Source organism: Paenibacillus piscarius, assembly GCF_022234545.1.
GTDB classification, from domain to species: Bacteria; Bacillota; Bacilli; order Paenibacillales; family Paenibacillaceae; genus Paenibacillus_AQ; species Paenibacillus_AQ piscarius.
Genome location: NZ_JAIEUI010000008.1, coordinates 115344 through 172161, shown reverse-complemented (window position 1 = coordinate 172161; position 56818 = coordinate 115344). Strand labels below are relative to the sequence as shown.

General features: G+C 53.3%; 63 protein-coding genes and 2 CRISPR repeat arrays (2 of these 65 only partly in view). Of the genes, 13 read left to right on the top strand and 50 right to left on the bottom strand.

Translation table 11 applies throughout. The annotated features are described in order from the left end of the window. Positions 1 to 633, top strand: partial view of a pentapeptide repeat-containing protein gene (locus tag K1558_RS15350; RefSeq protein WP_238652479.1) — the 3' portion only. 6 nt of this gene lie to the left of the window's left edge; 633 of the gene's 639 nt are visible here — the last part of the coding sequence; the start codon falls outside the window, past its left edge; it ends in the stop codon at positions 631 to 633. Here the strand turns inward: K1558_RS15350 and K1558_RS15345 are convergent. Next, on the bottom strand, positions 626 to 1111 hold the full coding sequence (locus tag K1558_RS15345; protein WP_238652569.1) for a SprT family protein: 486 nt from the start codon (positions 1109 to 1111) through the stop codon (positions 626 to 628). The two genes, K1558_RS15350 and K1558_RS15345, sit on opposite strands and share 8 nt — an antisense overlap. A 119-nt stretch (positions 1112 to 1230) precedes the next feature. Here K1558_RS15345 and K1558_RS15340 point away from each other — a divergent pair, with 119 nt between their 5' ends. Continuing rightward, a complete protein-coding gene (locus K1558_RS15340) occupies positions 1231 to 1590 on the top strand; it encodes a hydrolase/acyltransferase (RefSeq protein WP_238652568.1) in 360 nt (119 codons plus the stop codon). 121 nt (positions 1591 to 1711) lie between these two features. Next, positions 1712 to 1849: a cortex morphogenetic protein CmpA gene (gene cmpA, locus K1558_RS15335; protein ID WP_238652478.1), complete on the top strand. Its 138-nt coding sequence runs from the start codon at positions 1712 to 1714 to the stop codon at positions 1847 to 1849. 190 nt (positions 1850 to 2039) lie between these two features. On the opposite strand, the gene K1558_RS15330 is transcribed toward cmpA, so the two are convergent. Together K1558_RS15330 and K1558_RS15325 are read right to left on the bottom strand one after the other, a co-directional pair. Beyond that, the gene (locus K1558_RS15330; protein ID WP_200869223.1) at positions 2040 to 2210 is read right to left on the bottom strand and encodes a hypothetical protein; all 171 of its coding nucleotides are present in this window, start codon (positions 2208 to 2210) and stop codon (positions 2040 to 2042) included. Between the two features lie 110 nt (positions 2211 to 2320). After that, positions 2321 to 2815 (bottom strand): DinB family protein, encoded by a 495-nt coding sequence (locus K1558_RS15325; protein WP_238652477.1) that lies wholly within the window; start codon positions 2813 to 2815, stop codon positions 2321 to 2323. A 168-nt stretch (positions 2816 to 2983) separates the two neighbouring features. Between K1558_RS15325 and K1558_RS15320 the strand changes: the two genes are divergently transcribed. Continuing rightward, complete coding sequence (locus K1558_RS15320; RefSeq protein ID WP_238652476.1) at positions 2984 to 3556, top strand: CGNR zinc finger domain-containing protein; 573 nt, start codon at positions 2984 to 2986, stop codon at positions 3554 to 3556. Between the two features lie 93 nt (positions 3557 to 3649). Here the strand turns inward: K1558_RS15320 and K1558_RS15315 are convergent, their stop codons facing one another. Continuing rightward, a complete protein-coding gene (locus tag K1558_RS15315; protein WP_238652475.1) occupies positions 3650 to 4774 on the bottom strand; it encodes a GGDEF domain-containing protein in 1125 nt (374 codons plus the stop codon). Positions 4775 to 5076: 302 nt separating this feature from the next. Between K1558_RS15315 and K1558_RS15310 the strand changes: the two genes are divergently transcribed. Both K1558_RS15310 and K1558_RS15305 read left to right on the top strand, forming a co-directional pair. Further along, positions 5077 to 5406 carry a hypothetical protein gene (locus tag K1558_RS15310; protein ID WP_238652474.1) on the top strand — a complete coding sequence of 110 codons (330 nt, stop codon included), beginning with the start codon at positions 5077 to 5079 and terminating at the stop codon, positions 5404 to 5406. 41 nt (positions 5407 to 5447) lie between these two features. Beyond that, the gene (locus tag K1558_RS15305; protein ID WP_238652473.1) at positions 5448 to 5681 is read left to right on the top strand and encodes a helix-turn-helix domain-containing protein; all 234 of its coding nucleotides are present in this window, start codon (positions 5448 to 5450) and stop codon (positions 5679 to 5681) included. A 67-nt stretch (positions 5682 to 5748) separates the two neighbouring features. Here K1558_RS15305 and K1558_RS15300 read toward each other — a convergent pair whose 3' ends face one another. Next, complete coding sequence (locus tag K1558_RS15300) at positions 5749 to 6108, bottom strand: SH3 domain-containing protein (protein ID WP_238652472.1); 360 nt, start codon at positions 6106 to 6108, stop codon at positions 5749 to 5751. A 514-nt stretch (positions 6109 to 6622) separates the two neighbouring features. Here K1558_RS15300 and K1558_RS15295 point away from each other — a divergent pair. Further along, positions 6623 to 7156 (top strand): hypothetical protein, encoded by a 534-nt coding sequence (locus K1558_RS15295; protein ID WP_238652471.1) that lies wholly within the window; start codon positions 6623 to 6625, stop codon positions 7154 to 7156. A 70-nt stretch (positions 7157 to 7226) separates the two neighbouring features. Here K1558_RS15295 and K1558_RS15290 read toward each other — a convergent pair whose 3' ends face one another. From K1558_RS15290 to K1558_RS15260, 7 genes are all read right to left on the bottom strand, one after another. Then, complete coding sequence (locus tag K1558_RS15290) at positions 7227 to 7775, bottom strand: HAD-IIIA family hydrolase (RefSeq protein ID WP_238652470.1); 549 nt, start codon at positions 7773 to 7775, stop codon at positions 7227 to 7229. A gap of 503 nt (positions 7776 to 8278) precedes the next feature. Continuing rightward, positions 8279 to 8575, bottom strand: coding sequence for a hypothetical protein (locus K1558_RS15285; RefSeq protein WP_420800437.1), 297 nt, complete (start codon positions 8573 to 8575; stop codon positions 8279 to 8281). Between the two features lie 233 nt (positions 8576 to 8808). Beyond that, positions 8809 to 9648: a CRISPR direct-repeat array (repeat unit 32 nt; unit sequence ATTTCAATCCACGCACTCACACGGAGTGCGAC). Positions 9649 to 9894: 246 nt separating this feature from the next. After that, positions 9895 to 10353 carry a RidA family protein gene (locus K1558_RS15280; RefSeq protein WP_238652468.1) on the bottom strand — a complete coding sequence of 153 codons (459 nt, stop codon included), beginning with the start codon at positions 10351 to 10353 and terminating at the stop codon, positions 9895 to 9897. A gap of 47 nt (positions 10354 to 10400) precedes the next feature. Beyond that, positions 10401 to 10610 (bottom strand): hypothetical protein, encoded by a 210-nt coding sequence (locus K1558_RS15275; protein WP_238652467.1) that lies wholly within the window; start codon positions 10608 to 10610, stop codon positions 10401 to 10403. Between the two features lie 95 nt (positions 10611 to 10705). Then, positions 10706 to 11686, bottom strand: coding sequence for a phosphotransferase (locus tag K1558_RS15270; protein WP_238652466.1), 981 nt, complete (start codon positions 11684 to 11686; stop codon positions 10706 to 10708). Further along, positions 11664 to 12425 (bottom strand): hypothetical protein, encoded by a 762-nt coding sequence (locus K1558_RS15265; protein ID WP_238652465.1) that lies wholly within the window; start codon positions 12423 to 12425, stop codon positions 11664 to 11666. The genes K1558_RS15270 and K1558_RS15265 overlap by 23 nt, the downstream gene beginning before the upstream one ends. A gap of 418 nt (positions 12426 to 12843) precedes the next feature. Next, positions 12844 to 13395, bottom strand: a complete 552-nt coding sequence (locus tag K1558_RS15260) for a TetR/AcrR family transcriptional regulator (protein ID WP_238652464.1) — start codon at positions 13393 to 13395, stop codon at positions 12844 to 12846. A gap of 148 nt (positions 13396 to 13543) precedes the next feature. Between K1558_RS15260 and K1558_RS15255 the strand changes: the two genes are divergently transcribed. Beyond that, positions 13544 to 14482 carry a ketopantoate reductase family protein gene (locus tag K1558_RS15255; protein ID WP_238652463.1) on the top strand — a complete coding sequence of 313 codons (939 nt, stop codon included), beginning with the start codon at positions 13544 to 13546 and terminating at the stop codon, positions 14480 to 14482. Between the two features lie 249 nt (positions 14483 to 14731). After that, positions 14732 to 15640: direct repeats of the CRISPR family, unit length 32 nt; unit sequence ATTTCAATCCACGCACTCACATAGAGTGCGAC. A 682-nt stretch (positions 15641 to 16322) separates the two neighbouring features. Here the strand turns inward: K1558_RS15255 and K1558_RS15250 are convergent. The 23 genes from K1558_RS15250 to K1558_RS15140 all read right to left on the bottom strand — a co-directional run bounded on the left by K1558_RS15250 (position 16323) and on the right by K1558_RS15140 (position 37243). Then, positions 16323 to 17129, bottom strand: a complete 807-nt coding sequence (locus tag K1558_RS15250; RefSeq protein ID WP_238652462.1) for a hypothetical protein — start codon at positions 17127 to 17129, stop codon at positions 16323 to 16325. Positions 17130 to 17144: 15 nt separating this feature from the next. Beyond that, complete coding sequence (gene hemW, locus K1558_RS15245; RefSeq protein WP_238652461.1) at positions 17145 to 18443, bottom strand: radical SAM family heme chaperone HemW; 1299 nt, start codon at positions 18441 to 18443, stop codon at positions 17145 to 17147. Between the two features lie 4 nt (positions 18444 to 18447). Further along, positions 18448 to 19734: a B12-binding domain-containing radical SAM protein gene (locus K1558_RS15240; RefSeq protein ID WP_238652460.1), complete on the bottom strand. Its 1287-nt coding sequence runs from the start codon at positions 19732 to 19734 to the stop codon at positions 18448 to 18450. A 123-nt stretch (positions 19735 to 19857) separates the two neighbouring features. Then, the gene (locus K1558_RS15235) at positions 19858 to 21141 is read right to left on the bottom strand and encodes a B12-binding domain-containing radical SAM protein (protein ID WP_238652459.1); all 1284 of its coding nucleotides are present in this window, start codon (positions 21139 to 21141) and stop codon (positions 19858 to 19860) included. A 2-nt stretch (positions 21142 to 21143) separates the two neighbouring features. After that, positions 21144 to 21902, bottom strand: coding sequence for an alpha/beta fold hydrolase (locus K1558_RS15230; RefSeq protein WP_238652458.1), 759 nt, complete (start codon positions 21900 to 21902; stop codon positions 21144 to 21146). A 39-nt stretch (positions 21903 to 21941) separates the two neighbouring features. Next, positions 21942 to 23084: a flavodoxin family protein gene (locus K1558_RS15225; RefSeq protein ID WP_238652457.1), complete on the bottom strand. Its 1143-nt coding sequence runs from the start codon at positions 23082 to 23084 to the stop codon at positions 21942 to 21944. After that, positions 23081 to 24520: a U32 family peptidase gene (locus tag K1558_RS15220; RefSeq protein ID WP_238652456.1), complete on the bottom strand. Its 1440-nt coding sequence runs from the start codon at positions 24518 to 24520 to the stop codon at positions 23081 to 23083. Before K1558_RS15220 ends, K1558_RS15225 begins: the two co-directional genes overlap by 4 nt. After that, positions 24517 to 25896, bottom strand: coding sequence for a radical SAM family heme chaperone HemW (hemW, locus tag K1558_RS15215; RefSeq protein ID WP_238652455.1), 1380 nt, complete (start codon positions 25894 to 25896; stop codon positions 24517 to 24519). Before hemW (K1558_RS15215) ends, K1558_RS15220 begins: the two co-directional genes overlap by 4 nt. Then, positions 25886 to 26203: a carboxymuconolactone decarboxylase family protein gene (locus K1558_RS15210; RefSeq protein ID WP_238652454.1), complete on the bottom strand. Its 318-nt coding sequence runs from the start codon at positions 26201 to 26203 to the stop codon at positions 25886 to 25888. Before K1558_RS15210 ends, hemW (K1558_RS15215) begins: the two co-directional genes overlap by 11 nt. A 13-nt stretch (positions 26204 to 26216) precedes the next feature. Further along, positions 26217 to 27575 (bottom strand): radical SAM family heme chaperone HemW, encoded by a 1359-nt coding sequence (gene hemW / locus K1558_RS15205; protein WP_238652453.1) that lies wholly within the window; start codon positions 27573 to 27575, stop codon positions 26217 to 26219. A gap of 14 nt (positions 27576 to 27589) precedes the next feature. Beyond that, positions 27590 to 27898, bottom strand: a complete 309-nt coding sequence (locus tag K1558_RS15200) for a TIGR04076 family protein (RefSeq protein ID WP_036697299.1) — start codon at positions 27896 to 27898, stop codon at positions 27590 to 27592. 52 nt (positions 27899 to 27950) lie between these two features. Beyond that, positions 27951 to 28715, bottom strand: a complete 765-nt coding sequence (locus tag K1558_RS15195; RefSeq protein WP_238652452.1) for a cyclase family protein — start codon at positions 28713 to 28715, stop codon at positions 27951 to 27953. Positions 28716 to 28723: 8 nt separating this feature from the next. After that, on the bottom strand, positions 28724 to 29689 hold the full coding sequence (locus K1558_RS15190) for an amidohydrolase family protein (RefSeq protein ID WP_238652451.1): 966 nt from the start codon (positions 29687 to 29689) through the stop codon (positions 28724 to 28726). A gap of 57 nt (positions 29690 to 29746) precedes the next feature. After that, the gene (locus K1558_RS15185; RefSeq protein WP_238652450.1) at positions 29747 to 30127 is read right to left on the bottom strand and encodes a cupin domain-containing protein; all 381 of its coding nucleotides are present in this window, start codon (positions 30125 to 30127) and stop codon (positions 29747 to 29749) included. 11 nt (positions 30128 to 30138) lie between these two features. Continuing rightward, a complete protein-coding gene (locus K1558_RS15180) occupies positions 30139 to 31338 on the bottom strand; it encodes an MFS transporter (RefSeq protein ID WP_238652449.1) in 1200 nt (399 codons plus the stop codon). 20 nt (positions 31339 to 31358) lie between these two features. After that, a complete protein-coding gene (gene acpS / locus K1558_RS15175; RefSeq protein ID WP_238652448.1) occupies positions 31359 to 31721 on the bottom strand; it encodes a holo-ACP synthase in 363 nt (120 codons plus the stop codon). 14 nt (positions 31722 to 31735) lie between these two features. Then, positions 31736 to 31954, bottom strand: coding sequence for a phosphopantetheine-binding protein (locus K1558_RS15170; protein WP_238652447.1), 219 nt, complete (start codon positions 31952 to 31954; stop codon positions 31736 to 31738). 47 nt (positions 31955 to 32001) lie between these two features. After that, positions 32002 to 33249, bottom strand: a complete 1248-nt coding sequence (locus K1558_RS15165) for a beta-ketoacyl-[acyl-carrier-protein] synthase family protein (protein WP_238652446.1) — start codon at positions 33247 to 33249, stop codon at positions 32002 to 32004. After that, a complete protein-coding gene (locus K1558_RS15160) occupies positions 33246 to 34568 on the bottom strand; it encodes a beta-ketoacyl-[acyl-carrier-protein] synthase family protein (protein ID WP_238652445.1) in 1323 nt (440 codons plus the stop codon). The genes K1558_RS15165 and K1558_RS15160 overlap by 4 nt, the downstream gene beginning before the upstream one ends. A gap of 7 nt (positions 34569 to 34575) precedes the next feature. Further along, positions 34576 to 35031 carry an SRPBCC family protein gene (locus tag K1558_RS15155; RefSeq protein ID WP_238652444.1) on the bottom strand — a complete coding sequence of 152 codons (456 nt, stop codon included), beginning with the start codon at positions 35029 to 35031 and terminating at the stop codon, positions 34576 to 34578. A 212-nt stretch (positions 35032 to 35243) separates the two neighbouring features. Continuing rightward, positions 35244 to 35840, bottom strand: coding sequence for a winged helix-turn-helix domain-containing protein (locus K1558_RS15150; RefSeq protein ID WP_238652443.1), 597 nt, complete (start codon positions 35838 to 35840; stop codon positions 35244 to 35246). A gap of 321 nt (positions 35841 to 36161) precedes the next feature. Further along, on the bottom strand, positions 36162 to 36641 hold the full coding sequence (locus tag K1558_RS15145) for a YbaK/EbsC family protein (protein WP_238652442.1): 480 nt from the start codon (positions 36639 to 36641) through the stop codon (positions 36162 to 36164). A 44-nt stretch (positions 36642 to 36685) separates the two neighbouring features. Continuing rightward, entirely contained in the window at positions 36686 to 37243 is a 558-nt protein-coding gene (locus tag K1558_RS15140; protein WP_238652441.1) for a helix-turn-helix domain-containing protein, read from the bottom strand. A gap of 174 nt (positions 37244 to 37417) precedes the next feature. Between K1558_RS15140 and K1558_RS15135 the strand changes: the two genes are divergently transcribed. Next, positions 37418 to 37954, top strand: coding sequence for a GNAT family N-acetyltransferase (locus K1558_RS15135; RefSeq protein WP_238652440.1), 537 nt, complete (start codon positions 37418 to 37420; stop codon positions 37952 to 37954). 204 nt (positions 37955 to 38158) lie between these two features. Here the strand turns inward: K1558_RS15135 and K1558_RS15130 are convergent, their stop codons facing one another. Further along, on the bottom strand, positions 38159 to 38725 hold the full coding sequence (locus K1558_RS15130; protein WP_238652439.1) for a lysozyme inhibitor LprI family protein: 567 nt from the start codon (positions 38723 to 38725) through the stop codon (positions 38159 to 38161). 185 nt (positions 38726 to 38910) lie between these two features. Here K1558_RS15130 and K1558_RS15125 point away from each other — a divergent pair, with 185 nt between their 5' ends. The 3 genes from K1558_RS15125 (at position 38911) to K1558_RS15115 (ending at position 41212) form a co-directional block, all read left to right on the top strand. Then, positions 38911 to 39300, top strand: a complete 390-nt coding sequence (locus tag K1558_RS15125) for an ArsR/SmtB family transcription factor (RefSeq protein ID WP_238652438.1) — start codon at positions 38911 to 38913, stop codon at positions 39298 to 39300. A gap of 6 nt (positions 39301 to 39306) precedes the next feature. Next, positions 39307 to 40146: an aldo/keto reductase gene (locus K1558_RS15120; RefSeq protein WP_238652437.1), complete on the top strand. Its 840-nt coding sequence runs from the start codon at positions 39307 to 39309 to the stop codon at positions 40144 to 40146. Between the two features lie 76 nt (positions 40147 to 40222). After that, positions 40223 to 41212: an S-layer homology domain-containing protein gene (locus tag K1558_RS15115; RefSeq protein ID WP_238652436.1), complete on the top strand. Its 990-nt coding sequence runs from the start codon at positions 40223 to 40225 to the stop codon at positions 41210 to 41212. 87 nt (positions 41213 to 41299) lie between these two features. On the opposite strand, the gene K1558_RS15110 is transcribed toward K1558_RS15115, so the two are convergent. The 4 genes from K1558_RS15110 to K1558_RS15095 form a co-directional block, all read right to left on the bottom strand. Next, complete coding sequence (locus K1558_RS15110; RefSeq protein WP_238652435.1) at positions 41300 to 42235, bottom strand: helix-turn-helix domain-containing protein; 936 nt, start codon at positions 42233 to 42235, stop codon at positions 41300 to 41302. A gap of 48 nt (positions 42236 to 42283) precedes the next feature. Then, positions 42284 to 43138, bottom strand: a complete 855-nt coding sequence (locus K1558_RS15105; RefSeq protein ID WP_238652567.1) for a carbohydrate ABC transporter permease — start codon at positions 43136 to 43138, stop codon at positions 42284 to 42286. 87 nt (positions 43139 to 43225) lie between these two features. Further along, positions 43226 to 44164, bottom strand: a complete 939-nt coding sequence (locus K1558_RS15100; protein WP_238652434.1) for an ABC transporter permease — start codon at positions 44162 to 44164, stop codon at positions 43226 to 43228. A gap of 27 nt (positions 44165 to 44191) precedes the next feature. Next, a complete protein-coding gene (locus K1558_RS15095; RefSeq protein ID WP_238652433.1) occupies positions 44192 to 45820 on the bottom strand; it encodes a type 2 periplasmic-binding domain-containing protein in 1629 nt (542 codons plus the stop codon). 400 nt (positions 45821 to 46220) lie between these two features. Here K1558_RS15095 and K1558_RS15090 point away from each other — a divergent pair, with 400 nt between their 5' ends. After that, a complete protein-coding gene (locus K1558_RS15090; RefSeq protein ID WP_238652432.1) occupies positions 46221 to 47192 on the top strand; it encodes an S-layer homology domain-containing protein in 972 nt (323 codons plus the stop codon). Between the two features lie 82 nt (positions 47193 to 47274). On the opposite strand, the gene K1558_RS15085 is transcribed toward K1558_RS15090, so the two are convergent. The 10 genes from K1558_RS15085 to alr all read right to left on the bottom strand — a co-directional run. Further along, positions 47275 to 48189 carry a GNAT family N-acetyltransferase gene (locus K1558_RS15085; RefSeq protein ID WP_238652431.1) on the bottom strand — a complete coding sequence of 305 codons (915 nt, stop codon included), beginning with the start codon at positions 48187 to 48189 and terminating at the stop codon, positions 47275 to 47277. A 98-nt stretch (positions 48190 to 48287) separates the two neighbouring features. Then, complete coding sequence (locus tag K1558_RS15080; protein WP_238652430.1) at positions 48288 to 48929, bottom strand: LysE family translocator; 642 nt, start codon at positions 48927 to 48929, stop codon at positions 48288 to 48290. A gap of 19 nt (positions 48930 to 48948) precedes the next feature. Next, entirely contained in the window at positions 48949 to 49380 is a 432-nt protein-coding gene (locus K1558_RS15075; protein WP_238652429.1) for an Lrp/AsnC family transcriptional regulator, read from the bottom strand. Positions 49381 to 49607: 227 nt separating this feature from the next. Continuing rightward, on the bottom strand, positions 49608 to 50396 hold the full coding sequence (locus tag K1558_RS15070; RefSeq protein ID WP_238652428.1) for an SDR family oxidoreductase: 789 nt from the start codon (positions 50394 to 50396) through the stop codon (positions 49608 to 49610). Between the two features lie 393 nt (positions 50397 to 50789). Beyond that, a complete protein-coding gene (locus K1558_RS15065; protein ID WP_238652566.1) occupies positions 50790 to 52949 on the bottom strand; it encodes a Tex family protein in 2160 nt (719 codons plus the stop codon). Between the two features lie 221 nt (positions 52950 to 53170). Further along, a complete protein-coding gene (locus K1558_RS15060) occupies positions 53171 to 54376 on the bottom strand; it encodes an MFS transporter (protein ID WP_238652426.1) in 1206 nt (401 codons plus the stop codon). A 75-nt stretch (positions 54377 to 54451) separates the two neighbouring features. Continuing rightward, positions 54452 to 55015, bottom strand: a complete 564-nt coding sequence (locus tag K1558_RS15055; protein WP_274528596.1) for a TetR/AcrR family transcriptional regulator — start codon at positions 55013 to 55015, stop codon at positions 54452 to 54454. Between the two features lie 319 nt (positions 55016 to 55334). Then, a complete protein-coding gene (locus tag K1558_RS15050) occupies positions 55335 to 55685 on the bottom strand; it encodes a type II toxin-antitoxin system PemK/MazF family toxin (RefSeq protein WP_036697332.1) in 351 nt (116 codons plus the stop codon). A gap of 3 nt (positions 55686 to 55688) precedes the next feature. Further along, positions 55689 to 55970: a CopG family ribbon-helix-helix protein gene (locus K1558_RS15045; RefSeq protein WP_338019703.1), complete on the bottom strand. Its 282-nt coding sequence runs from the start codon at positions 55968 to 55970 to the stop codon at positions 55689 to 55691. A gap of 210 nt (positions 55971 to 56180) precedes the next feature. Beyond that, a protein-coding gene (gene alr / locus K1558_RS15040) for an alanine racemase (RefSeq protein ID WP_238652424.1) crosses the window boundary here: on the bottom strand, positions 56181 to 56818 show its 3' portion. It continues 544 nt past the right edge of the window; only the last 638 of its 1182 coding nucleotides appear in the window; the start codon falls outside the window, past its right edge — the gene reads right to left on this strand; it ends in the stop codon at positions 56181 to 56183.

Here is a 56818-nt window from a genome sequence, read left to right as displayed (position 1 = left end):
CATACCATTGAACCACCCAGACTCTCCGAGCCGGAGCTGCTGCCGCCGCTGTCTATTCACGCTCTCGCTTCCAAAGATGAATTCTCCCGCTACGTGATCGAAGGGGCGCTGATTGAATATCAGGAGGCGGAGCGGGTAGCTTTTGACCAAGTGGTATTCAAAAATGTGACCATCACCGAATCCGCCCTGCGCCGCATCGAGCTTACGGATGTAATCTTCGATCATTGCGACCTGTCGAACGTGGATTTCAGCGAAGCCTTCATGCACCGGACGGTGTTCAGGGATTGCCGGCTGACCGGTACGGACTTCACCGGGGCACGGTTCCAGAATGTATCGGTTACGGATTGTATCGGGGAGTATGCCGTATTCCGCTTCGCCCAGTTCAAAGGCGCTTCCTTCGATCGCTGCTCACTGGTGAGTGCGGATTATTATCAGGCCGGCATCAAGGGCCTCTATTTCTCCGAGTGCAATCTGGAGCAGGCCACGCTGGCGGGCTGTAAGCTGCAAGGCGTGGACCTGAGCGACTGCGAATTCACCGGCCTGCTGGTGGATCTTCAGGATCTGGACGGCTGCATCATCTCTGCGGAGCAGGCGGCTTCTTTTGCCGGATTGCTTGGACTTGTTATTAAGTAGCGGGCCCCTTGCTAACCTCCAGCGTAACCAGCTTCAGCATTCCGGAGCAACGGCCGCAGCGGTAACGTCCCGGATCGGCTCTGCGCTTGCGCAGGTATTCGGTGGCACAGGCGATGCATACCAGCTTATAGCGGTACGGCTGCGGCTTGCGGGCCTGGGCACCCGGCAGGGTCTGGCAGTAACGGCTGCCGCCCACGCGGGCGAGCAGTGCCTTGAAATCGGCATCCCGGTGCATATACCCCCGCTTCGCCAGATGCAGGTGGTAGTGGCAGAGCTCATGCTTGATAATTTTCTCCGTCTCCTCCCGCCCGTAGGTGGCAAGCTGCCGGGGATTAATCTCTATATTATGGCTTTTGGTGAAATACCGTCCGCCCGTGGTCGTCAGTCTGCTGTTGAAGCTGGCCGTATGCCGGAAAGGCACGCCGAAGCTGTTCAGCGACACCTGCTCAATCCATTGCTGCAGCTCTTCGTTGCTCATACTGGTCATAGCGTTCCTTCACGGTCCTCTCTGCCTGAATTTAGATCTCTACTTGAATTGTAACTTGCCCATACGCTACACTGTCAAGAAGGAAGACAAGTCCGGAGGGAGAATGAGTGATGCCAAGAATGCGGTACGTCATTATGCAGCAGGAGCAGGAGCTTCAATTCGTGGAGATGCCGGAGGAGTATGCTTACCAGTTAAGCGCCCTCAATCTCCGCCTGAACAAAGAAATCGACAAGCTGACAGCCGAGAATGTACCCGGACTGCCGCGGGCGGTGGCCGAATGCGAGTCACTGGAGCTATTGCGTGAAGAGCATCACCTGGAGTCGGGGCTGGCGTATATTAACCGGCTGGAGCAGGCTTTTGCCTCCATTAAGGAGGAGCATTACCCCCTGATCTCACTATTGACTGAAATCCGGGCGCTCCAGGCCCAGCTTGAACAATGGTACGAAGAAGAGGAAGAACGGGTGCAATAGCCCCCGGTTGGGACAGCCATCATCAATTAGAGCTTGCACAACTATTGCCGAAGACGCACCTTTGGGCGGATTTCCCCATATGCTATCTATACACAGGATGCATGTTAGAGGAGGGATTGCCTTGCCACAGTGGCTCCGTCAACAGCTCATGAAGGCCTATCTCAAGAAAGACCGCCGTCAGATCAAGCTGCTCAACGAATGCTGGTTCTTTTACCGGAATACCTCAGATTCCCCTGAGATGATCCGGAAGAACGTATAACCCGGGTGGTGTCAAGTGGAAACGGCTATGCCGTCCTTTTTAAGGGCGGTATCGTTTCAGCGAGAAATATAGGGATAAATTATCGTGTGGAACATATACATTCTTATATTTCAAAAAAAGCCGCGATTCCCTTGAGGGATCGTGGCTTTTTGGTATGGCTTCCGTCTCAGGTCCGTGCTTGACTGCGGCGTTACTTAAACATCGGGAAGACGTATTTCACCAGGAAGAACAGCACCCCGAACGTGATAATAATGTAAGCTGCATATTTGATGAAAGTGGAGGCGACCAGACTGGAATCCGACTTCCGGTGCACCTCTGTCCGTTCAACCTCTACGCTTCTGTCCTTGTAATTCGGCTCCATCTTCACTCTCTCCTCTCGGGTTGTAGTTGCATGTCATCCATTAACCCGGGGATTTGGAGGTGAAACAGTGCGGGAGAAGCACAGATTACTTGTAAAATATGGCTGTCCCTTTAATCAAAACGGCGTGTCCCCGGCCAGGAGCCCTGCAGCTTGCGGACCAGCACAATCTGTCCGGTATGGTACGCGTCATGCAGAATCAGGCTCATTACCTCTTCGCCTGGAGCATGCCCAGAGCCGCCCCAGTCGTAGGCACCCTCTTCCAGGGCCACAATCACCTCACGCAGTCCGGCATGAACCGACTTCAGCTTGGCCACCGCCTGCTTCCAGGCCTCTTCCCCGCTCTCCGTTACAGTGAACGTAGCGTCATTGCTCTCCAGATCCGGCAATTTCTCCATTCCCTTAAGCTTGCGCAGCAGGCGCTCCTTATAATACGTCAGATGATTCACATTCTCCCAGATCGAATTGCCCGCAGCCCCCTCCGGCTTCCAGAGCGCCTGCTCACTGGTCACACCCTCCAGCGCAGCACTTAGCGGCGGTGCCCAATCCTCGATATCCATCACATAATCCCAATTTTCTACCAGCACATCGCTAATTTTGTTCTTCATCTGTATCCCTCCTGCAATTTGGTGGAGCAACAATGTAACGATTAAACACGCCAAACAACAGTTACATTGGAACTGTAACATATTTGCCGGAGCGGATCAAGTAACTAGCAAAGCTTATATTTAACTGTTACAATCAAAGGAAGGAAGAAACGAAAGGACCGATGTTACGTGCTGTGGGTAGATTTCATGAACAGCTATTGGCGGGATTGGCGGACGGGCGACCGGAGCAAGGACCGGGACCGGCTGGACGAGCCGGAGTGGGTAGAGAACTGGCTGACAGGGCAGAAGCTGCCGGCTGCGGGCCCTCTTTTGCTGGAGGAATTGGAGCGGCTGAAGGAGCTGCGCGGGCGGTTATGGGACGAGTTACAGCGGCTGGTTGCAGGTGAAGAGCCGGAAATGGCGCTGCTGGAGCAGTTGAATGCATATATGGATAACGGGCCTGTAGTACGGCAAGTGACCGGGATAGCTGAAGGCGAACCGAGAATCTCACTGTTGCCGCAGCGTGCGGACTGGGGACAGATTATGGCGGAGATTGCGGCGTCTTTTGTGGAGGCGTTATTAGAGAAGGAGCCCTCGCGCTTCCGCATCTGCGGGAATCCCGACTGCCTCTGGGTCTATTATGACGACACCCGCAACCGCTCGAAGCGGTATTGCGACGACAAGCTATGCGGGAATCTGATGAAGGTAAGGCGGTTCCGGGCACGGCAAAAGGCGGCAGCGGATGAAGGTACGGCGGAGTGAGCGGATTGCCGGGGGCGGCTAACCCGTTATAGGCAGAGGTGCAGTTGCGGCAAATCGGACCGAGCAGTTAGGAGCCGGCAGCGTGAGCCATACCTACACAGCGTTCCTCTGCGTCGGCGGGGTCAGTGTCTTGTTTTTGCCGGAATGCTTGGCGGTATAGAGCAGATGGTCCACTTCCTCGAACAGCTTCTCTTTGGAGTTACCTTCGGCATAACTCTGGAGCCCGATGCTCACGGTAACCGCCCGCTGGTCCATCTCCTCATGGGGCGTCTGCGCCAGCTCCTGGCGGACCTGCTCGATGAGGCTGTAAGCTTCCTCGAAGCTTTTCTCGAAGAGCAGAATCGCGAACTCCTCCCCGCCATAACGGGCGGCAATATCGGCGGGCGAGATATGGTCCTTGATGATCTGGGCCACCCGTGCCAGCACCACATCTCCCGTGCGGTGTCCATATTTATCGTTGATCAGCTTGAAGTTATCAATATCAATCAGGGCCAGATGGAACGGGGCGCCGCGGCTGCCGAACTCCAATGCTTTTTCATAGAATTCGTGAAAAGAAATATGGTTATACAGCCCCGTCAGCGCATCGGTGGTAGACAGCTTGCGGATCACCGCGTTCTCGATCATCAGGTCCTGCTTCGCCGTCAGGGTAGCCTCCAGATCGCTCGCCAGCTCACGCCCGTTAATGATGACAATGCCCGCCACCAGCGTGCCGACCAGCAGAAAGAGCGGAATCGCAATCAGATCGAAGTCCGTAAGGTAATACTTGAACCAGTAATCCCAGCGGTAGAGAATGAAGAAGGCCGCCGCCTGCAGAGCAGACGTGAACAAGGTCAGATCCAGCCGGAAAAAGATCGCGGACGCAATAATCGGCAGCAGCATCAGCGCCCCGATAATCCGGATATCCATATTCAGATGGATGATCATCATCGCAATAATGGTTCCCGCCACAAACAGCAGCACGAACGAATACTTCGGCGCCGCATAATCCACCAGCTGCGTGATCCCCACCACCGCACTCATCAGCACGGTCGGATAGAGCAGTACATCATAGTAGAACTCATGCGCTCCCATCGGATACGGCAAGCTGATGTAAGCCCCCAGCTGGGCCAGAAAATGCAGAGCAATCACCAGCCAATACGTATACAGAAACCGCTTGACCCACTTCGCCTGCCGGTGCGCCGAAGTCTCCGAAGGGCCCATGTAATCTCTCAATCTCAACGCTCTCACCCGCTGCCCCCAGATTCTATCTCCAACTTCGTTGTACACATTGCTCCTATTTTATCACGTCTGCTCTGGCAAGAATACTCACTTGTGGGATATGTACGGGGGTGGGGGAGCGGGATGGTTATCGGGGGCGAAAGGACAGGATGGGGTTGTGGGATTGAATCTCGCGATTGTATAAGTAGTTAGCTGGTTTGTGATCCTGCTAAAACATATAATATAAATGAAGTGCTATCGCTCCGTGAGAATGCGTGGACTGAAACTTGTGGTTAAACATTCCTTAAAAAGAGGTGTGAAAAATGAACATCAATTACTTCGAGCACCAGGAGATGATTGCTGCGAACTTGGTGAACTTTTTGCGGCTTAGAGGTATGTCTAAATTATCTTTAGCGAAACAAACAGGGATACCCCGACTATCCATCGATCAGATCCTGAGCGGCGAAAGTACCTGCCCTAAGCAATACAACTCACAAATCACAAAGATAAACTATACCTTCGGGTTATTGGATCATTACTTTATTACAACCCTCGCTTCTGCTAACCCCGCTTTCGATCAAGGTTATTCAGGCAAAGATCCACTGGCTAGGGAGTTGTTGGATGGCTTAGAGATAGGTATCAACAATAAATAACATGCCTTCAAATTTAAATATTTTAATTTAAGAGGAGACATATGGATTTTGATAAATACACATTGCACTGTAAACTCGACCAAATTTTAAAGGCACACAATATCTCAGTACTTAAACTTTCCAATGAAATCGGACACCGAAGAACAACCATTATGGAATTAGTACACAACACCAACATGGATAAAAAGAAAATATCCGCAGAACTAATTATGAAGCTATGTCTCTATTTCGAGGTCAGCCCTAACGATTTATTTGAGGTACGCCGGAAGGAATAGGATAGGATAAAAAGCACTGAGTCCTGCGGCTTCGCAGATTATTCAGTACTTTTACTTAGGAAAAGGATCAAACCAGATTCTTGTATTCGGATAAACAAAAAGTTGGGACCCATCCGTATTCGTTATTCTCTGTTTTACAGTAAGTCCAATCGTTCAAGTGCTTTAATCCCCACAGCAATTCCCGTTGAGCAACTGTTAGTTCATGCGCGGAATAATCTTCAGTAACGATTGCGATGCCTTGGCGATCTGGAGACGTTAAAATCTGCTTCGGCACCCATCCCTCTTTATTAGTAGACACTGATTTACAAAAAATCCAGTTAGGGAATTCAGTATCTTCCCTGCCATACCACACTTCTTGTCCCTTTTGCAGGATGATTGGATCAGGATAACTAGACATATGAGTTTTAATTACGGTGTATCGTTGCAAGGTAGGATGTCTCCTCTCGTATTAAAGTGCGACGATCCGCGAACAATACATATTTTCCATAGACCAAATTTCAATCCACGCACTCACATAGAGTGCGACAGCCCTCTCCTCCTATTTTAATCCATCTCAAGTCACTCTGCATAACGATAAATCTCTCAATATTGTAGTTTTTTTGTTGTGTGTGCAGCGTATCTTATGCATCAGGCCATTAGATATACTGGTAGTGGTGGTAAAGCTCGCCATTAAACTATATACCTGAAGAGGAAAGGAATCGAGCTCAATGAAAAAATATATATTAACGTCTATCGGCGCTATTGCACTTTTAAGTTACCTAATGGGGTCTAATGATACTTATGCACTCCAAGCCCAGTCAAAAGCAACTCCATCTCACACCCTAGTCCCATCCAGTAAACCGACTCCTTCCCACACCCCATCACCAAAATTAGCCCCCTCCCCTACGCCAGTACCTAAAGCACAGAGCATAGATGCCTTAATTCCAGCCGGGTGGCATATTTTGGAGCCATACCTGGGGGAGAAGGCCCTCGCCAAAGGCGACTTAAATAAAGATGGTATCCCCGATCTTGCAATGGTCATCGAGAAGGATGCGGTCAAGGGAGAGGCGTCTCCGCGATCCCTTTTAATCGCTTTTGGCGGCAAAAATAACACATACACCCTCTCGATCATCGCCAAAAATGTCATTTTACAGGCAGATGAGGGCGGCATCTGGGGCGATCCTTTTGATAGCCTGACGATTGACCGGGGTTCTGTGCTGGTTAGCGATTACGGGGGGAGCAACTGGAGATGGTACAACAAGTACCGGTTCCGGTATCAGGATCAGGATTGGTTTCTGATTGGTTCCACCCAGGGAAGCTACTTTACAGGAGCCACCACCATGGATCAGGCGGACGAGGATGACATTAACTATCTGACCGGACAATTTATAGAGCGGCGAACGGACGAACAAGGACATACCACAACGAAAAAAGGAACTCAGAGGAAAAAGCCTTTGATCCGCCTAAAGGAGTTCAACCCGGAAAACGTACAATAATCCATCGCAGCTATACATTCAAAATCGTTCCAACATACATCTGTAAAAAAGCAAAGCGGACAACACTGCCCTACTCAGCCGTTGTCCGCTTTATTGTGCTAACCAGCCATTTTGCCGCATCCAGGAGGTCCTTCGCAATATAATCCGGTGCTGCCTGCTCATACCAGAGGTGACGGTATTTATCCAAAGACTGCATCCCCCAGCCTGTCTCGACCAGAATCCTGCTGGCCCCCACTGCTGCCGCTGCAAGCATATCCGTGGAACCCACATCGCCAATCACCGCACACCGGGTTAAATCTATTCCAAGATCGGCGGCCGCTTGCTGGAGCATTCCAGGTTGCGGTTTGTGGCATACACAGCCGTCTTCGGGCTCATGGGGACATATGTAGGCAGCGTCGAATCCGTAACTGTCAAATTCATTCCGGAAATCTATTTCTGTAGCCCGTCCCCTCGATATGTTGTGCTGATTCGTAAGGGCGATGATCGGGATTCCATGTTCTTTGAGCAGTTGCAACGCTTCTGTTGAGGATGGATATAATTCAAAATCCCGCGGATGAATGAAATGGCCGTTCCCGCCCAAGGTTCCATCGCGATCAATAAATACAGCCTGAAGGGTCAAGTGGGATCCTCCCTCACTGTAAAGTTGCTGCTGTAAGCTACCTACGTTGTGGTCAATACCTGGGCGATTACGCCAATTATGATGAATACTACTCCAGTAGTAAGACCCATTAAAGCGTTGTTTCTTAGTGCATGGACATTATTAGTGTCTTTAGACCCCCGGTTAGCTAAACGGATTATCTTGGACTCGGGTTTAAAATACTGGAGTACTGAAACAGCAAGTAATAGCAAGCCTAAGATCATCATTACCATTGTTTTCACCTCGTTTAAAATGATCAGGAAGATTAATTTCACTCCACAGTATAATTCTAACATTTTTAGTTAAGTGGAGCAAAGAAAGCGCAAATAGCCTCCATGTATACACGAAGGCATCCCGATAAATTTGTTTAAGGGCAAGGATATGGGGTTATTGCTTTTTCTTTCTGAACCATCCAAAAAACACAACAAAAATCAAAACAACAATCACAAAACCGCTCATGACTATCACCCCTTTTGAGGATTATATCATGAGTCGGTAAGCGCTTGAACCGCTAATTCCAGAGCTCTAAGCCTTCTTTCCAAAAGCGTTCTTTGCGGACTGCCTTCCTTAGACTTCGCATAGCTGGATTCGACGGATGGGGTCAACCCGATTATAACATTGCGTGCTTCTGCACAATCGTCCGGGGTGTAAGAATGGGGTTTTTGATTCCATAGCTGTTCTAGCACTGCTAAGCCAATGCTAAGCGCTTTAAGACGTTTTTGGACTAAGGTCGTATTCGTACCTTTTTGCGTCATCTGGGACAGGGCATTCTCCAGCTTCATGATCGTTGATTGTAATGATTTGATGGATTCCAACTTTTCTGCGTCTGATATGTTTTGCAAAATTCACTCCTCCTAATTAGAACTTAAGTAGTTTTCTGTGGTGCTTGATTTTTTCTTAAAAGCTTAGCCAAATCTTAATATTCGCAGGCTTTTAGTCCGTTGTTCGGTATTTCATGCATGCACTCACAGGGAGTGCGACAGTCATCGCCAAGATCGAAAATGACAAAGGCTTGATTTCAATCCACGCACTCACACGGAGTGCGACTAAACATGATTCAACACTATCTGGACATGCTCCAATTTCAATCCAGGCACTCACACAGAGTGCGACGGCAAGCAAGATCATAGTCCCCACAGAGCCAGGAGGCATTTCAATCCACGCACTCACACGGAGTGCGACTTACAGCTACAAAGGTATGAGCTTCGTCCCCATTAAATTTCAATCCACGCACTCACATGGAGTGCGACGATTGCAACAACCAACATCCGTACTAACCCCAAACTATTTCAATCCACGCACTCACCTGGAGTGCGACGGCTGTGGTCCAGGACCACCTTAAGCGCACTGGTAATTTCAATCCACGCACTCACACGGAGTGCGACCGGATTAGACTCATCCTCTCTTCCTATGCTTTGGAGATTTCAATCCACGCACTCACACGGAGTGCGACGAGCCCTATGCGCAAGATGAAGCTGATCAAACAAAAATTTCAATCCACGCACTCACACGGAGTGCGACGAGCACCTGATACGTCAGCGACGCCACCGCGAGGATATTTCAATCCACGCACTCACACGGAGTGCGACGCATACGCAACGGACGGCGCGGCAATGAGCCAACATTTCAATCCACACACTCACACGGAGTGCGACGCCGGCCACCGATATATCTGCGTAGGGATTAACATTTCAATCCACGCACTCACACGGAGTGCGACCTCGTCAAGTGTGCGTTTAACCGCGTCGTCCTTGGCATTTCAATCCACGCACTCACACGGAGTGCGACCACACGTCCGGAGGAGACGTCGCGGCGACATCGAAATTTCAATCCACGCACTCACACGGAGTGCGACAGCGAAAAAGAGCATAACCTATGCTTTTCCCGTATCCATTTACTATCTGTTCCCTAATTCTATTCTTGAAAAGATATACGTCCACCCTTGACTTTTTAAGACTACCCTCAGATTTATAGACTTTCGACAAATTCTGAGGTGCGAAACCCCCAGGAATTTCATGGGAGCTTGGCATTCGCACCGGCTCTCTTTTCTATTTTAATCCATCGCAAGTGATTCTGCATAACTATAAATCTCTCGCATCCTTTACTCCTCAACCTCAAATATGGAATCAATAATGATGGGAAGATTGTCTCTAACCGAAACAGCTCCAAAGACTGAACGGGCATGGATACCTTTTTCACCGAAAACATCCAGCATCAGGTCAGAACAGCCATTAAGCACTTTATGATGCTCTTCGAAACTAGCGACCGCATTAACAAAACCCTGAATTTTAACGACTCGTTTCACTTTATCCAGTGTATCTAAAGCTGTTTGTAGTACAGCCAAAATTTCAATCCCCGTTTGTCGTGCAAACTGGTAACCTTCTGCTGTGGAATACTCCTGACCTAACTTACCTTTAGGCGTACCAGCAGGTCCTTTGCCTGAAACGAACAATAACCCGTTTACTTTTACGTAATTTGCGTACTTAGCTGCCGGTTCGCTTGCATGGGGGAGAACGATTCCTAATGTTGCTAATCTACTAGCCACTGTTTGATCAGTCATTTTTCAATCTCCTCACTCATTAGATTTGGAAGAATTATAGTAAGGTATCAAGGTATGGCATACTTCTCTCTAAATTCTTTGATTAATTCATCCCTTTTATCTTTTCCAACAAGCATCCAAGTTTCGTTTTGAAACCGAGTTGATATTAACATTTTTGCAGTATTAATTCTTAGGTTTTTACCTAAAGGTGTTAAGGCCAGAGAACAGAAAAGTATAACCAGGACTGCAATTCCTAAAACCATTCGTTTTAAATTCATGATCCTTCCCTTCCTTCGTATGCCGTTCTATGTACTTAAGCAAAAAGGAAATTGTTCCGTAAACAGCCCATTGTTAGCATCTTACTCTCGAAGCTTCAAGCTCCCGTCACCATGTCTAAGTATTTCCTTAGATCATCTTTAGCTCGCGAATCACTGGTCCAAGCTCCTAAATTCCAACTCATATATCTAAGTCCTAAGTAACGGGAGGCGATCGCATACAGTTGACTGAACTGATTAATAGGAAATTCGATGTTTGAGACAGCCAGTTGCCGCTTATACTCCTCCAGTTGTTCCGAAGTACGAAACCGTAATGGGATATCTAAAAATATAGATCCGTACCGTGTCTCTTCCCAATCAATAAAGTATACATCCGCATTGTTATGCACCAGCACATTTCCCGGATTAAGGTCGTTATGGATTAACGTCTGGCTGGTTTCATCATGAATTACCTGTTGAATATCCTCCAGAATCGTATTAGCTGCTGCTTCTACAGAGAGGATGTAATCCCCAAAGACGTCTATAAACTGCTCGTTTTCCTTGGCCTTCTGCCATTGGGGCTTCCAACGTTCAAGAATCATCTTTTCGATATGTAAGCTGTCTGCTTCAGGTAACCATGAAAGTTCTTTCTTTTGACCAAAGTTAGTGAGGTGGATATGTGATAGCGTTTTCGTCTCACTGAGCTGAAGTGAATGAATATCCAGGCTCCCATAGTCTGTCTGAGCGTCAACGTCCTGTAAACAAACCAGGGATCTCTCCTCTGATTCAGCACCATCTGAATAAGAATACGGTACATTGGCTCTTTGGGCATAAAGCGCGCGCAATACTTGCCGTTCCAGCCTGGTTGCCTGCTTTGAAACTAGGGATACCCTCGATGTTTTGTAATCCGCCTGGATTATAACCGAATGGCGATTTAACTCCACAGCTTGAAAACCCAAGCCCATAGAATTGCTCTCAATACTTAGGACTTCTGCCTTAGGGTTTATATATTCGCGTACAGTCCTTTGTACCAATTTAAGGATATTATTATTTACTATTGTCACGTTCTCACCCAAATCATTCAGTTTTTTCAGCCCCATTACTTTCAATCCCTTTATAAAGCGCACTGAAATCTTCACCTTCATTTAGAGAATCAATAAGCTGCAATAAACCAGGTGTTCCAACAATCCCGTACCATCTCGAAACCTCATAACATGCCAATTCATAATTCATAGTACTTGTAGCCTTAGCCTGAAATGCAGAATGGGAGTCCAGAAGATTGAAATCCACGGGCTCTTTACCGCCATTCGTTTGAATGCTCCAAGTCTTCTCATAATCGGTAAACCGGCCATCCACCATAGCAGCTAAACCCTCGTCGAACCATACTGGCACCTTGCTGCTGTTTTTGAGCCTCTTCCTTAATTCTGCATGGGTAAATTCATGAGCAATGACGTTTACGTTATAACCGCGTGGTCCGATTACAATATAACTATTCCATGGATAATAATAAGTTTGCCCAATATCTGAGTCTGCGTAATTTTCCAGAGTCTCATTGGATTTTGCATAGATTACAACAGGGATCGACTCTTTCTGGCTAAAAAGTGATTTGATTTTCTCAGCAGAGGTCTTAACAAAATGGCTTACTTCTGCTTGCTCACTCTCATTGATATCAGGTTCAACGTATACGTTATGAGCAATTTGCTTCATATTTGAGAACTTGACTAATACAGCATTAGTTTGCTTAGTATAAATTAAATATAAGAGCAGTAAGATGAGAACGAATCCTAGAATGGTAGAAAAGCCGATTATTTTGATCCTTTTTGATCTGCGTAATGTCAATGTAATCTTCTCCAGACAATTAAATTAGTGCCAGAATAATACTTACACCAGTTAGTGCAAAGAAAATAACAGAAATTTGGCGGTTCCTGCGCATTTTGATTCCGTACGAGCAAAAGAAGATTGCGGCTGCTAGCTTGGCAATACTATTAGAATAGGCATAATTCGAAAACATTGAACTGCTAAATAGAATAGAAGCAAGTAAAGTCAAAGATATAAAAATTTGAAACCATAGCGGTTCCCTTATAAATTGATAGTACATGGATTTTAACGCTTTCATGGCATCCTATCCTCTACGTTTTTTCAACTATCTTATCACAGAGAGCACCGAGAATGAGGATCTACCACCGCTTAACCCAAATTGGCTCCAGATTAGAGTAACCCATGGCTTGCAGCAGCTCCCAAGAGGTATCTTAACATATTAAGGAATTACAGTAGTCCCAATTCCGTTTGTAAACAGGGTATCTACCAGCTTGACCAATTCTTCCGACGACAGATCTTTGTCATTGCGTATCCACAGGCGAAACATCGACATTAAGGTGGATATGTAAAACTCAATGATATACGGTGCTAAAGCTTCATTTGCCGGAAGGTCCACAATCAATTTCTCCAAGGGAATTTCTCTTTTCAGGCGTTCGATAAAATGAACAGAACCATAGTCGCCCAAGAGGGCTTTCAGAACTGAAATTTCCTCTGCATTTTCCAGGCATTGCAGTGCGTCTTGGAAAGAATGAGTGGAGAACTCTCTGGTTGCCATTTCCTCTTTAATGGATGTAAAGACACGCTCTTCCACGTAGTCCAACAACTCATAGATATCCGTAAAGTATTGATAAAATGTACTGCGGTTATATCCTGATCGTTTCGCGATCTCTTGGATCGTTATTTTTTCAATTGGTTTCTGGCTATATAAATCGCAGAATACATTAATAAAGGTTTGCCTTGTTTTATCTGTAATTTCAGGTTGCTTCTTCATTATTGGCCTCCAGGTTCTGTACATCGATTATACGACAGATCTTAAAAATCTGATGGTTGATGGTCCTATAGCAGACCTATACAATGACATTATACAACACGTTGTTGGATAATCAACCAGGATTAATATATAGGCTCAGGAGGCTAATATGCGAATTTTATTTTTCGGCAGAGGTGTCATATCGACTCAGTATGGTTGGGCTTTTGAACAGGCAGGGCATACAGTGGAGTTCTACGTTAGACAAGGGAGAAAAGCAACCTTCGGCAGAAGCATTGAGCTTGAAATGTGGGACGCACGAAAAAGGAAACAGCTCATAAAAGAACGCTGGAACGTCAAGCTGCATGAGGAGATTCGGCCAGATTATGATCTCATTATTGTGAGTGTCAACACGGAACAGCTTCCGGCAGCAGCACAACTTTTATCGACTCATGCAGGAAACACGCCTGTTCTGATCTTCAATAACCTTTGGCAGGATTTGAAATCATCGATCTCACCCCTGTCTATGAACAATGTGGTCTTTGGGTTCCCGGGAGGCGGCGGTGGCATTGAGGACAACAGGCTTAGAGGCGGCTTTTTAAAAATGCTGTTTCTGGAACAACCACGAGTAGGCACCGAACCTATTAACAACAAGGTCAAAAAGCTATTTGAAAGTGCCCATTTTAAAATTAACTGGCTCAAGGATATGCAGAACTGGCTCTGGAATCACTTCGCGATGAATGCGGCGATGGAAACCGAGGTGTTGAGACTGGGAAGTTTTGCGGCACTCATGAATGATAGCGATTCCTTCGCAAATGTTGGCAGGAATATGAGGGAAATGATCCCCGTAATAAAAGCCAGAGGCGGAAACGCTGATATGACTTCTCTGCTGTTGACTAAGATCCCGCCAGCACTGCTAGGCACGCTGTTTAACAAGGTGATTTTTGCAAAAGGCAGCTTAGCACGGCTTTTCATGGAATACAACAATAGCAAAGCAGGCTTTGCGATACATGAAGTTGTGCGGGAAGGGAAAAAGTTAGGGATCGCTTTGCCGCGGCTTACTGCGGCGCTGGAAAATTCCGGGCAACATAAATCAGACGTATCAGGATAGGAAAGGTTTAAGATCCTCTTGGTCGGCCGTATAGCGGTCGGCCTTTTTGGTAAAGTTCTATCCATGTACTCATTTAGAGCACAACTGGGACATACATAAACTATACCAAAAATATACGAATTTCAATCCACGCACTCACACAGAGTGCAACCCTCTCCCTTGGTGTCCAGCTTGACGACCTTAGATTTCAATCCACACACTCACGTAGAGTGCGACTAAGACGGTAGCCGACATCATTAATCATTACGCATTTCAATTCGCGCATTCACATAGAATGCGACAACAAGTCGAAGGTCTCTGGATCTACAAAAACGGATTCCAATCCACTCACTCACATAGAGTGCGAAGAGGTACCCATGACTAACCAAACAGACCTCATCAACATTTCAATCCACGCACTCACACGGAGTGCGACGCTGCTGGTGGCCGCGCAGACAGCGGGCGACATGCTATTTCAATCCACGCACTCACATAGAGTGCGACGCGACAGTTTCATCGCCGTCACCGGTACACCGGGCTATATTTCAATCCACGCACTCACACAGAGTGCGACATGAATCGCTTTGGTGTGGCCGACTGCATATCCGATATTTCAATCCACGCACTCACGTAGAGTGCGACGAGTATTTGATTCACACCATCGTCGCTCAGCTTCTTATTTCAATCCACGCACTCACGTAGAGTGCGACAAGACGGGGCTGGGTTTCTATCCGACACCAACGGAATTTCAATCCACGCACTCACGTAGAGTGCGACAAAAAGCTCCATGTCCCGGTACCACTTCCCTTTTGATTTCAATCCACGCACTCACGTAGAGTGCGACCTGACCGGAAATACAAGACGGCTGCGGCGTTGATGATTTCAATCCACGCACTCACGTAGAGTGCGACAGTTGGCTTGATACCCGCAGGGATCGTTCAGAAATTATTTCAATCCACGCACTCACATAGAGTGCGACGGGTCACAAAGTCAATGCCCTGCTGCTCGATGTTGATTTCAATCCACGCACTCACATAGAGTGCGACCAGGCCCATGAAGTCGAATTTCTTGGCGATCTGAATTTCAATCCACGCACTCACATAGAGTGCGACTATAGCGAGATTTACACGCATATACGCCCCATCCTATTTCAATCCACGCACTCACACAGAGTGCGACAGCGGAAAACAGCATGACCTATGCTTTTTCCGCATTTATTCACTACCTATTCCCTTACTCCAATCTCGAAAAGGTATATGTCTACCCTTGACTTTTCAAGTGCTCACTCGATTTCTGAGGGTTTCGACAAATTCCGAGGTGCGAAACCCCTGGGGATTTCATGGGAGCTTGGCATTCGCACCGGCTCTTTGTTTCTATTGTACCTCTTCGGCCATATTCTGCATAATCCTAAATTGTCTCAACACGGTATCCGCCAAAGCCTTACAACACACTGCAAATAAGCCGGACCGCATACTTCAGTATGCAGGCCGGCTATCTCAGTTACTTTTACGTGACTAGGGCCTCAGCAAGGTGCTCCCTCCCACACTTCCAAGTGGACTCAGAGGCCCTTATTCCGCGAAAAATCCAACTTTTGCAGCATTCGCGGACCACAGGGCTGTTATTGATGGATAATCCACCTGAAAACGCCTCACAGGGAGACAATAAGCGCACCACAGTCCGCCAAGTAACAAAAAACAAGGTTTGTTTGAAAATAACGGCCCTCAGGTCCGCGAAGGTGCATGGAGGGGCAGAGTTGGGCAAGCAGACGGGTTCGCTCCCTCAACAAGCGTATTTCCCAGGAGCCTTACGCTACCGCCCCCATCCAATCCCCCACGAAGCGCCGCATTCCGCCCCTCCCCCATCAAGCATTCAGCAACAACTGAATGCGCTCCACGTCCTGGCTGAATTTCTTGGCCAGGCGGGCTTTGCCGAGGTTGGACTTCACTATTTTTTGCATCCGCTTGTCGCCGTTGACGGCGAACTTGGCCAGCATCTTGAATCCGGCTTCGGGGGCTCGCTCGACGAAGACGCTGAGCGCGTACTCCAGGCCCTTGGACAGCACGCGGAATTCCTCCGCGCCGCAGCGGGTGCGGCCTTCGGCGATGCCGTCCAGGATCTCGTCCGACAGCTCCAGCGCATACAGCACGTTCGCCTGCCCCTTCAGCATCGGCGGGTGAGCCAGCGCGGCGACGAAGGCCCGCTGCTCCAGCGCGCTGGCGCTGCCCTTCATCTCATCGAACAAGCGCCGCAGAGCGCCGAAATCCTGCTCCCCGATGCGCTGCAGCGCCATCGCTGCCGCCTCGCGCATCCGCCAGCGGCCGTCATTCATCGCAGCCTGGCAGCGCTCCAGAATGACCTGCTGCCGGGCAGGCTCCGCATAGCCGTAATAGCTTCCCATCGCCTGTAAGGCGCAGAATGGCAGGAACTCGCGGGCATCGTCGGTCGGCGCTTCGGCCTCCGGCTTGCTGCTCCATGCCAGCACCAGCTCCCACGCTTCGTCCGTCACCCAGTCGGACGCGAACGCGTCCGCGAAGGCGGAAGCCGCCCCCAGATTAGCCCTCGGCCCCGGCAGGTTCGACTCGCCCATCAAACGCTGCTCCAGCTCCGCATACTTCCCGGCCTCCTGCAGATCGCCGTAGAAGACGTTTTTGCTCACTTTACTGTTCATCCCAGTACCCCTCCATCATTTTGGAAAAGCCAGCTTGATATGTTCCTCGCAGAACTCCTTACATACATTGTTGCCCCAGAATAACCCTTCGAACCGTGTCAGCGCAATGGTGTCCTCGCGGATCTCCACCAGTCCCTCCATCACGAACTTGGCGAACAAGTCAGGGAACATCTCCTCCGGGAAGTTGCCGAACTTACGCCGGAACTTCTGGCGGTCAATGGCTGTGCGGCGCAGACCCATCGCGAGAAACTGGTTAGGCAGATCGTCTGCCTTCACTTCGTAGCCTAAAGCAATGGGCAGGCTGCCGGATGTAATCTTTTTCACATATTCAGGGAGCAGTTTCACATTCTGGTAGGCGTAGCCGCCCACATCCCCGAAGGCCCCCAGCCCGACCGAGAGCAGGTCCAGGTGATCGTCGAAATGCTTGCGGCTGTAGACATGATGCCCGCCCGGCAGCACAAAGTCATAGGTCGATTCAACCGCATACCCCTGCGACTCCAGGTAATGGCAGGCCTCCACATACATCTGCTGCTCCAGCTCAATTCCGCCGCAGGGCGGCAGCTCGCCGCTGACAATACGCTTGGCCAGCCCGAAGCCGGGGATGATCTTCAGCGGGAATAACGTGACATGGCCGATGCCAAGCTCCGCCACCTTCGCCAGATCCTCCAGCCATTCCGCCATTGTCTGGCCCGGCAGATTGTACATCAGATCCAGGCTGACATTCGCAATTCCCGCCTCTCTGGACTCCTCAATACTCCGCAGCGAATCCTCCCCGTTCTGGAGCAAGCCGAGGCGTCTGCCCAGCACATCGTTGAAGGTCTGCACCCCCAGGCTGATCCGGTTCACACCTAGCGCCTGAAGCAGCTTCAGCTTGGAAGCCGTGAACGAGGCGGGATTCCCCTCGAACGTGATCTCTTCGATATGCTGCATGGGAAGGGTGGCCTGGAGCTGTTCGAATAGGGCGGTGATCTCTTCCTCCTCCAGCACACTGGGCGTCCCACCGCCGATATAGAGTGCTTCCACCGAGCTATTACGGATCTGCGGCGTATTCCCGTACATCTCCAGCTCCCGGAAGAGAGCAGCCAGATACTCCTGGCGGGCTTCCTGCTCATTGAACGCCTTAGGGTACGGGCAGAACGGGCAGATGGAGTCGCAAAAGGGAATATGTACGTACGCCAGCTTCGGGCTGGCAGCCGTACGGTCGAGGTTCATCAGGGACGGCAGGCGCTGGCTGTCCTCCGGCGTGACCGGCGTGTTCCCCATGGGATAATGTCCGATCCCGATCTCGCGGAACGGGTATAGCGGCTTGTTCATTCGATCAAGTCCTTCCTCCAATTGAATTCATAAGCATATCCTTATAGATGTGGCGCGATCTCTCCAGCGCCTTCACAAGCAGGTCAGCGCTATAATCCTTGGACTGGTAAAAGACCGGAGCCAGCAAATCATCCTCCGGCCGGATCACCTGCTCCTTCAGTGCAACATGGTACAGCGACGTATGCGGATAGACCCGGATGCCCTGGCTCGCCAGAATGTACACAGGATTCATCTGATTCACGGTCTCTACCGTCTCCTGCACGGTCACTTCGCACTCCCCCGGTCCGCCGAACAGCAACGATACCGAATAGGGGAGGTGATATTGCTCTAGCAGGCGACCCAGCGTCACTAGCTGCTCGGGAGTGAATTGCTTGCCCATCCGCCTCAGCATCTGCCGGGAACCGGAGTCGGCCCCGATGTCCACGAAGCGGCAGCCGTTCTCCTTCAGCGCGCGGATCAGCTCCTCCGTAATCTGGGCCGGGGTCAAGGCGCAACTCCATTCCAGCGTGGGGCTGGTGCGGCCGATCAGCCGGCAGAACTCCACCGTCTCCTCCACATCATGATTGAACACACCGTCTACGAACGTAATGTTGTGCACCTGATATTCCGTCTCCAGAATCCTCATGTCCTCGCAGAATTGCTCCGCCGGAATACGGCAGGCCACGGGCTGGTTGTAGCCCTCCGAGCAGTAGATACAGTGACGGCTGCACCCCCGGGAGGCCTGATAGCCCATGGAGGCCTTCTTGATTCGTGGATTTGGAATAAAATACTGCGGAGCGAACAGCGACTTCGGCGGAATACGGCTGTACACCGGATGATAGGCGGGGTCTGCGATCCGTACCGTCCCTGACTCCGGGGCCAGTCCTTGCTCCAGCTCACAGGCCAGCCGCACCGCTTCCGCTTCGCCTCCGCTCCCCTTGATCCCATAGTCCGCTCCGAGCGCCTGCACCAGCTCCTCCGGCATGACCAGCATGGCTGCACCGCCCAACAGTACCCGGGCTGAACTGCTGGTCCGGCAGACCTCCATGACTTCGCGGATGAATGGAAGATAGCTCTCCGGCTGCTGGATCACCTGGTTGTCGATGTTGCGCACCGACAGGCAGATCAGCTCCGGGCGAAACGCCTCCAGCGCTTCGCGCAGCACTTCAAGCGGCTCCTCAACGAAGGCCAGGTCCACAAAACAAGTCTCGAACCCGGCAGCCGTCAGCGCTGAATAGACCATCCCCGCCCCGACCGGAAGGGCGGGCAGCGGCTTCAGCAGCGTATTCGCAGACACAACCAATACTCTCATGATTCGCGCTCCACTCTGTTCTTTCTCATGATTCGCGTTCCACCTTGTTCTCCTTAGATAAGAAGAAACGGCTGCACGTTACTCCGCAAGAGAAGGCATCCGTTTCTTCGGGCATAACTATTCTCATATGAACATCCACTCCGGGTTACGCTCCCGGTACGGACGGCAGATGCTGTTCGCCTGCTCCAGACTCAGCTCCGGGGACATGAAGAACTTCGGCTGCAGCAGCTCATCCGGCTCCGGGGAACCGGCATAGCTGTACATATCGGTCGACGGCAGAATGCGGATGCCGAACAGGCCGAAGATGCGCTGAACGGCAAGCTCCTCCATCAGCTCCAGCGTCTCGGTCAAGGTCTCCGGCGTCTCCTCCGGCCCGCCAATCAGCAGACAGAAGCTGAAGGTAAGCTCCGCCTCACGGCAGAGCTGCACCACGGTACGGATCTCACCCTGCCGGAAGTTCTTCTTGAACGACCGCAGGCAGATGTCGCTGCCGGAATCGATGCCGAACTCCACCTCTGTGCAGCCTGACTGCTTGAGCAGCCGGGCGAACTCTGCGGTGAAGAACCGGGGATTCAGGAAGCAGCCCCAGGATACAGGTGCGTCCCGCAGAATCAGCTCCCGGCAGATATCCTCGGCGTGCTCCAGCGGGAAGTTGAACACACTGTCCACGAAGTCAAAAGAGCGGATACCATGCACCAGCGCCATCTGCTCCACCTCTTCGGCCACCGCTTCCGGCGACCGCAGACGGACGTTACGACCCTCCAGAGAGGGGTAGGCACAGTACGTGCAGCTTAGGGCGCAGCCTCTTTTGGTCAGAACATTATGGCGCACCTTGCCCTCCACATCATAGCTATGCAGGAATCCGCTGCGGCTCGGGAAATACGCCTGATCCAATTGCTCCGGCGCATCCGGCGGCCAGTACTGCCACTCCCCGTCCGCTGCCCTGAACATCAGGCCGCTGACCGAAGAAGGAGTCTTCCCGGCCTCAAGCTGGTCAATCAGCTCAACGATGCTGTTGCAGCCATCGCCCACAATGCCATATTCCGCCCCCGTCTCCTCCAGCCACTGCCGGGGCAGGAGCGAGAAGCCCGCTCCCCCCAGAATGACCGGTGCCGCGGGGTTCCATTGCCGGACCCAGCCCACCAGAGCAGAGGTCTGCTCCACGAAGCTGCGGGGATATTGCATACAGCAATTATCCAGATTGCGGATCGAGAGGCCGATGTAATCCGGCGCATAATCATCCAGGTAGGAGGTGACCGCCTCGCGGGTATACTCCAACTGGGTCATATCCAGCATCCCCGCCTCCCGCCCGGAAGCGGTAAGCGCAGCATGGATATAGCTCAGCCCCAGCGGAAATACAGGCGGCCGCTTCTCCGTGTTCGCCGAGATCAGCAGCACTCTGCCCATGCTCACGCCTCCCGGAGGAACGTGAGGATAGCCTCGCTGACCACAGCAGGCTCCTCCAGGAACATGAAATGCCCGGTTCCCGGCACCGCCAGCATCCGCGAATCCGGCAAATACCGGTTCAGCTCCAGTGCCTTGAGCAGCGGTGTGATCCGGTCCTCCTGGCCGGTGACGATGAGCGTCCGCTGCCGGATGCCCTGCAGGAACGGGCGCAGATCAGGATGCTGAATCTGGATCATCAGGCGGTGAGTCGCCGCAGGCAGCCGGGACCATCCCGCCAGAATCCGCTGCTGTACCTCTTCATGGCCCTCCGTGAAGAAAAAAGGAACCGCCGCCGCATTCGTCTGCTTCACCGTATCCGGCGTGATCTCTTCCCCCTGGTCCGGCCGCTTGAACGGAACCTTGAAGGTGGCGGCCGCCCCCATCAGGACCAGCTTGTGCACCCGCTCCGGCTCCCTTGAGGCCAGCAGCAACGCCAGCGTGCTGCCCAGAGAATGCCCGATCAGGGTGACCCGCTTCAGACCACGCTCATCCAGCAGCCGGATCAGATCATCCACCATGTCCTCCAGCGTGAAGGCAGGACCGGTGTATTCCGACTGCCCGTGTCCTCGCAGGTCAGCACACAGCACCTGATAATATGGTCCCAGCGACTGGGCCAGTTCGCGGAAGACCTCTGAGGAATCCCGGTTGCCGTGCAGGCACAGCACCGCCTCCCCCGTACCCTGGCAGCTATAAAATAAAGGGTTACCCTTCGTCTTCAACATGTACGTTCGTTCCTCCCTTGAACTTCCCTGCCGGACGGCTCATACGACAGCTTCCGCCAGATATTCCAGAGCCCGGCCCGTTTCCCGGCCGTCCGTCTCATCCAGTGTGAATAGCTCCCACTCCTCCCGGGAGCGCCCAACCAGAATTACCGGCTGGCCGGGGGCAAGGGCGCAGCGTACACCCAGCTTGTCTTCCCAGTCATAATAGAGCTTGAAGCCCGGAACCGTCTCCTTCGTCTTGCCCTTCACGAACTCATGGGTAATGAAGTGCGGCAGCTGACCCACTCTGGCGATCAGCGCGCAGTCCGCCTTACCGCCAAGCTGCTGCTGCAATTGCTCCAGCAGCGGACCGCAGCGGATGCTGGCCTGCTGGTCGCCGATCACGAAGACCTGCGGCCGCTCCGCAGCCAGGTCACCGAGCAGCACCTCCTCATCCTCCGCATTCTGGATGACGAAGGATGACCAGGCAGGGGCTTCCTTCCCGCCGGTCTGCTGCTGCTCCCAGCTCTCCTGGCTTGCCGGGAGATCGAAATAGGAGAAGCCCAAGGACGAGGCTACGCGCATCCCGACAGCCCGGGCCATCATCTTCGCCTCCTCCGCTTCTTCAATCGGCTTGCTCCACGGGCGCTTGCGGATGCCGGGCTGGCCGTCATATTCAATCAGGCTGATGCCTGCGCTGGCAATCATGGACAGCTTGATCGCCGTGAAGCAGGGCATCAGCGAGGACAACGCCCATTCATGCCCGGGACCGGCGGCGACGACAATCTGCCCGGCCACCTTGCCCTTGAACGCTTTGCCCTTCACTCCGGCCACGCGGTCGTAATTGTAGTACTCGAAGTCCAGATCCTCGTCGGTGCAAGGCTCGCAGCGGTCGATCCAGTTCTTCCAGACAGCCGGAAGCGAGAGCGCATAGACCGGGGAGGCGAAGACGAAGCCGTCCGCTTCCTTCAGCTTGTCGTACAGCTCCGTCAACTGGTCCTCCGGGTCGTTCAGCAGGTGGCAGTGCTTGCCGTTCATGCAGTTGCCGCAGCCGTCACAGGGCAGAATATTATAATCATTCAGCCGCAGCAGCTCGGTCTGCACCCCCTGCTCCGCTGCGGCTTCCAGTGCGACAGAGAGCAGGTATTCGCTGGAGCTGTGGTGCTTCTTCATCGACCCGGCCAGCCCGATGACCTTCTTCATCCGGCCGCCTCCTCTACGTCCAGCTCAGCCGTATCGAAGCCCAGCGCCCGCAGATCGCTGAGCGCGAACATCCGGAAGTCCGCCGGAGTACACAGTATATTCGCCTTGGCGACATCCTGCCTTAAGACCTGGGCGCTTCCGCGCGCCGTTGCCAGCTCCTCAGCCTTCCTGCGGATCTCCGGTGCGGCCATGTCGCGGATGAACTCCGGCTTGCGGGCGATGATGCCGCCGAAGAGACTCTCGCCCTCCGTGCTCCAGACCGCCTTCACGGCGGCCGCCGACTCGAAGAAGCTGCCCGAGGCCAGCGCTGCGAACAGCTCCCCGAATTCCTTCAGCGCCTCGTCCCCCGGCTTCGCCATCGACACGGTTTTGCTGGCCCACTCGGCACAGTAACCGCATTTATCGCAGTCCATCCGGTCACAGCGCTTGGCGCGGAAGCCCTCCAGGAAGCCTTCCAGGCTCTCGTTGTCGATACTGGCCTGGAAGCTGAACAGCAGGCGGTAGACCTGTCTCATTTTGTCCGACGGTGCGAAGTCCTCCTTGATATTCTTGGAGAAGTTCGGCATTTCGAAATCGGCCTCCGCCATCCGCGAATTGAGCAGGCTCAGCAGGTTGCCCTGATATTTCCGCGAGGAGTAGGACTGCGCAGTTGCCGCAATCTTCTCCGTAGTCTTCATCCGCTCGGTCAGCTTGAACTTGTGATAGCCCAGCTCCTCGTAGATATGCATATCCTCCGGGCGGATCCACTGCGACTTCAGCAGCTCCTCCGGGTGCTGGAGCTTGCGCTCTGTACAGCGCAGCATGTAATAATCCAGCGCGAAGCCGTCCGTAACATGATTGCACTGCGAGGCATGGCTCTGGAAGTTCGCATGGTTGTGGCGCATCGGGCAATCCAGCATACAGTCATTGGTCGCAATGAGCTGATATTCGCAGCGTGTGCTTTTGCGCAGGCTCTCCAGGAAGGCGAAGTCACGGTTGCGGCTCTCCGGCAGGGTGATTTCGCTGACCCCTTTTTCCTCGAAATATTGGGCCTGTCTGATCGTATTGATGTTCGCGAAGGTGGATAGGCTGATCTTCACATCCGGCAGCGCGGACCGCACCATATCAATCAGCATCGGGAGGGACACAGTCACGTATTCCGGCTGCAGCGTCCCGATCCACTCCAGCAGCTCGCGCAGGCGGTAGTGGAATTCCTTGGTCGTCTCCAGGTTGTCCAGACAAGTCGCATTCAGCAGATAATTGAACTTGAACCCGTAGGCATGAAGCAGCTTCACATGCTCCTCCACCCGTGTCCGGTCGATCGTGGGCAGCGCGAAGGTGGGTCTGCCCCCGCCGACCAGGTCAGAGGATAATTTGCCATAAAAGACATCCACATGCGAATCCTTCAGCAGGATTGGCAAGCGGTCATCGAAGTTGGTGCCGACAGACAGCCTCATGCCTTCAGCTCCTCTCCGGCCGGCTCGGCCGGCTTCTGTCCGCGCGCCAGCTTCACCCGGCTCTCGAACGATTGCTGGTTGGCCTCCGAGAAGAATTCCTTGCACACATTGTTGCCCCAGACAATGCCCCTTGCAGACAGGCGGAGCTCATGCTCATCCGTTTCGAGCAGGCCTTTGGCTACCAGATCATCGATCGTCTTCCCGAAGACCTCCTCCGGCTGGAAGCCGAACATCCCGCTGAAGTCATCCCGCTTCACGGACAGCATCCGCAGGCCCTTGGCCATCATCCCGTGCATCGCCTCCAGATCATCCGCCTTACTGGCGATGAAGACGGACAGGAACTGCTGTGCCAGCCGGTCGCTGTACTCATGGATATCGCCCTGGTTGATATACATCAGCTTGTTGACATAGCCGAACGCGGCCGGGCCGTGCGCGAACAGATCCTTTTGCTGGGTATAGTAGAGCAGGACATGCCGGTCCTCGAAGCCGGGCTTGGCGAAATCCCATACGCTGTACTGGACATAGCCCTCTTCCTGCAGCAGACGCTTGGCTTCCAGGTACATATCTACTTCCAGCTCGACACTGCCGGTAGGCGGAATTTTTCCTTCCTTGATCATTTTGAACAGTGCAGTGAACGGGACAACACACAGCGAGAATACGGTGATATGGTCAATGCCGAGCCGGATTGCTGTACGGACATCCTCCAGCCATTCCTCCATGGTCTGCTCCGGCAGATTGTACATCAGGTCAATGCCGATGTTCTCAAAGCCCGCTGCCTTTGCTTCCTCCAGCACCTCGAAGGCGCGCCGGGAGTCATGGCTCATCCGCAGATGGTGCCCCATCTTGTCGTTGAACGTCTGGATACCGATGCTGATCCGGTTTGCGCCCTGGGCGCGGATCGCCTGCATTTTCTCAAGCGTCAGGGTGGACGGGCTGCCCTCGTAGGAGATCTGCGCATCCGGCTGCACCTTGTAATTCGCCTGCACACTCTTCAGCATATCCACCATCTGCTCCGCAGACAGGGCCGAAGGCGTACCGCCCCCGAACGTTACCGCGCTGATCGTGGACCCGGAGCCGTAAGGAGACGAGGCATAGATGCCGATCTCGGCTTTGACGGCCTGCATGTAGTCCTCCACCTGTTTTTCCTGGTAGGCCATCTTGTTGAAGGGACAGAAGATGCAGACCGAAGCGCAGAAGGGAACATGCACATAGACGGCACCCGCATTGTCCTGCGGAGGCGGACTGTCCAGCCCAATCGTGCCGTAGATGTCAGCCGGAGCAAGCTCGTTCACAGGATTCGGATAGTGCGATACGCAGATAGGATCTCTATGAGGATAAATATTATAAAAGCGTTCGTTCGACGTTTTAACTGCCATGGTGAACACCCCGCTTGGCTTCCACAGCCGACAGTGCCGCAGCCAGACCCGAGGATACCGCCTCAACGCCGGCCACCGGCAGACAATTCATCACGGTCTCTGCCACTTCGTCCGCCGTTGCTCCCAGCTCATACGCCTTCAGTGCGTGCAGCCGGATGCCGTACGTGGAACGGTCCGTAACCACACAAGCCAGGCGGATTAACTCCCGGACCTTGGGCTCAAGCGTCCCCGTATCCTCAATCGACTTGCACATGCTATCAAAAGCGGCCCCCACCCGGGGATTGACTCTCATCAACATCTCGCTCATTGCTAACCCCTCCTCAAGATTGTATAGGCTGCACGGGCCGGCCCTTGGCCAGCTTCATCCGGTGCTGCAGACCGTAATCGGCATACTTCGCCGAGAAGAATTGCTTGCTCACATTATTGCCCCATATAATGCCGTCCTCGGTCAGCCAAATGCCTTCAGCATCCTGAATCAGCAGCCCTTCCTTCACCAGACGCTCAATCGTCTCCGGGAAAAGCGCCTCCGGCTCCTGTCCGAACATTCTGACGAAGTCAGCACGGTTCACTGACAGCATCCGCAGTCCTTTCGCCATCGCCCCGTGCGCAAGCTCCCGCCTATCTGCCTTCTCGCCGCAGTTGACCGGAAGCAGCCCCTCCTGCACGCGGGAGATATATTCGTTCAGATTGCCGCTGTTGATATACATATAGCCGTTGATGATGCCAAAAGCGGCCGCGCCGATCCCGATCATATGCGCCTGCTCCGAGAAGTAGAGGGTGGCGTGGCGGTCGGTTTTGCCCGGCTTGGCGAAATCAATGACGCTGTACTGCTCATACCCGGCTTCCAGCAGCATCTCCTTGGCGATGGTATACAGCTCAATCTCCCGGTAGACATCCCCGATGCCCGGAAGCTTCCCGCTGGCAATCCGCGAGGCGATCTGGGTATGCGGGACGACACAGAACGAGATCACGCAGATGTGGTCGATCTCCTGCTCAATCGAGGTGAGGATATCCGCCCGCCACTGGTCCAGCGTCTGGCCCGGCAGATTGTACATCAGATCAATGCCGACGTTCTCAATCCCGCTGTTACGCGCATTTTGGACTAAATCAAACGAATCCTCGACACTGTGGTACAGCCCCAGCACCTCAGCCAGCTCCTCCTGAAAGGTCTGCACGCCTACGCTAATCCGGTTCAGCCCCTGCAAGGCCAGCGTCTCCAGCTTGTCCTGCGTGAAGTTCCGCGGATTGCCTTCAATGAAGATCATGGCATCCTCCGCCACCTGGAAGGACTGCTTCAGGTATTGCAGAATGCCGGTCAGCTCCTCCGACGACAGGCAGGAGGGGGTACCACCGCCGAGATTGATCGAGGAGACCGTAGTGCTGCGGCCAAAAGGCGTCCCCGCATACCGGTCGATCTCCTGCCGCACCGCCGCCAGATATTCATCCACCTGCTCCTGCCGCTTCAGATAACGGTTGAACGGGCAGAACGAGCAGGTCGCGTCACAAAAGGGAATATGCAAATACAAGGCTGTTGGCGTATCTTTGGTATTCGGCTGTTCCAGCTCCATCAGGGAGCGGACCTCGGCTTCTTCATGCTGGGAGATCGGCACAGGATAATGCGAGACACAGATTGAATCCCGCTCCTTGAATAGTTCTACATATTGCTCGGCTGTGCTCATATCGGGCCTCCCCCTCATTTGGATTGCAGCATCCGTCCGGCGTAAGGGGAGTCTTCAGACGGCTCTACCGGAATCCGGCGGATCTCCATCGTCATCTGGTTGCGCAGATCCGGGCAGGCCGAGTGCACGATATTGCCTTCCGGGTCCCACGGCAGCTTCGCATCCATATTCAGTGCCAGCAGCATCGGGAACACCGCATGAAAGGCCGTGCCGCACAGATTACCCGCGTTCAGCGGGGAGACCTTCATAATGTCCCCTTCTTTATGTCCTGCCCGGCAGTGCCCCTTAACACCCGTTACCTTCAGTTCAAATTCATAGTTCATGCATATTGCCTCCTCTTTAAAATTTTGTGATCGTTTTCACTTAACCGTCCGGCTACTCCCCAATGATTGCTACTGCCCGTACCCAGGCCGCTCCGGCCCCGCCGAGCTTGATCGGGAAGCAGGCTACCTTGAAGCCGTATGCTGCCGGAAGCTGATCCAGATTCGTCATCCGCTCCATATGGCAATACGTCTGCTCTCTGCCCCAGAAATGAGCCGGAAACAGATAGGCATTATCCCCGGTCCGCTTATAATCGCCGATCATATCCCGGAACGGACGGTCGAAGCCGTAGCTGTCGATGCCCATCACCCGGATGCCCCGGTCAGTGAGCAGCTTGGTCGCTTCTTTGCTCATCCCCGGATAATCGGTCAGATACTGCGGAGTGCCCCAGTGGCGGTCTGCACCGGTACGGATCAGCACAATGTCCAGCGGCTTCAGCTTGTAACCGGTCCTGTCTATTGCCTGCTCAATATCCTGCGTCTCAATGAATTCGCCCGCCTGCTTATGCGTCACATCCAGTACCACGCCATCGCCATAGCACCACTCCAGCGGAATCTGGTCAATCGACGACGCCGGCTGTCCTTCACTCAGCGAGCCGAAGTGCAGCGGAGCATCCAGATGCGTGCCTGTGTGCGTGGACGCGGTGATCATCTCCATGTTCAGGAACTCTTCATCCGGGAAGTCCTTGCGGCTTCCGTCGAACTGGCGGGCGAAGCGGTCTGCCCCTTCCGAGTGGCCGGTGTGCTCGACCTTGTACGGAGCCGGCTCGCCCGCATTCTCCTCCACCCGCACGCTTAGATCAATAATCCGGTATCCCATGCTCTCACCTACTTCATAATTCTCATCGCATTCAGTCCCAGGATGTTCTGGACATCCTCCTTGCGGATCTCCTTCACCCCCATCATCAGCTTCATCGGCAGCGGTATGACCACCTTCTGCATGTAATTCAGCACCTCGGCGATGTTCGGAGTAACGGTCCAGTCCGAGCCCCAGAGGATCTTATGGCTGCCGCAGACGGAGATCATCTTCGCCAGCTCCATACGGAATACCTTGGGGTTATTGTGGATCAGGATATTAGCTACCGCCGTGATGGTCACATACATATTGTCGTGCCGGCCGACCATGTAATAGCACAGGTCATTCCAGGGATGGCCCATATGCTCCACAATCAAGGTCAGATCGGGAAAATCCACCGCCACATCATCCAGCAGAATCGGGTAGTTATGCTTCATCCGAAAAATACTGCCGGGCGTAATCCCGGTATGCACGCTGACCGGAATCCCCAGCTCGCTGCACCGCTCGTACAGCGGATAGAGCAGCTCGCGGTCATTCAGCACGAAGCCCCCGTAATCATTGGGATTCAGCTTGAAGCCCTGCATCCCAAGCGTGTTAATGGCATAATCCAGCTCCGCCAGCGCTTCCTTCCCCTTGTAGGGATTAACGCTCGCGAAGCCGCGCAGCTTGTCGGGGTGGGCCCGGACCGCCTCGGCGATTCGCTCATTGGACAGCACCTCATAGCCGTAGACATCCTCGAAGCTGAGCTGATGCACCCAGCTCATGGCAATCTGGTTCTCGGCCATACAGTCCAGGTAGTCCTCCAGCATATTGTTCTCGTCCACGAAGCCGTCTCCGTCAGCGCCCACCATTTTCTTCAGATACTGCAGGTCATCGAAGCCCTTCTGCTTCTTGTAATCCGGGACAGCACCGGCCGCAGCCAGGCTAAGCTCCCGGGTCTTATTCTCCTTGACGGCAAAATGCGCATGTGTATCCACAATGACAAGATTGCTCTTCACCTTCGTCTACTCACCTCTTTGGTTAGAATTTGCTGCGGCAGATCTATAGCCTGATCGCTAGACATCCCTGTGACCGATCTCTGGTCTTGGGGCCAGCGGAGCCGTCGCGAACACCAGCTCCATATCGCCCGGTCCTTCATTGACTACGCGGTGGCGCAGCCCCTTGGCGACCAGGAACACACATTGCTCCTGTAGAGAGTACGGCACATCCTCAATGAACACCGTGCCTTGCCCCCGGATGACGAATACACTCTCTTCCCCGTAATCATGGAGATGCTCCTTGATCTCCTCTCCCGGCTGGAGCAGGACATGGCCCATAATGAGCTGCGTGGCCCCGACTGTAGCCGGAGTTGCCAGCACGCGCATCTGTCCTCCTCTGGCATGAACCACCGGGACATCGCCGAATTGCACCACCGTTCCCGCGTACACTTGTGTCATCTAAGCACCCCTTATCCGGCTGATTTATATTCGGTTACGTTTGTTTGTTCCTTTTTGCCGAGTCCCAGCGAGATCAGAATGGTCAGCACCATCATTCCCGCGGCCACCAGATAGCTGGGATGAGTTCCGATCCGGTTGTAAAAGAATCCGCCGAGCGTGGAACCCAGCGCAATCCCGACCCCCTGCAGCGTGCGGAAGGTGCCTAAGGCCGCCCCCATCTCCATCGGATTGATCTTGACCACCTTATCAGTAATAATCGTGTTGGCCAGCGTAATAATCGGCCCTTCCGTTAATCCGATCAGCGCATAGCCGAAGGTCAGCAGCCACGGATTGAAATCCAGGGCAAACAGCAGCAAGAGCGCTCCCAAACAGATCGACTGAGCCCAGATTAGAGGCGCATGTCTGCCGACCTTATCCGAAATCCAGCCGATGAATACGGCCCCGAACGAAGCAACCGCCTCATAAGGAATGAACAGCAGGCTGAGCAGCACCAGTGAGATATTCTGTTCCTTGGCTGCGAACGGCACCAGGAAGGTGGTGAACACCCCGACCATGAAGCACAGGGTTCCTACAATGCCCGCCAGCAGAATTTCGCGGACGCCAAGCCATTTGAACGAATTTTTGAACGCTTGCCCGATGCTCTTGCCTGCATTCCGCACACCGGTCTCCGGCAGCATCACAGCGGTCACGGCCGAGGACAGCACCAGCAGTGAGCCCAGCACCGCGAAGGAGGTATGCCAGCCGAAGTAGTTGCTGAGCAGGCCGCTAATGACATAACCGAGCACCGACCCGGCGCCGATCGCCCCGGACACAATGCCCATGGCTCTGCCCCGTTCTTCCGGCTTGCATACATCCGTTACCACAGCGAAGATGGGAGTAGATATGAAGCCTCTGGCGAAGCCGAACAGCAGCCAGCCTGCTGTGAACAGGACCACGCCATGGGAAGCAGCCACCATGAATACGGCTACGGCTGACAGGACCATCGCCGCCAGAATAATCTTCTTCCGCCCGTACCGGTCCGCGAGCACACCGGAGGGAATCGACAGGAAGGTCATGACCAGCGAGGCAACGCCCGCGATCGAGCCGATCTCGCTGGAGCTCATGCCCAGCTCACTGCTGATCAGCGGGGCAATCGGGAAGATACTGACCATAATCGAGAAAATCAGTAGAATATTTACAGCCAAAAGCATAAAAATTTTGTTGTTGCTCATGGAAATCGTCCTCCTCACAGTCATTGACTGCTCTCAATAATGATAAATGCGGCAGCATAATCACCGTGATGACTAATGCTTACATGTATGCTGTCCTGCGGCTGGAGATACAGCGCAAGGCGCGGGGTACGGACCAGATAAGGCTGGCCGCTGGCCTGATTGAGGAACTCCAGCTCGTTCCAGCCCAGCTCGCAGTCCATGCCGGTACCGAAGGCCTTCAGCAGCGCCTCCTTGGCGGCGAAGCGGCCGGCCAGGAAGTCGGCGGCATGTCTTTTTTTGCCGGAGAACAGCTCCCTTTCCCCGGCTGAGAAAAACTGTGCGGTGAAGAGATCACCGCCCTTGGCCAGCATCTGCTCTACGAAGCGGATGCTGATCAGATCCATACCGGTCCCGCGGATCATGCCTTCAGGGCAATGGCTTCCATCACCTGACCTACGGAATACGTCCGGAGCGCCCTGCTCTCAATATGGATGCCGAACGTCTTGGCCAGCGCGGTTGAGACCAGCGCCAGCTCCGTTGAATCCAGCGCCAGATCCTCATACAGCCGCGAGGCCTCGGTAATTTCCTCTTCGATTCCGATATCCTCAATGATCGTTTTGATCTTCACGAATACCATTGCTAACACCCTCCCGTTAGATTGAATAAAAGTTAAAATCCGCCCGTTCACGACTCTTCATTGTTCACGACCAGTGCCGCAGAGCCGCCTCCCCTCCCTCTCGACAGAATCAGCGAGGACCTGGTGGAGACCCGGCTGCTGATGCCCGGCACGAACCGGAGGCTGTTATCCTGAATCGATGCTCCCAGATACGTCAGGCCGGGCAGCTCGCCGTGATTCATGGCCAGCACGCTTAAGGCGGTATCGAACGCGCCTGCCGCTCCGATGGAATTCCCGAAGGCCGTCTTGGGGCAGCCTGCCCATTTGTCTTGGACACTGTCGCCGAACACCTGCTGGATGGCCGCGCATTCGATCCCGTCCTCACGGGCCGAGGCCGCTCCGTCCAGCGAGAGATAGCCGATGGCCTCCGGCTGCGTCTCCGAATGCTCTACCGCCAGCCGTACCGCACGGGCACACTGCGCTACGCTCTCCTCAACCGGCGCGGCCTCCTGGCCGGCGCTGGTGAAGCCGAAGCCCTGGATATTGGCCCGTACCCTGCTGGCCGCTTCGCGCCGCCGGAGGCTGCGCTCCGATTCCAGGCAGAGGAAAGCCGCGCCTTCAGCCAGCACCATCCCGCTGCGCGACTGCACATACGGGCGGTAAGCCGTCTCCGGGCTGTCCGCCTTCAGGTTCAGCAGTCCCTCCGCGTTGTAGAAGGCGAGCGCCCATGGATCAATCGGCGTCTCTGCCCCGCCCACCACAGCGGCATCGATGATTCCGCTGCGGATCGCCCGGGCCGCATAAGCGATAGCCAGCAGGCCGCTGCACCGGTCGGCAATCACGGTCTTGCTGTAGCCCTTGATGCCGAAGGCCAGCGACATATGCCCCTGAGCAGCCGCCGGGAACCAGTTGCTCGCCAGGTTGGGGTCGGTGAAGGCAGCGCCTTCGGTATGCAGCACACGCAAGCCCTTCCTTGCACTCTCCCATCCGCCGGAGTTGTTGCCGACGAAGATCCCGATCCGCTCCAGGCTCATGGTGCCAAGGCTCCAGCCCGCATCGTCCATCGCATCCTTCGCGGCCAGAATCGACATCACGGAGAAGCGGGAGCACTTCTTGAACAGCCGCTTCGAGATCACCTGTCCGGGATCCAGCCCGCTGACTTGTCCGGCGAACGGAGGTGCTGCGCCCATCGTATCCTCCAGCCCTAGCGGGGACATATAATTGCGTCCGCTCAGCAGCCCGTCCCAGAAGGCCGAAGCGTTATGGCCGCAAGGCCCGAACATGCCGACACCGGTTACATACACTTTGTTATTCATGGGCTGCACATCCATTGTTCCGTCTGAAGCCTCCCCGTCCGGTTGCAGAATTCGTTCCTCTCCAGCACCATTGCCGAATGGATGCCGGAGAACCCGCTGGCATTAGTCAGAATCTGGTACAGCTCACGCTTTACCGCCTGCTTCGGCACGTAATTCAGGTCACAGGCCGGGTCCGGCTCATCCAGATTCGCCGTCGGCGGGATATAGCCTTCGTTCAAGGCCAGCAGGCAATGTACAATCTCGATGGCGCTGGCGGCCGACAGCGGATGGCCGGTCATCGATTTGGTGGAGCTGATCGGAATGGAGTAGGCATACTCCCCGAAGGTTTTTTTGTAGGCAGCGGTCTCAAAAGCATCATTCTGCGGAGTCGAGCTTCCGTGGGCGTTGATGTACCCGATCTCCTCCGGCCGGATACCGGCACTGCGCAGCGCCTCGTCCATCGTCAGGGCCAGCGCCTCCCCGTCCTGGGGCAGGTCGGTCATATGGTAAGCATTGTTCGTGCTGGCGAACCCGGTCACCTCACCGTAGATCGGCGCGTTCCGCCGGAGTGCATGGTCCAGCTCCTCCAGGACAACAACCGCGCAGCCCTCACTAAGCACGAAGCCGCTGCGGCTGCGCTCGAACGGCCGCGAAGCCCGCTTAGGATTATCGTTGAACTTGGTGGTGAGTGCGCCGATCGCGTCAAACGAGGAGATCGTCATCGAGCTGATTGGCGCTTCCGAAGCCCCGCACAGCATCACATCATGCTCACCCGCCGCAATGGATTCGTATCCGTACCCAACTGCGTCAATGCCGCCTGTACAGCCTGTTGACATGACCAGCGCTTCGCCCTGCAACCCGAACTGATGTGCCACATCGAAGGCGATATAGGAGAACATGCCTTTGCGGTACAGATCCCCTTCACCCAGTCCATAGTCAATCGGCCCTTGGCCGCTTGCCGTCAGACCCAGGAACGTCTGCTCCGAGAACGGCGTGTCGGCAATCGCATTGGCGATGCAGACTCCCGAGCGCTCCCGCAGCTCCTTGGTGAATTCCAGCCCGGCATCCTCCACCGCCCGGACGGCGGCATTGACCGCCAGAATGGCCGGCCGGCCCATCGCTCCCCTTACCGCTTCGTCTGCCGTTCGGCCAACATGCTCGAATTCAGGGATTGTTCCCACTACCCGGCTTTTCAGATTCATGTCCTCGTAACCTTGAAGGCGGTCATACCCAACCTTGCCCTGGAGGCTGTTCTCCCAGAACTGCTCCGGCGTGTTTCCCAGCGGGGTAAGCAGCCCCATGCCGGTGATCACAACTCTTCTTCCCTTCGTCTTCTCCATCTGCGGCTCAGCTCCGAACGGCTTGCTTCTCAATATTCTGCTTAATCGCCGCCATCTGCTCCTTCGTCGTCCGGTTCAGATGCGCCTCCACCTGCTGCCCGGTAAGCCCGCTTGCGGGATCGACCTCGAACTCCTGAATCCAGGTCATATACGTCCCATCGTTCTGCTCCTCATAGAGCCATTCCAGGTTCATATGCTTGAACGGCAGCAGCGGTGCGAGTCGGCGGGCGGTGATCCGGAAGTTCGGACGGTCGAGCCACCGCTCGGAGGTCCAGGAACGGGCTGGCCGGTTCTCCTCGGGATATGTCGTCAGCTCGAAGCGGATGTACGCCTCAGTCTGCTCCAGCACCCGGCTCTCCTGGTACTCCGTGAATAGCTCCGTCCAGTTCGCAATATCGTTAGTCCTGTCGAATACGGTGCTTCGGTCTGCATGAATCCAGATACTGTTCTGAATCGTTGTCACTCCACATGCCTCCCCAATAGGTTTACAGACATCGTAACGCTAAATTTCGCAGGGTGACATAACCCGGATGTTAGTCTTGCGTTAATCTACAGTTAGTTTGCAGCCCCCCCCCCACAAAGTGAAGCTCTAGTTTTGATGATGACTCAGGTACTTTGCGGGGACCCCAAAACATATAAATCGTTAAAAAAAGACCTGACAGGCAACTGTCAGATCTACACGCTCACCGAATATCCGATGCCCCGGCGGAACAGAATGATGTCGCTCCGGCCCGAGGTCACTTCAATTTTGTGCCTCAGCTTGTATACGTATTGCCTCACAATTTCCGGCGACGTATACCGGTCCCACAGATGGTGCAGGATCTGCTCGGTCGGGATGAACTGGCCCTGGCTCTCCAGCAGCAGATCTAAGAGTTCAAATTCCTTACAGGTGAGTTCAATGACGAAATCGCCCACCTTCAGGGACTTGGAGTGAATATTAAGCGTAATGCCTCCGGATTGACGGGTGCCATTCGCGCTGCGGCTGATCCCTTCGTCGAACCAGCAGCGAAGGCGGCTGAATAATTCCTCCTGGAAGCCCTGGCGTTCATAGCTCCCGATAAACATATGATTGGTCGGGATCGGAACCGCCCCGCCCTGAGTGCCGATCTCTCCGACAATGATGAACATCTTCAGCGTCGATAGCTGCTGCAGCGATTGCATCGTATGGATGAATCCGAGGTTGAAATCCGGGGTGCTGACGATCACACCATCGAACCGCAAGCCCTCCTTCACAATATCCGCCAGCGCTTCCAGCTCCCTGAAATGAAACACCTTACACCCGTACTCCCGCGCAAAAAAAGTATGAATATTCTTAAATCTGCACTCCTCACAAGGCTCCATCGAACCCGCACAACAAACCAATGCAACACGCATGAGCTTCTCTCCAATCCCGTTCTTTTCAATGCCGTCCGGATTTCACCAAGGTTTTATTTTCTATTTTATAGCATTAAAAAGGATAAAAAAGGAAAAATATCATAGCATTCACCCCTAAAAATGAACAAGCAGAGACAGCATATTTCTATGCGGCACTCCGCTTGCCAAAGGCTAGTACTTATGTACGTGGGGTGTATCATATTCTCACCCCGGCGTTATTTATTTGACACAGATTACCCGCCCATTTGTCATTTGTATTAATTCTTCGGGTGTTAATTGAAACACTGCTCTTGGATGCCCGGCAGCAGCCCATATTTCTCTGTATTGTAACAAGTCTTCATCAATAAAAGTGAGGATGGGCTCTTTATGTCCCAACGGCGGTACGCCTCCAATCACAAATCCTGTGTGTTCACGTACAAAATCAGCGTCAGCTTTGCCCAATTTGTCATTCAGATGGCCGGTAATTAGTTTTTCATTAATCCGGTTTACTCCGCATGCTATGACCAGTAAGGGTTTATCTTCATTTTTGAGCCAAAAAATAATGGACTTCGCTATATGTGCAACCTCGCAGCCTATCGCATCAGCAGCTTCCTGTGCAGTCCGTGTACTGTCTGGCAGTTCTACAACTTGATTTGTATACCCCAGCTCTAATAGTTTGTTTTGTACCTGTTTGGCACTATCTTTAAGTTGACTTGTCACCGTGTATTCCTCCTTAATTCATTACATGCAATTAAGACATGCAGTTAAGAATCCATATAATGCATAATCACTTGTATCGTCACATCTTCGTCCGTTGTATTCATATAACGGTGTTCAACATTGCCTGCAAATCTTATAGCCTGTCCTTCTGGTAAGGTGTATATTTCGTCCTTAATCTGTATACTGAATACTCCAGAGGTAACGGTGATGTACTCTTGAACTCCGTCATTGTGCGGGAGTGAAACATAGTTACAGGCAGGGCTGAGGATGAGCGTAAATGTTTCAATACGTGTCTGCGGATCAAACGGAAACAGTAAATATGCTCTGCATTTTCCATTGTCCTCTGTTAAGTCTGGAGTTTCTTTTCGCGCTGCAATGGATACTACTGCCTCATCCTCTTTAAGCAAAGATGAGAACGAAATATTGAGTCCCGTAGCGATTTTCCACACGGTGGTCACTGTGGGCTGCGTTTCCCCCCGCTCAATTTGATGAAGCATCCCTTTGCTGACCTTTGTTAAATCAGCGAGCTTATCTAAGCTTAACCGCCTGCTCTTTCTAATACGCTGCAGGTTGTTTCCTATCCTGATGTGTATAGCATTCAAGAACTAGCACCTCCTTCGTTCGTTATATTATACAAATATAACAATACATAATACATTTTGCAAAACGGTTAATTAAGCTCCTTGACAGTAAATTTTGACTACAAGAGTATTTTCCCAATCTCAAGGAAGAAATTGAAGTAATATTATATTAAAAATAGCAGTTGGAGGTCGTTTATGTTGAGCGTGGAGTATAGAAAATTAGCGATTGAAGATTGTGTTCTAATAAATGATATTAATCCATCACAATACATAAATAATGCCTGGAGAGAAGTTGATGGAAAACGCCAATTAGTCAAAATCAATTATCAAGATACTGATTGGGCTAATGGTTATGAACACCATTTCAATAGTTTAAAAGCAACTATTTTAAATAATGGTGAAGCGGTTGGTGCTTTTGATCAAAATAACAAATTAATAGGGTTTATAACATTAAACCGTGAGTTCTTTGGTGAAAATTATAAATACGTTTTATTAGACCAATTATTTATTTCGTTAGAGCATAGGAATAAAGGAATCGGTAAAATGCTATTCTTAATCATCGCAGAAAAAGCTAAAGAGTGGAAAGCAGATAAAATATATATTTGTGCTGGTTCTGCCGAGGAGACTATTGCATTTTATTTTGCAATTGGCTGTAAAGAGACGGTAGAAATGAATAAGAAACTATACGAAAACGATCCAAACGATTATCAATTAGAGTTTCAGCTTCAGTAATCTGAAGCAGTGCTCACCGAGCAGCTCAAGCTGTATGCGGAGGTTGACAGGCAATGCTCGCTTGCCTCCGTCTAAGATAACCGGATTATGAAGCAGATGGCACTCTTCGGCCAGTCCCGCGCTCATCGCCTGCCCGGCAAGTCCGGCGCCGTTAATCGTAATGTCGGCTACTATTTCGCAAGCTTCATATCTTCGAATCCAGCTCTACTTTTTGCCTTGGTATACAAACTCAACTTCACCATCCAGCAAAAAACGATATTCAAACAGCTGCATGGTTCTTTCTCTAATTCTCTCCATTGTAACCGTGTCTAGGCTTACAGATCCTTGTGTTCCAAGATAGCCATTATCAATAAATGTCTTCCCTACAAACTCTGTTTCCCTCAAGTGATACTTTAACCATTCTCTCTGCGATTCAATTAGTGCTTGCTTTGATTCTCTATCCAACTTAGCAAGAAGCTTGTTGTATACCTGATTCAACTCTTTATCCCAAACCTCTGTATATTTGCCTACCAACGCCCTCCATGCAAATGTTGTGAATTCTTCGGAATTTTGAAATTCATTAAATTCCACTTCATAATCATGATCTATAGGATTCTGAAGCATTTCATCATAAAATTCCCCTTTGAGATCATAGTTCCCAATGCTCTTGGGTAACATATTACCTTTCATTATTGATTTAGTTTCGCTGTTCAACATTGTCGGCTGACTGCTATTGTGACAAGCTGATAAAACTGTCGCTATAAAAAATAATAAGAGTATCTTGCCTTTCATAGATTATCTCCTTATATAACTTTCTTATTTACGAACTTCACAAACGCCCCATACCTTAAGTATTCGTGAAGTGATTACACTAACCTGCCCATTCGTCTCGATTTGCTTTACCAATGCTCATTTGCACTTGTCCCATGCTATAATCGTTCAAAAGATTAAACCATTGATTGAAGGTGATTGGCACATTGGACAATACTGAGCGGAAGGAACGATTGAACGGGCTGGCAGCAGCTTTTCGTGAATGTCAGCAGGCCTTATTTGCGGTTGGGGACCCGACCCGGCAATTGATCATTCTGTCCCTGATTGATAGCACCGGGGAATGCAGTGAGGGCGGCACACGGGTCGGAGAGATTGCTTCGAGAACCAGCCTGTCCCGCCCCGCCGTCTCCCACCACCTGAAGATCCTGAAGGACGCCAACTTAATCGGGATGAGACGGAAGGGGACCAAAAATTACTACTATTTGGAAGTCCAGCAGAGCGACCTGTTCAAGCTGAAGCAGCTATTTGACGACTCTGCGGCATTTATTTACCAGCTTCAGGATGGGGCCACAACTACAATGGAAGAGGAAGGGTGACTCGCAATGGAAAATTTCGTGCTGAACAACGGTGTGCAGATGCCCAAAATCGGTCTAGGCGTATATAACATCAAAAATGAAAATGAAGATGCGCTGCTCTATGCACTCGAACAAGGGTACCGCCATCTGGATACTGCGGCAGCTTACCGCAACGAAGAGCTGATTGCCAGCGCGATCCGGAAATCCGGAGTGCCGCGAAGCGAGCTTTTTATCACAACTAAAGTATGGAGTACGGACCTGGGGCGAAAGACCCGTAAGGCGTTTGAGGACAGTCTACGCAAGCTGCAAACCGATTATATTGACCTCTACCTGATCCATTGGCCGGCCAAGAATTATATGGAGAGCTGGCAGATCATGGAGTCCTTATACAAGGAGGGTATGATCAGGGCGATTGGGGTGTCCAATTTCGAGCCGGAGCATCTGGAAAAAGTCATGAAGCAGGGCACGATCATCCCCGCTGTGAATCAGATCCAGACGAACCCGCTGCTCCAGCAGGAAGCGCTTCATGACTATATGAGCAAGCATGGGATCCAGCATGTGGCCTGGAGCCCGTTTGGACACGGCAACCAGCAGATGCTTACTCACCCTGTACTCACCGGGATAGCAGCCAAGTACGATAAGACAGCGGCGCAGGTCATCCTGAGGTGGAACCTTGAACGGAACATTGCAGTCATTCCCAAATCGGTTACTCCCGCAAGACTGAAGCAGAATATGGAACTGTTTGACTTTACTCTGTCTGACGAAGAGATGAAGCAGATCGCAGCCCTGGATGAGGATAAAAGAGGATTTATCGATCCCCGGAATAAATTTTACCTGTGGACTACCCGTTTTATCCCGTTGTCTTAACGGCTAAGTATTAATTTTCTGCCGACTGCAACTTTTTCGCCCTATTAACCATCATAGTATATAGAGGTGATGCACAATGAAAACTACTAACTTAACAAAGCGCGCAAAAACCATAAGCATCGCGTGCGGAATCCTGGCTGCCAGCTTGTCGTTCGGAGCGTCCGCATTTGCCTTTTCGGACCTCAAGGGAAATGCGGCCGAGACGAAAATCAACTCGCTGCATAATGCCGGTGTAATTAACGGTATTACCAATGACCTGTTTGCTCCGAATGCAAAAGTAACGAATGCACAAGCTGTACAGTTTCTGGTGAAGGGGCTGTCGCTGACCCCCAAGACAGACAGCAATGCTACAGCCAGCCAATTGTTTGATAATGTTAAAGATAATGCCTGGTATGCGTCATCGTTCGCGATTGCCAAGCAGAGCGGCCTGACGCTGGCGAAGGACATCAAGCCGAATGAGGCGATGACCCGGGCGGAATTCGCCCATCTCCTGACACAAGCACTGCAGAGCAAGGGGAGTTTCCCGGTGACCAAAATGTACTTCATGATCGAGGATGGCGATAAGCTTCCTGCAGAGGTGAATTACAGCCTGCAGGTCCTGCTGAACACGAAGGTCCTGACGCTGGACAACGGCAAATTCCGCCCGTCCGATGCCATTACCCGCGCTGAGGCGGCGGTGATGATCCATGATGCCGCTGATTTCGCCGACCGGGTCATTACGCCGAACAATCCGGGGAATGAGCCTTCCGAGCCGGAGCCGGTGCCGGAGAATCAATACACTTCTGAGGTAACGCTGGACAAAATCGCTGAAGGTGTCAACAAAGCCACCATCACGGTGGATAATCTCCCGAACCCCGGGTACGGCCTGGCTGTGGAACGCATCGAGTTCACCAGCGACACCAAAGCGGTGATCTACTTCAAGGTCACCCTGCCAGACCCGGATAAAATGTATCCGCAGATGATCTCCAAAGGCACGGTCTCCACGTATCTGCCTGCAGGCTACACTGCAACAGCAGAGCCTGTGATGGGCTCGCGCTGGCTCCAGCCGTCTGAGGCAGCTAAGTAAGCAGCACCCTTGCAGCACCATAACCAGACCACAACAAAAAGCAGTCCCTGCACTTCACAGCAGGGGCTGCTTTTTTCATCGGGAAGCCTACTTATTCTGCCTTAACCGGTTCCGGTAATCCATCGGGCGGCAGCCGTAGGTCTTCTTGAACATCTCGGTGAAGCGGTTGACATTACTGAAGCCGGTCAGCCCGGAGATCTCCATAATCTTCTTATCCGTGGTCTCCAGCAGGCTGACCGCCTCCGAGATCCGGTATTCGTTCAGGAAGTCCATCGGAGACAGGTCGAATTGCTTCTTCATGAAGCGGCAGAAGTAAGACGGGCTCATATTGACCTGCTGCGCCATGTCGGTGAGTGTGATCCGCTTGTTGTAGTTCTGCTGGACGTAGGCCAGCGTTTTTTTGGCCAGCATCGAGCTGTTGCCGCCTCTGGATTGCCCGGGCAGCTCCGACGGCGGATGCTCAGCCGCACACTTCTCCAGCCGGTACAGCACCTCGAACAGCCTGGCCTTAATCAGCATCTCATAGCCGTGCTCCTCCTGCTGATAGAGATCGCGCACTTCCTCAAGCAGAGGGATTAGCTTCAGCTCCTGCTCCAGCTCCCGGTGGATCAGCAGCGGATAGCGGCCGCCCTGCAGGAAGAGCGGGAAGATATACTGCTGCTGAATCCTGTCATTCTCCAGGCTGGTCAGGAAGTTGAAATGCACCAGCACCGCGCAGAACACAATCTCCTCCTGATCCACCCGGATTGCAGAGTGCAGCATATTGGGCTGAATGAAGATCACCTCGCCGCTCTGCACCACGATTTTCTCCTGCCCCACATGGAACTTGGCGGTCCCCTTAAGCATGAACAGCAGCTCCAGCTCCTCATGCCAATGGGAATACAGCACGAGATTATTCGTGGACGATACCTTGGTCACATGCACACTCATGCGGAACTGCCTGCTGCCGTGAGTCAGCTTCTCCTTCATATCCTGAGAGACTGGCTCGCCGATGGCTTCCAGCAGTTCAAGACTTTTTTTCATAAGAGGCTTCCTCCCTCCCGGCCCGCAGGCCCGCGTCATTACTAAGCGTTACCCCTTCACCGCACCGATCATAACACCCTTCTCGAAATACTTCTGGATAAACGGATAGATAATCAGCACCGGCACCGTCGAGACGATAATGACCGCATACTTGATCTGATCGGCGAACTGCTGGGCATAGCTGCCCGCACCTGCCCCGGCCCCTGATCCGGCTCCCCCGGCGAAGGCCTGGTTAGAGAGCAGAATATTGCGCAGGACAATCTGCAGCGGCTGCAAGCTGTCCGTATTGATGTAGAGCAAGGCATTGAAGAAGTCATTCCAGTGGCCCACCATATAATAGAGCGTGATGACCGAGATGACCGCCTTGGACAGCGGAACCACCACCGACAGGAAGTAGCGGAAATGCGAGCAGCCGTCCAGCGTCGCCGCCTCATGCAGCTCCTCCGGGATCGACGTCTCGAAGAAGGTTCTGGTAATAATCAGATTGTATACGCTGACCGCGCCGTTCACAATCATCACCCAGGGCGTATTCAGCAGATTCAGGTCGCGGATCAGCAGATACGTAGGGATCATGCCCCCGCCGAAATACATCGTAATGACGAACATCGGCATAATGAACCGCCGCGCCTTGAATTTCCGCTGGGACAGGGCATAGGCCGCAGGCAGCGTCACCAGCAGGTTCAGCAGTGTGCCCAGCACGGTGTAGATGATCGTGTTCATATACCCCTGCCAGATCCGGCTGTCCTTGAAAATCTGCTCATATCCGTAGAAGTTAACCGCCTTCGGCCACAGAATGACCTGCCCCTGGTTGACCATCGTCGAGTTACTGACCGAAGCAATGATGATGAAATACAGCGGGTACGCAACCATGATGAACGCTGCAATTCCGATCACCGCAACCATCAGCGTATACAGCCTGTCTGCAATGCCGCCTGAATAGTTCAGGCTCTGCGAATGAGAGGCTTGTTTGCTTGACATCCCATTCCCTCCTTACATCAGACTGATTTTTGAGGTGCGTTTGGCCAAACTGTTCGCCAGAATCAGGAACGTAAAGTTAATAACCGTATTGAATAACCCGACGGCCGAGCCGAAGCTGAACTGGTTGGATTTCACCCCGACGTTGAAGACATACGTGGAGATGACCTCGGACACCGGCTTGTTCAGGCTGTTCTGCATGAGGAAGGTTTTCTCGAAGCCTACGCTGAGAATGTTCCCCATGTTCATAATCAGCAGGATGATAATGGTCGGCAGAATCGCCGGAATCTCCACATGCCAGACGGTCTGCCAGCGGTTCGCCCCGTCGATGCGGGCGGCATCATACTGCTGTCCGTCCACCGAGGACAGGGCGGCAATGAAGATAATGCTGTTCCAGCCGCAGGCCTGCCAGATTCCCGAGAGGACATAGACCGGCACGAAGGCGCCGGGGTCGCCGACCAGATTCGTATCCGCCGGAATCAGATGCAGCGCTTTGAGGAAGCCGTCGAGCAGTCCTGTGGTAGGCGAGAGCATAATCTGCAGCAGGGCCACCAGGACTACGGTGGAGATGAAGTAAGGCATATATACCGTAGTCTGCAGGATGCGCTTGCGCCGGTTGCTGCGGATCGAGTTGACCACCAGCGCCAGCAGAATCGGCATCGGGAAGCCCAGCAGAATAGAGAAGAAGGCGAGAACGAACGTATTGCGGAGCGTAGGCCAGAACATCGGGCTGTTGAAATACTGCTCGAAATACTTGAAGCCGGCCCAATCGCCCCCGGTCAGCCCCTTGCTGAAATCGAATTCGCGAAAAGCAAGCTGGATGCCATACATCGGACCATAACAGAAAATGGCGATGTAAATGACTGCGGGCAGCACCATAATCCATAGCTGATAATTCCCGGCATACTTGCGCATCCGCCCGCCTCCGCGTAGTGACGTCTGTGCTGGTTTCATTGTGAGCGCTCCTTCCGTTTCCCGCCGCTATTTCAGGCTCGCGAGGTATTCCTCATACGCTTTTTGCCGGATTTGCAGGTTCTGCTCCAGACCGGAGCTGTTGACGGAGGAAACATAAGCATCCCATTCCTTATCAATATCCGCCTTGGTCGTCAGCCAGCTGGCCCATTTCTGATCCGTAATATTGTTGATGTTCGCCTGGTTCATCGCCAGCGTGTTGGTATCCTCCGTACTGTACTTCATGAAGTTCTGCGGATAGACATTGGTCTTCTCGTCCGCCTTGCTGATCAGCTCTTCATAGACCGCCTTCTCCTTCAGCACATTCTGCATATCCGTGCCCAGCGTCACCTTATCCTTCAGCGCATCGGCAATGTACATCGGTCCGTTGTCCGCGAAGGAATTCGTCCATTTCCATGAACCAGGATCGAGGGAAGCATCCGCAGGAGGCAGAATCGCAAAGGTTCCGTCCCCGTTGTCCTTAATGCCCTTATCCGTGTCATTCATCCCGCCGAACAGGACCTGCAAGCTGACCTCCGGCTCATAAAAAGCATCAATGAAGCGCATCGCCGCTTCCTTCTTCTTCGAGCTGGCGCTGATCGACACCGCATTGGAGCCGTAGTTCTGGTAGTAGTAATCATTGCTCCAGTACAGCTCATCCGTTGAATCCGCGTGCTGCTTGAGCTGCGGCAGGGTAATATACTGGTCCTTCAGCTCGTTGCCGAAGCGGTCGCCCGTCTCCCAGCCCCAGGTGAAGCCGACCTTGGCTGTGGTTCCGCTGCCCCGGGCTACCGACTGGTATTTGGAGTAATCCTGCGTGACCACTTCCTTGCTGATCAGGTTCTGGCTGTACAGCTTCTGCAGGAACTGCATCAGGGTCTTGAACCGTTCATCCACATAGAAATTCTTGACCTGTGCCCCTTCCGCGAAGTAGCCATCGCTTGCCCCGTTGGACAAAGGCAGCCCTAAGCTGCCCAGTAGCAGCTTCGGCGTGAAGTCCCAGCCGATCGGATTGAAATCCATCGGGATCTCATCCGTCTTGTCACCATTCCCGTTCGGGTCCCCGTCACGGAAGGCGACCAGCACCGTCTCCAGCTCATCCCAGGTCGTGGGAACCTGAAGGCCGAGGTTATCCAGCCACGTTTTGTTGATGAACATTGAAGCAGTCGAGGCGGGCCAGATGCCCTTGTAGCGCGGAGTGCCGTAGATTTTGCCGTCATTCTGTGTGGCAAGCGTTTTCAATTCCGGGTGATCACTGAACATCTTCTGGATGTTCGGCGCATCCTTCTCAATCAGGGGACCCAGGTCCTCAAATAACCCGTTGAACTGGACAAAATCGGAATTTGCGGTCGCATTGAACAGCAAATCAGGAATTTCGCCGCTGGCAAACAGGGCGCTCTTCTTCTGATCCCAATCTGCGGAGATCTGCTGCCATTCCACCTCAACGCCCGCCTTCTCTTCCAGATCAGTGAGCCATTTCATCTCCCCGACATCCTTGGTGAGTGAATGCTTGACAATAATCGCCTTCAGCTTCGTCTTCCCTTCCGGCGAATTGGTGGAATCCGCATCTGTACTGTTATTTCCCTTGCTGCAACCCGCGAGTGATAATCCTGCCAGACAGCCGGCCATGACTAAGGCAAGAATACTCTTTTTTCTCATTTGACTTACCCCCTTAGTAGTAATTGGAAATGCACGACAAGCATATATGCTTAAGAGCAGAGCTCTATCCGCCATGGGAGAATTGTATGAATGGTAAAAAGCTCGCGGGTGCATAATTTAACAATATATACAGTTAATTCTTCAGCAGCGTTTAAGTAAGCGTTACCACAATTATAGTTTCTCTTCCTGCGGCTGTCTCACCGTATATTACCTTTTAATCATCGTATTTTGACCTTTTTGCTGGAGGGAGTGACAGAATTCGGGGCTTTAACGGCTATTGGGTAGGTGAAAATTGACACATAATGAATCTTTTTGGGACGCGGGGTACTGCTTGTTTCGGTGGTGACTGCAACTTTTTACCGGTTCGTTCCATCTAAGAATATAAAGAGGTGATGTGAAAGTGAAGAACAGAAACTCCCGGATGCGCACAGCTAAATTCACTCTGGCCTGCGGCATTCTGGCGGCAACGGTATCTTTCGGAGCATCGGCGTCCGCTTTCTCGGACATCAAGGGCCATGCGGCCGAAACCAAAATCAATGCTCTGCATCAGGAGGGGATCATTAACGGGGTGACCAGCGATAAGTTTGCCCCGAAGTCCAAGCTTACGGTTGCCCAAGGCGTGCAGCTCATCGTGAACGGCCTGAAGCTGTCCCCGCAGCCGTCCTCCGGCAAGCAACCCGGGGATTACTTCGACAAGGTAAAGACTTCGGCATGGTACGCCCCTGCCTTCTTGGCAGCTAAGGAGAGCGGCTTGTCGTTGGACCGCTCGATTGACCCTAATGCCGAGATGTCACGGATCCAGTTCGCAGAGTTGCTGCTTCAGGCGCTTCAGAGCAAGGGGGATTTCGCGTATACTGAGAGATACGCAGAGATTACGGACGGCAGCAAGCTGTCTGCCCCGGAGATGAACAGCCTGCAGATTCTGATCAACACCGGGCTGATCACGCTGGAGAAGAACAATACCTTCCGCCCGAATGAAGCGGTCACACGTGCGGAAGCTGCGGTCTGGATCTACGATGCAGCCAAATTCGTGAAGGAAGTGATTATGATGGATAACGATCATTCCGCTCCATCCTACACCTACGAAGCCGCGGTCAAGCTGGATAAAGCCGCCGATGGTGTCAACAAAGCCACAGTTACGGTATCCAACCTGCCGAACCCGGGGTACGGTCTGGTTATTGAGCGGATTGAATTCGGCTCCGGGAAGACTGCTGTCATCTACTTCAGAGTCACATCACCGGCACCCGGCTCGATGAACCCGCAGGTCATCTCTTCAGGCACAGCGGTTACTTATCTGCCGGAAGGCTACACCGCCGTAGCGCGGTCCGTGAACGGCCCCGCGGCTTCGTCAGCTCCTTCAGCACAGAAGTAATTGCTTAGCGTTAATGCACAAACAGCGCACCGCCGGGTATCCGGGCTGGTGCGCTGTGTTTTTTTATATAGGGGATCGCTGCTTATTCCAGTTCCATGTGATAGCGGATCTCCTGACGTCCCGTCCGGAATCCGGCAGACTTGTACAGGGCAAGCGCCGAGTCGTTGTCCGTCAGCACAATCAGCTCCGCCTGCTCCAGGCCGTGCTGCTTCAGGTACGACAGCGCACGGCTCAGCAGCGCCTGGGCAATTCCGCGTCTTCGCCAGGCATCCCGGACGAACACATCCTCGATAACGCCCTTCTGCTCCTCCTGCCAGACCATCAGGCTGCCCGCCACTTGCCCGCCGTCCCGGACCACCATCGATGTCCAGAGCGGACGCTCCTGGTATTCCAGCAGCCGTTCCATACCGAGAGGATTATCCGGCCAGATCTCCGCCTCCAGCTCCAGATAAGCCGCCCGCTGCTCCGGCGTATCCAGCGGCTCATCCGCGAATTCCAGACCTTCCTCAAGCTCCGCTGCATGAATGGGTTCATGCAGATCCCGATGAAGTGTGTACAGGCTGCTGTCCGGCAGGTAACCGAGATGCTCTGCAAAATAAGCATGGCAGCTCTCCTCCGCCGCATAATTGCCGGTGCACAGGATCGTTCCATATTCCGGGGGCAGCGTGCTCTTCAGCACATGCACCCGTTCCAGCAGCAGAGCGTAGACACTGTCACGCAGCTCCGTGTCCTTTTCCCGGCCGGGCCGCAGCTTCAGATTCACGAATATCTTGTGCTTGCTCCCTGCCGCGCGTCCCGGAGGCACTACATTGAACACCTGAAGCTGGCCCTTGGCCACCATCTGCTCGCCTTCAAAGGCACAGAACACATTCGCCCAGTTGCTCTCCTCCCCCACCCACCAGAACAGCACATCCCCGCTGGCCGACACCAGCCCATACAACTCCCCAAGCGCCGCCATATCACTCTGTGTAAACTGCCGTATGATTCGATTGTTCACTCAATGTCCTCCAAGTTTGGTTTTGTAATGATCATAACATTGCCGGGCAGGGAGGGTGCGTGCAAGAACAGGTATAATTATTCTCTGCTAAGTGATGTTCATATGAACCAGGCTGCGGATTTCACCAGGGTCACTACTCCGAATGCACACATGATTCCTCCGGACACCTTGTTAAATATGGACAGCCTCATGCGCCCCCCCAGCAAATGATTGCGCAATAGCGCTGCTGCTCCCGCCAGGAAGACCCACCATAACGCCGAGCCAAGAAACACACCCGCAACCAAAGACAGCATATTCGTGAGCGTATGGGATACCAGAATGCCCGAAGCGCTGAATACGCCCAGGAAGAACATAATCGTCATCGGGTTCGACAACGTCAACAGAAACGTTATTGCGTAAGAACCCAGAGTCCCTGCTGGCGGAGGGGACGGAGGGGATTGAGGCGCTTCTTTAGCCGGAAGCTGGAACAGCGATTGTATACCGAACCCGCAGATAAACAATCCGCCAAGCACCTGGAGTAATATCTTGTAATCCATTAGTGCGGCAGTCAGAGCGGTTAGGCTGAACCCGGCAAGAATGCCATACACCGCATCTGCTGTTGCTGCCCCCAGCCCGCTGAAGAGTCCGGCTTGGAACCCCCTGGCCATCGTCTTCCTGATGCATAATACACTGATGGGTCCTACTGGAGCCGCAATGGACAGCCCCAGCAGCATCCCTTTTGTTATCCACTCCCATGGCATATGAAGCCCTCCTTCGCCACTATTCCTCTTTCAGCGTAGATAGAATGAAGAAGGTGTTGGACCTCACAATGTTATAGTGTGCCTTAAGTGTGTGTGTAATAAATGCCTCCACAGCGGACAAGTCCTCCAGCGCCACCTTCAAAAGATAATCATATTCGCCCGAAATATGGTGACATTCCAGCACCTCCGGGGATTGAATGATTCCTTCACGAAAAGCTTGGGTCTCCTGCGAACCATGGAACTGCAGAAAGATGTAGAATACACAGCTCTGCCCCATGGCCTTGCGATTCAGCTTGACGGTGAACTGCTCGATCATCCCGTTCCGCTCCAGCTTCCGGATTCTCTCCGCAATAGATGGAACCGACAAATGAATCACCTTCGAGATATCGGAGCTGGTCATACGGCTGTTCTTCTTCAGCAGCTCCAGAATTTGCAGATCAGTATCATCCATTCCGCTCACTCCTTTTAGGTAAATTATACGATATGGATAAAAAAAGAAAACGGAGTCTTTGGAACTTGTAATTTTATTAAGAAGGATGGATTATTGATTAAAAAATTTAGTTTTTGACTCAACGGATAGCAGTCATACTTAAAAAGTTTAACCCTCTATTCCGCCCTAATCCGGGCACCAAAAAAGGCCAGCCAGAAAAATGGCTGACCTCATCTTATAGCCTAAAACTAAAGCCCTTTAACCAACCCGCCATCCACCATTACGGTCTGGCCCGTACTGTAAGAGTTCGCTTCGGAGCAGAAAAAAACGATCGTTCGCGCAATCTCCTCAGGCTGGCCGTAACGCCCAAGGGGAACGCTCCGCTCGGACTCGGCACGAATCTCTTCAATGCTGACCTGCCGGGCCTCTGCCTTGAGCCCATCCAGATACAGCGTCCGGTCCGTAGCAATGCGTCCCGGCCCCACTGTGTTAATCAGAATGCCGTAAGGAGCCAGCTCACCAGCCAGCGTCTTAGCCAGACCGGCGATTCCGGTGCGGAACGTATTGGAAAGAATCAGTCCGTCGATGGGCTGCTTCACCGAGATGGAGGCGACATTGGCTATTCGGCCAGCGCCGGATTGCTTCAAATGCGGCAAGGCACCGCGGATCAGCCGGATCACGCTCATCAGATTCTGCTGGAACGCCTGCTCCCACTGTTCATCCTCCATCTCCTCGAACGTTCCTCCCGGAGGACCTCCTGAATTGGTTACCAGCACATCAAGCCCGCCCAGAGCGGAGACCGTTCCCTGTACGAACGCTTCAATGTCCGCCTTGACCGTCAGATCGGCCTGATGACTGTACACCTTCACGCCGTAACGCTCCCTGATCTCCTCCGCCGTCTTGTGGAGCTGCTCTTCATTCCGTGAACAAAGCGCGACGTTCGCACCCTCCCTGGCAAATTCCTCAGCCACCGCTCTCCCGATGCCTTTGCTGGAGGCGGCAACCAATACGTTTTTACCTCGTAGCTTTAGATCCATGCGCAACACCCTCCTTCGCTTATATTTCAAAAAGCTGTGCACGTCCTGATAAGGGAGTGCACAGCCTTAATGCTTCAGCCTCCGACCGCTTGCGGACCCGAATGCCGTTATTTCTGTGAAAAGCGCCTTTTGTCAGCCTAGCCGGACTCAGAAGACGCTATTGAGGCTGCCGGGCATAATTACAGGCTCCGCAGCCTGAATTAAGGGCCCCTGAGTCCGCTAGGATCGGGAAAACGCCGCTTTCCGCAAAATAGGGTCCTCTGAGTCCGCAGACGCAAACCGCAACGCTCCAAACGCTCCTAAAGATTACGATCCTAACGCCCTTACGCCCTTACGCCCTTACGCTCCTTACGCCCCTCACACTCCTTACGCCCCTTCCGCTTCTCACACTCCTTACTTCCCGCTGCCCGCCGCCTCGCGCGGCTCACGCATGGTCAGGCTGACGCGGCCCTTCTTCAGATCGACGCCCAGCACCCATACGGTGACGTTGTCTCCGACGGAGACTACATCCATCGGGTGCTTCACGAAGCTGCCGCTGAGCTGGGAGATATGCACCAGCCCGTCGTTCTTGATCCCAATATCGACGAACGCGCCGAAGTCGATGACATTGCGGACGGTTCCCTGCAGCTCCATGCCGGGAACCAGGTCCTCGATCTTCAGCACATCGGTGCGGAAGATCGGCAGCGGCAGCTCCTCGCGCGGATCGCGGCCCGGGCGCTGCAGGCTCTCCAGGATGTCGCGCAGCGTCGGCACGCCGACCTCAAGCTTCACGGCCAGCTCAGCCGCGTCCTGGACAGCAAGCTGCGACGCGACCTCCTTGCTGCCAAGCTGCTTCACGTCCAGCCCCAGCTCGCGGAACAGCCGGTCGACCACCGGATACGATTCCGGGTGGATCGGCGTGCGGTCCAGCGTATTCTCCCCGCCGGGAATCCGCAGGAACCCGATGCACTGCTCATAGGACTTCGCGCCCAGGCGCGGCACCTTCTGCAGTGCCTTCCGCGTCACGAACTTGCCGTTCTCCTCGCGGAACTTGACAATATTCTTCGCAATCGTCGAGTTAACTCCGGCCACATATGACAAAAGGGACGCGGACGCGGTATTGACGTCCACACCGACATGGTTGACGGCCGATTCCACGACGGCCTTCAGACTCTCCTCCAGATGCTTCTGCGACACATCATGCTGGTACTGCCCGACCCCGATCGCCTTCGGGTCGATCTTCACCAGCTCCGCGAGCGGGTCCTGCACGCGGCGGGCGATGGAGGCGGCGCTGCGCTCCGCCACATCCAGGTCCGGGAATTCCTCCTGCGCCAGCTTGGAGGCCGAATACACACTGGCCCCTGCCTCGTTGACGATCAGGTAGGCCAGCTCAGGGTCGCCGACCTCGGCGATCACCTCGGCCGTGAACTGCTCCGTCTCCCGCGAGCCGGTGCCGTTGCCGATGACGATGAGCTGGATGCCATATTTGGCGATCAGCTCCTTGAACTTGGCCGCCGCCTCACGCTTCTTATTATTCGGCGGCGTCGGATAGGTGACCGCTACCTCCAGCAGCTTGCCGGTATCGTCCACTACGGCCAGCTTGCATCCGGTACGGTACGCCGGATCGACGCCCAGGACATGCCGCCCCTTCACCGGCGGCTGCAGGAGCAGGCTGCGCAGATTCCCGGAGAAAATGGAGATCGCCTGCGTCTCCCCCTTCTCTGTCATCTCGCCGCGCACCTCGCGCTCCACGGAAGGCGCGATCAGCCGCTTGTAGGCATCGCTGGTCACAGCCTCCAGCAGCTCCTTAACCGGCGAAGGGCCCTTCACCAGCTTGCGGAGGATGAAGGCATGAATCTTGTCCGGCACCACCTCGATGCCGACCTTCAGCACATTCTCCCGCTCCCCGCGGTTGATGGCGAGAATGCGGTGCGGCGGCATCCGGTGCACAGGCTCGCGGTAGGCATAATAATTCTCATACACACTCTCCTGCTCAGCATCCTTTGCCTCGGAGACGAGAATACCCTGGCTGGCCGTATACTGGCGCACCCAGGAGCGGATCGCCGGATCATCGGCAATATTCTCGGCGATGATGTCCATCGCCCCTTGCAGCGCCAGCTCCGCACTGTCCACGCCCTTCTCCGCATCGATATACTTCGCCGCTTCCTCCAGCGGCTGGCCCTGGCGGCGCTGCTCCATGATCCAATCCGCCAGCGGCTCCAGCCCCTTCTCCTTCGCCACACTGGCTCTCGTCTTGCGCTTCTGCTTGAACGGACGGTACAGGTCCTCCACTTCCTGGAGCTTCACCGCACGCAGGATCTGCTCCTGCAGCTCCGATGTGAGCTTGCCCTGCTCCTCAATGCTGCGGATGACATCCCGCTTGCGTTCGCCCAGATTGCGCAGATAGCCCAGCCGTTCCTCGATGTCGCGCAGCACATTCTCATCCAGCTCCCCGGTCATCTCCTTGCGGTAGCGGGCGATGAACGGTATCGTGTTGCCCTCATCGAGCAGTCCCACCGTAGTCCGTACCTGCTTCAGGCTGATGCCCAGCTCCTTGGCAATTGCCCCGTTGATCGTTTCCTGCTCCTGACGCTTCGCTTCCTCTTCCGGTGCAGTACCGGCATTCGTATTCTCTGCTGCCAATAGTATCCCTCTTTCCGCACACATGCTTAGCTTTTCCTTAAGACCATACCTCAAATAGTATCACAATCCGCCCCTCTTCCAAAGTGTAGCCGGCAAAAGAACAGCGGCCTCTCCCAGAGAGACCGCTGTATCTTATAAGCAATTCTATAATCCTATTCCGTCCTCAGCCCGCGCTTCATCCGCTTCCCGAAGCTGAGGGACAGCACGAAGCACAACACCAGCACCAGCGACGCTGCTCCATACGGCAGATTAATATTGAGATCGAACAGAACTCCGGCCACAATCGGACCTGCGATGTTGCCAAGGCTCGTATAAGCGGAATTCATGCCCATCACGAACCCCTGCTGCGACTCGTCCGCCAGGCGGGAGAGCTGGGTGCCAACTGCCGGCCTCAGCATATCCATGGACAGGAACACGATGAACGTAACCGTAACAATCGCCCAATAGCCGTGAACCAGCAGCGTCAGCAGAATGAACACTCCCGAGCTAAGCAGTGAGACCGAGATCACTTTATTCTCGCCGAACCGGTTCAGAATCCAGCTGAACGCGGTAACCTGAATGACCGCCCCGGCGATCGAGCCGAACGTCAGGACGAAGGCGATATCCTTCGGCGTGAACCCGAACTTATGATCCACGAATAGGCCGAAGACCGTCTCGTAGTTGGCCAGCCCGAAGGAGAGCACGAAGACAATGACCAGTCCGAAAAAATAAGACTCCCGGTAAGAGCGCATCAGCTGCATGATTAGACTGTCGTTATTGCTTACAGCAGCTCCCGCTTCTTCACGCTTCATCGCTGAACGCGATTCCGGCAGGACCAGTAACGTAATCACCGATACGACGGCAGCAGCCCCCGCAGCAACAAAGAAGGGGACGCGGATCCCCAGCTCCGCCAGATAACCGCCGATGCCCGGCCCGATAATGAAGCCTGTAGTAATCGCCGCGTTGATGAAGCCCATCCCCTGGGCCCGCTCTTCCGAGGTCGTCGTGTCTGCAACATAAGCCATCACCGCAGGCATAATCATAGCTGCCCCGATACCGCCAAGCATTCTGGAAATGAACAGCACCCACGATGCGTTAGCCACACCGAACAGCAGCTCCGACAATGCGAAGACGATCAGCCCGCCGACAATAATCCTTTTACGGCCCATCTTGTCGGAGAGTCGCCCCGCGAAGGGCGAGACCAGCAGCTGGGTGAGTGAGAAGGCAGCGACCAGCAGTCCGACCACACTTCCTCCGATGCCCAGCTCATTCATATACGTTGGCATAATGGGAACCACAAGACCGATCCCCGTGAACGCCAGAAAAATATTCAGCATGAGGAGCAGCATCGCTCCCCGGTTTTTTAACAGTAATGCCATGGTGTAATTCCCTCCGTGTATCCCCGGGCCGATCTGTATGTAAGCTCCGGGTGCAAATCTTGTCTATCTGTGTATCTACTCTTCTCCGGCGCGCATTCCCTGAAGCAGCATCTGCACGGCCGCACGATAGTATGCCCTGATCTCCTCCCGGTTCCTCGCAACCGCTGCAATCTCGTTGACCCGGCTGATGCCCTCCAGTAACCCGCTCAGGGTAACCACACTATTGTCCAGATCACCGCTTCTCAGGTAACCCGATTCCATGCCCTCCTGCAGCAGCTCACGGCAGACCTGCATCACCCTATTGAAGCTCTCCGAGAGACGGCGCTGGAAATCATCCGGCAATGTGCGGGACCGGGCATATTCCTCCAGGGCGTGCGTGAGCGGATTCTGGAAATCATTCGCATAATGATCGCCGAGCGCGAACAAACGGGCTTCCGTGCCGCTAATCCGGCTCTTTTGCTCCTCCCACTCCTGCAGCCACTTCTGCATATCCTCTTCCACCACATCCAGGAATAACTCATCCTTACTCGGAAAATGGTGATACAGACTGCCCTTGCTGACCTCAGCAGCCGCACAGACCTCATTCATGCTAACTGCACCGTAGCCCTTTTGCGCAAATAAAACAGCAGCCGTATGCAGAATCCGGCGCTTGGTTTCTTCTCCATCTGAACGTCCCTTTATCTGTATTTTTATCGTTACCCCTCCTCTAGACCGACCATCCGGTCTAATTGTATCATGAGGTCAGGCCAGGGTGCAACCCGGTCCTACCCCCTTATTGTCTGGTCCGGCTAAAGCGCCTGCCCTACGGACAAAGTTACCTAAATCCGCCCGCACAAGCTCCACCTCGCCCAATGTGTTCACTTTTTCGCATACATCCGCCCAGCGCAACCCAAAAAGGCGGCACCGGAAATATCGGCCCGCCTTCCATACCCATTATTGATGTTAATCTCCGTAAGGTTCAGAAATCAATCAGCCCAAGGCTGATCTGCAGCGAATCATCCACCAGCTTCATTGTCTCATCGTCCAGGTGGGTGATCTTATCGGTTAAGCGTTGTTTGTCAATGGTACGAACCTGCTCCAGCAAGATGACCGAATCCCGGTCGAAGCCATGTGCAGCCGCATCAATCTCCACATGCGTCGGCAGCTTGGCCTTCTGGATCTGGGCAGTAATGGCCGCCACAATCACCGTCGGGCTGAAGCGGTTGCCAATGTCGTTCTGAATAATCAGTACCGGCCGGACCCCACCCTGTTCAGAACCTACAACCGGTGAAAGGTCGGCAAAAAAAACGTCGCCGCGTTTAACAATCAATAGTTACACCCCGCTTACTAAGCGGCCAAGAGTACTGTCTGCATCTTCCTCAGCGAGAAAGGCCTCGCATGCCATCGTCAAATTAATCTTAGCCATTTCCATATAGCCCCGCTGCATGGACTCCCGGATGGTACGCTTCCTCCGATCGCTTAAATACAGCTTCATGGCCTGCCTGATCAATTCACTACGGTTAGAGTTCTCCATTTGAACGATCCCATCTACTTCCTGCAAGAGATGATCGGGCAAGCTGATCATGATTCTTTTGGTGTTCTGCAAATTGGCCACCTTCTCTTCCACCCCCACAAACCTTCTGCCCTTGTGTTCCAGTGTTACAATATACAAGGAATTTTATACAAGGAATATATGCCGCCAGTATATCAAGTATGCTGCATCCCATTATAAACTAGAAATGGCGGTTCGTATAGACTATAAGTCACAAGGACTATACGGCTTATTCCTGATATTTAATTCCTGTACCTGTAACCGGCCAGGTCATTAGGTCCGCAGGAGGGGATTCACCAGGGTGACCGTCTTGCCTTCGCGCACATATACACGCGGTACCCGGTGGGCCACCATACAGATTATTTCGTAGGGGATCGTCCCTAGATGGAGCGCCAGTTCATCTGCCGTGATCGACTCGGTGCCCTGGCGGCCGATGAGTACAACCTCTTCGCCTGCTTGAATTTGTTCTGCTTCTCCTGCGAAAGATTTCAGTGACACCATACACTGGTCCATGCAGATGGTTCCGACGACAGGAACGCGGCGTCCGCGTATTAGCACCTCCGCTTTGCCCGTTAGCATACGGGAATATCCGTCAGCATACCCCACAGGGAGCGTAGCGATAACCTCATCGCCTGCCGTGAAGTAGCGGGTGCCGTAGCTGATGCCTGAGTCAGGCGGCAGGGTCTTCACGTAGACTGCCTGCGTCTTCAGCGTCATTACCGGATGTAGAGCGACCTGCTCACGGTTCACCTCAGCCGAGGGATAGATTCCGTACAAGCTTATGCCTACACGCACCATGTTAATGGATAGTAGAGGTGTATCAATGGCCGTAGCGCTGTTACCCGTATGTATGATCGGGATGTTAATATTCATGTCCCGAAGCGCTTCCGCCACGCTCATGAACCGCCGGT

Excerpts from the sequence above, each read along its gene's own strand:
- K1558_RS15345 (WP_238652569.1), bottom strand. The coding sequence starts at position 1,111 with ATGAGCAACGAAGAGCTGCAGCAATGGATTGAGCAGGTGTCGCTGAAC.
- K1558_RS15340 (WP_238652568.1), top strand. The coding sequence starts at position 1,231 with ATGCCAAGAATGCGGTACGTCATTATGCAGCAGGAGCAGGAGCTTCAA.
- K1558_RS15330 (WP_200869223.1), bottom strand. The coding sequence starts at position 2,210 with ATGGAGCCGAATTACAAGGACAGAAGCGTAGAGGTTGAACGGACAGAG.
- K1558_RS15325 (WP_238652477.1), bottom strand. The coding sequence starts at position 2,815 with ATGAAGAACAAAATTAGCGATGTGCTGGTAGAAAATTGGGATTATGTG.
- K1558_RS15310 (WP_238652474.1), top strand. The coding sequence starts at position 5,077 with ATGAACATCAATTACTTCGAGCACCAGGAGATGATTGCTGCGAACTTG.
- K1558_RS15305 (WP_238652473.1), top strand. The coding sequence starts at position 5,448 with ATGGATTTTGATAAATACACATTGCACTGTAAACTCGACCAAATTTTA.
- K1558_RS15285 (WP_420800437.1), bottom strand. The coding sequence starts at position 8,575 with ATGAAGCTGGAGAATGCCCTGTCCCAGATGACGCAAAAAGGTACGAAT.
- K1558_RS15280 (WP_238652468.1), bottom strand. The coding sequence starts at position 10,353 with ATGACTGATCAAACAGTGGCTAGTAGATTAGCAACATTAGGAATCGTT.
- K1558_RS15275 (WP_238652467.1), bottom strand. The coding sequence starts at position 10,610 with ATGAATTTAAAACGAATGGTTTTAGGAATTGCAGTCCTGGTTATACTT.
- K1558_RS15270 (WP_238652466.1), bottom strand. The coding sequence starts at position 11,686 with ATGGGGCTGAAAAAACTGAATGATTTGGGTGAGAACGTGACAATAGTA.
- K1558_RS15260 (WP_238652464.1), bottom strand. The coding sequence starts at position 13,395 with ATGAAGAAGCAACCTGAAATTACAGATAAAACAAGGCAAACCTTTATT.
- K1558_RS15255 (WP_238652463.1), top strand. The coding sequence starts at position 13,544 with ATGCGAATTTTATTTTTCGGCAGAGGTGTCATATCGACTCAGTATGGT.
- K1558_RS15250 (WP_238652462.1), bottom strand. The coding sequence starts at position 17,129 with ATGAACAGTAAAGTGAGCAAAAACGTCTTCTACGGCGATCTGCAGGAG.
- hemW (WP_238652461.1), bottom strand. The coding sequence starts at position 18,443 with ATGAACAAGCCGCTATACCCGTTCCGCGAGATCGGGATCGGACATTAT.
- K1558_RS15240 (WP_238652460.1), bottom strand. The coding sequence starts at position 19,734 with ATGAGAGTATTGGTTGTGTCTGCGAATACGCTGCTGAAGCCGCTGCCC.
- K1558_RS15235 (WP_238652459.1), bottom strand. The coding sequence starts at position 21,141 with ATGGGCAGAGTGCTGCTGATCTCGGCGAACACGGAGAAGCGGCCGCCT.
- K1558_RS15230 (WP_238652458.1), bottom strand. The coding sequence starts at position 21,902 with ATGTTGAAGACGAAGGGTAACCCTTTATTTTATAGCTGCCAGGGTACG.
- K1558_RS15225 (WP_238652457.1), bottom strand. The coding sequence starts at position 23,084 with ATGAAGAAGGTCATCGGGCTGGCCGGGTCGATGAAGAAGCACCACAGC.
- K1558_RS15220 (WP_238652456.1), bottom strand. The coding sequence starts at position 24,520 with ATGAGGCTGTCTGTCGGCACCAACTTCGATGACCGCTTGCCAATCCTG.
- hemW (WP_238652455.1), bottom strand. The coding sequence starts at position 25,896 with ATGGCAGTTAAAACGTCGAACGAACGCTTTTATAATATTTATCCTCAT.
- K1558_RS15210 (WP_238652454.1), bottom strand. The coding sequence starts at position 26,203 with ATGAGCGAGATGTTGATGAGAGTCAATCCCCGGGTGGGGGCCGCTTTT.
- hemW (WP_238652453.1), bottom strand. The coding sequence starts at position 27,575 with ATGAGCACAGCCGAGCAATATGTAGAACTATTCAAGGAGCGGGATTCA.
- K1558_RS15200 (WP_036697299.1), bottom strand. The coding sequence starts at position 27,898 with ATGAACTATGAATTTGAACTGAAGGTAACGGGTGTTAAGGGGCACTGC.
- K1558_RS15195 (WP_238652452.1), bottom strand. The coding sequence starts at position 28,715 with ATGGGATACCGGATTATTGATCTAAGCGTGCGGGTGGAGGAGAATGCG.
- K1558_RS15185 (WP_238652450.1), bottom strand. The coding sequence starts at position 30,127 with ATGACACAAGTGTACGCGGGAACGGTGGTGCAATTCGGCGATGTCCCG.
- K1558_RS15180 (WP_238652449.1), bottom strand. The coding sequence starts at position 31,338 with ATGAGCAACAACAAAATTTTTATGCTTTTGGCTGTAAATATTCTACTG.
- acpS (WP_238652448.1), bottom strand. The coding sequence starts at position 31,721 with ATGGATCTGATCAGCATCCGCTTCGTAGAGCAGATGCTGGCCAAGGGC.
- K1558_RS15170 (WP_238652447.1), bottom strand. The coding sequence starts at position 31,954 with ATGGTATTCGTGAAGATCAAAACGATCATTGAGGATATCGGAATCGAA.
- K1558_RS15165 (WP_238652446.1), bottom strand. The coding sequence starts at position 33,249 with ATGAATAACAAAGTGTATGTAACCGGTGTCGGCATGTTCGGGCCTTGC.
- K1558_RS15160 (WP_238652445.1), bottom strand. The coding sequence starts at position 34,568 with ATGGAGAAGACGAAGGGAAGAAGAGTTGTGATCACCGGCATGGGGCTG.
- K1558_RS15135 (WP_238652440.1), top strand. The coding sequence starts at position 37,418 with ATGTTGAGCGTGGAGTATAGAAAATTAGCGATTGAAGATTGTGTTCTA.
- K1558_RS15130 (WP_238652439.1), bottom strand. The coding sequence starts at position 38,725 with ATGAAAGGCAAGATACTCTTATTATTTTTTATAGCGACAGTTTTATCA.
- K1558_RS15120 (WP_238652437.1), top strand. The coding sequence starts at position 39,307 with ATGGAAAATTTCGTGCTGAACAACGGTGTGCAGATGCCCAAAATCGGT.
- K1558_RS15115 (WP_238652436.1), top strand. The coding sequence starts at position 40,223 with ATGAAAACTACTAACTTAACAAAGCGCGCAAAAACCATAAGCATCGCG.
- K1558_RS15110 (WP_238652435.1), bottom strand. The coding sequence starts at position 42,235 with ATGAAAAAAAGTCTTGAACTGCTGGAAGCCATCGGCGAGCCAGTCTCT.
- K1558_RS15105 (WP_238652567.1), bottom strand. The coding sequence starts at position 43,138 with ATGGTTGCGGTGATCGGAATTGCAGCGTTCATCATGGTTGCGTACCCG.
- K1558_RS15100 (WP_238652434.1), bottom strand. The coding sequence starts at position 44,164 with ATGAAACCAGCACAGACGTCACTACGCGGAGGCGGGCGGATGCGCAAG.
- K1558_RS15095 (WP_238652433.1), bottom strand. The coding sequence starts at position 45,820 with ATGAGAAAAAAGAGTATTCTTGCCTTAGTCATGGCCGGCTGTCTGGCA.
- K1558_RS15080 (WP_238652430.1), bottom strand. The coding sequence starts at position 48,929 with ATGCCATGGGAGTGGATAACAAAAGGGATGCTGCTGGGGCTGTCCATT.
- K1558_RS15075 (WP_238652429.1), bottom strand. The coding sequence starts at position 49,380 with ATGGATGATACTGATCTGCAAATTCTGGAGCTGCTGAAGAAGAACAGC.
- K1558_RS15070 (WP_238652428.1), bottom strand. The coding sequence starts at position 50,396 with ATGGATCTAAAGCTACGAGGTAAAAACGTATTGGTTGCCGCCTCCAGC.
- K1558_RS15060 (WP_238652426.1), bottom strand. The coding sequence starts at position 54,376 with ATGGCATTACTGTTAAAAAACCGGGGAGCGATGCTGCTCCTCATGCTG.